Consider the following 57,671-nt stretch of genomic DNA (forward strand, 5'->3'; position numbering starts at 1 on the left):
GAAGAGCATAAGCAGAAAAAGAAGAAATAAAGGGAAAGGGTGTTTGAGATGAAGGATGCACAGAGAGAGACAGGGATACCCTTCAGTGCAGGTGCGGTTTTAATTTCTGTGGGGGTGGTCTACGGGGATATCGGGACTTCCCCCATGTATGTGATGAAATCCATCCTGGAGGGAAACGGCGGGATCACCGGGACAGGGGAGGACGTCATATACGGAGCGCTTTCCCTGGTCATATGGACCATTATCCTGCTTACCACCGTCAAATACGTGCTGATAGCCATGCAGGCGGACAATCACAATGAGGGCGGTATCTTTGCCCTGTACAGCCTGGTGAAAAAATGCGGAAAATGGCTTGTATTTCCCGCCATGATAGGAGGGGCCGCGCTTCTGGCGGACGGAATCCTGACTCCCGCGGTGACGGTCACCACAGCCATTGAAGGCCTTAGAAGTATTCCGTGGGTTTACAAAGTGCTGGGAAATGATCAGGACAAAATCGTGGTCATAACCCTTGTGATCATCGCTGCCCTTTTTCTGGTGCAGAAGGCAGGCACCAGTTCCATCGGAAGGGCCTTCGGTCCGGTTATGACCCTGTGGTTTCTCTTTCTGGCAGCAGCCGGATGCTTTCATATTATGGGGGACCCGGGAATCCTCCGGGCATTGAATCCTCTGTGGGCTGTGAAAATACTGGTAAGCCCGGATAACCGGATGGGACTTATGATTCTCGGAAGCGTATTTCTGGCTACTACAGGGGCGGAAGCGCTTTACTCGGATATGGGGCATGTGGGGCGGCAGAATATATATGCAAGCTGGCCTTTTGTTAAGATGTGCCTGATCTTAAATTATCTGGGACAGGGGGCCTGGCTGCTGAAAAACAGAAGCAGCGGGAGTCTGGGAGCCATTCCGGATATGAACCCGTTTTTTGAGATGCTGCCTGAAGAGATACGGCCCCTGGGTGTTGTGCTGGGAACCATGGCCGCGGTCATTGCGTCACAGGCGCTGGTGACAGGGTCTTTTACGCTGGTCTCAGAGGCCAGCAGACTGGATTTGATGCCTCATATGCAGATCGTGTACCCATCCATGATCAAGGGGCAGATCTTTATCCCACTGGTCAATCTGGTGCTGTGGATCTCCTGTTCTGTGCTGGTGCTTTATTTCAGGACCAGTGCCCATATGGAGGCGGCATACGGTCTGGCCATTACGCTCACTATGCTGATGACGACCCTGCTTTTGTTTGTTTACCTGAACAAGATCAGGAAAAAATACAGGAGTTCCTGGCTGTTTCTGTTATTTTTCGGAGGGCTGGAGGGGACATTTTTCCTTTCCAGTCTGAGTAAGTTTAAAAGGGGCGGCTATGTGGCGCTGTTTATCGCTGCGGTCCTTTTTGGGATTATGGTGGTGTGGTACAGGGGGACTGCCATAGAAAATTCCCAGGCAGTCTATCTGAAAGTCCGTGACTTTGTGGGACAGCTGGGCAGATTAAGGGCGGATACCGGCATACCCATCCAGACGGATAACCTTGTCTATATTACCAAGGAGACACAGGTGGAGGAACTGGACCGGGATATTCTGTATTCTGTTCTGGACCGTCCGAAGCGTGCCAGGGCCTACTGGTTTATCAACATCCAGGTCACGGACCAGCCGTATACCAGGGAGTATACGGTGGAGAATTTCGGAACGGATTATATTTTCAAGATTCAGCTCCGCCTGGGGTTCAAGGTGGACCAGAGGGTGAATGTGTATCTGCGGCAGATCGTGGAGGAGCTGATTGACAGCAATGAACTTCCCTCTCAGGAGCCGAAATACTCCATCTACGGGTCCGGGGAAGTGGGGAGCTTCCAGTTCTGCCTGATCCGGAAACTGCTCATACCGGAGAGCGATATTACACCGGCAGGGCGGGCGGCTGTCTCGCTGAAATATGCCATCCGCCGTGTGGCCGGCTCCTCCGCCAGATGGTACGGTCTGGAAAATTCTGCCCTGATCCTGGAATATGTTCCGCTGTTTATCAAGATGAAAAATCTGCGTCCTCTAAGGCGCGTCTGACCTGCAAAACACCGCCAAATGTGTGCAAACTGTCAAATTGTGCTGAAATGCTGAAAATAGTCATAAATAAGGTATGGATAGGCACTGCACTTTTCTACAAAATAGTAGAAAAGGAGTGAATGATATGAGTGAAGATATTAATGCACAATTAATGGAACTGGGGCTCAATATAGCCTATTACAGAAAACTGAAAGGAATCACGCAGGCACAGCTTGCCCAGATGGTGGGCATAAGCAGAACACATATCAGCAATATTGAGGCGCCGAAAATGCCCACACAGATTTCCGTGGAAACCCTGCTGAAAGTGGCTGACGCGCTGGAGATCAAGACCTGGAAACTGTTTGCTTTCCGCAGTGAGATAAATATATTATAAAGGGAAGGCAAAAATCCTTTTTTGTTGTTGAAAAATACCATTGGAAGCGCTAAAATAGGAATCAGATAAGAGACAGAAAGGATAAAGAATTTATGAAACGTTCAGAAATCAATGCAGCGCTGAAAGAGATGGAGGAGATGGTCAACAAGTGCTGTTTCAAACTTCCGCCATTCTGCCATTTTACACCGGAAGACTGGAAGGAAAAAGGCAGCGAGTACGACGAGATTCGTGATAATATGCTGGGCTGGGACATTACCGATTACGGCCTGGGCAGGTTTGATGAGGTGGGATTCTCCCTCATTACCTTAAGAAACGGCAACCTGAAAATGGATAAGTATACAAAGACCTATGCGGAGAAACTGCTGTACATAAAAGAGGGACAGATGGCTCCCATGCATTTCCACTGGAACAAGATGGAGGATATTATCAACAGAGGGGGCGGCAACGTTCTGATCCGTGTATACAACTCCACAGAGGACGGCCGGTTCGCTGACACGGATGTGACAGTCAACTGTGACGGCAGGGAGTTTACCGTGCCGGCAGGTACCCAGGTGAAGCTGCAGCCGGGTGAGAGCATCACCGTTTATCCGTATATGTATCATGATTTTGAGCTGGAGCCGGGCACAGGACCGGTGCTGTTAGGCGAAGTTTCCATGTGCAATGACGATGAAAATGACAACCGTTTTTATGAGCCTATCGGCAGATTTCCTGAGATAGAGGAGGACGAGGCACCGTACCGTCTGCTCTGTACAGAATATCCCAAGGCAAAATAAATGCTCGAGGAGAATTGAGACAAAGAGCTGTCAGGCCAGAGAGAAAAATTCTTTCTGGCTGGACAGCTTTTGTTCGTGAAACCCCAAATATACCACCTGCCGGTGCTGGAGTGTACAAGGTTCAGATACGCTCTTGGGGAAGTACCGGCAAGAGAAAACATGGAGGATTTTTACATATGGCAAAGTACATGATGGCCCTGGACGCAGGAACGACAAGCAACCGGTGTATTCTTTTCAACGAAAAGGGTGAGATGATCAGTGTGGCCCAGAAAGAGTTCACACAGTATTTTCCAAAGCCCGGCTGGGTGGAGCACGATGCAAATGAGATCTGGTCCACCCAGCTCGGCGTGGCTGTGGAAGCCATGCAGAAGGTGGGCGTGGAGGCAAAGGATATTGCAGGTATCGGCATCACAAACCAGAGGGAGACAGCGATCGTCTGGGATAAAAATACAGGCGAGCCGGTATACCATGCCATTGTGTGGCAGTGCAGAAGGACCTCGGAATACTGTGATTCCCTGAAGGATAAGGGGCTTACAGAGGTTTTCAGGGAGAAGACAGGCCTGATCATTGACGCCTATTTTTCAGGTACCAAGGTTAAATGGATTCTGGACCATGTGGATGGCGCCAGAGAGCGGGCCGAGAGAGGCGAGCTGCTCTTTGGAACAGTGGAGACCTGGCTGATCTGGAAGATGACAAAGGGTGCGGTCCATGTGACGGATTATTCCAATGCGTCCAGAACCCTTCTGTATAATATCAACAAACTGGAGTGGGATGAGGAAATTTTAAAGGAGCTGGATATTCCCAGGTGCATGCTGCCTGAGGTGAAGCCTTCCAGTTGTGTCTACGGTATGGCGGATGCAAGCTTTTTCGGCGGGGAGATTCCCATAGCCGGAGCGGCGGGAGACCAGCAGTCCGCGCTGTTTGGACAGACCTGTTTTTTGGAAGGAGAGGCAAAGAATACGTATGGAACAGGTTGTTTTCTGTTGATGAATACAGGGGAGAAGCCTGTATTTTCCAAAAACGGGCTTGTGACCACCATTGCCTGGGGATTGGACGGAAAGGTGAATTATGCCCTGGAGGGCTCTGTCTTCGTGGCAGGCGCGGCAATCCAGTGGCTTCGCGACGAGCTGCGTATCATTGACAGCGCAGAGGACTCTGAGTACATGGCAAGGAAGGTGAAGGATACCCACGGCTGTTATGTGGTTCCTGCGTTTACAGGGCTGGGAGCGCCTTACTGGGATCAGTATGCAAGAGGAATCATTGTGGGTCTTACAAGAGGAGTGAACAAATATCATATTATCCGTGCCACGCTGGAATCCCTGGCTTATCAGGTACATGATGTGGTGCGGGCAATGGAGGCGGATTCCGGCATTCCTCTGGCCTCCCTGAAGGTGGACGGCGGTGCCAGCGCCAACAATTTCCTTATGCAGACACAGGCAGATATGGTACAGGTTCCGGTAAAGAGGCCCCAGTGTGTGGAGACTACAGCCATGGGCGCGGCGTATCTGGCCGGACTGGCTGTGGGGTATTGGAAGGATAAAAATGAGATTGTAAAGAACTGGGAGATTGAGAGGACTTTTGAGCCGGTCATCTCCATGGAAGAGCGGAATAAGAAGATGAAGGGCTGGGAAAGGGCCGTGAAATGTTCTTACGGATGGGCAAAAGAGGAGTAACAGAGGTACTATTCACAGCCAATGTCCCGGGAGGTGTTTTCCTCAAGGGGATGCTGCGCGATGCGAAGCAAAATCCCGAGGCAGCCAGCGCGATATGGAGCGGAATGCTCCATATCTGTGCATCGCGAAGCGTGCTGCTGGACACGCAGTGAACAGTAACGTAACAGGATAAGGCAGAAGTCCCCGGATGACGGGGATTTTTGCTGTAAAGGAAAGGGAGCGGAAGATGAACAGAGATCTGATGAAAAAAATGGGAAGTATGCAGCAGATGGCATATGTGAGACAGGTGACTTTTGAGGAGGGTGCAGCAGCAGGCCTTCGTGCTTATGAGGTGAAGGCAGGGGAACTGGCTTTTACCGTGGCTGCGGATAAGTGCCTGGATATTGTGGAGATGTCCTATAAAGGGGTGAATCTTAATTTTCTCAGCAAGCCGGGGCTTATGAACGGGCAGAGGTTTGACAGTAATGGGTTTGAGGCGCAGAAAAGTATCATGGGGGGCATGTTTTTTACCTGTGGTACCAGTAATGTGGGAAGACCGGATCTGAACCCGGACGCACCGCTTCCCATGCATGGGTATCTGCGTTCTACCCCGGCGGAGCATGTGTGTGCGGATGCTTTTTGGGACGGGGATGTGTATCGGATCGTGATCTCGGGGGAGATGCGGCAGGCTGCGCTGTTCGGGGAGAATATCGTGCTGAGGCGGACGATTTCTGCCGAGCTTGGTAGCAGTGAGGTGAAGATCCATGATGAGTATGTGAATGAAGGGTATGGGGATGAGCCTTTCATGCTGTTGTATCATTGTAATGTGGGATATCCGCTGCTGGATGCGGGGAGTGTAATCGAGGTGCCGGCTGTGGAAACGGTGCTGAAGGGGGAGGATAAGGAGACAGAGCGTCCGTGGAACCTTGTGGGGGAAGCGGTGGATCTGCTGCCGGAGGAAGTGTTTTATCATAAGATTCGTTTTGATGAGGACGGCAAGGCGCGTGTGCGGGTGAAAAATCCTGCGCTTGGAATGGGGATATGTGTGGAGTTTTCAGGAGAGGAGCTGCCGAATTTTACCCAGTGGAAGTCCATGGCATCAGGGGATTATGTTGTGGGACTGGAGCCTTGTAACTGTCATGTGGACGGGCAGAAATGGGAAGAGGAGAATGGGACGCTTCGGAGGATATTGGCTGGGGAGAAGAAGGTGGTGGAACTGGGAATTAGGGTGGAATAGCGGGGGAAATGGCGGACGGCGCAGGAGAGCGGATGTGGAAGGGGCCGGCAGGTGGGTTCCCCCGGAAAGCTGCCGCCGTCAGCAAGTCTTACTAAGAAAAAAATGGAGCGCCGGACAAGGCACCGGGCAGAACCGCCTTCCAGCCTTGATGGCTGAAAGGCTCAACTGCCCTGACCATTTGGATGGTAATCCAAATGGTCTCCTTGCCCGGCACTCCATTTTTTCCTAAGTAAGACTAAGCTTCCTCTGGAACACCTTTCCGGGGGACCCCACCTGCCGGCCCCTTCCACTTCCGCTCTCCTGCGCCTGGTTATTTATGGCGGGGACTTGTGAGAGGATGGCGGGAATTTGAGATGTGTGTGGGGAGGCTTTGTGAAATGAAATAATGATGATGTTAATGTATGGTAGGTTAAAGAAAAAGGTGGAATATTAAGGAATGCCTATAATTTTAAGATGTTGAATTGAAATAGTAGGTAAAGTAAGAAGAAAATCTGGCCAGAAACTTAAGGGATACCTATAATTTTAAGATGTTGGATTGAAATATAGGTAAAGCAAGAAGAAAAATTGGTCAGAAACTTAAGAAATACCTATAATTTTAAGATGATAGAGATGAATAGTAGGTAAAGCAGGAAGAAAAGTTGGACAGAAACTTAAGAAATACCTATAATTCTAAGATGTTAGATATGAATAGCAGGTAAAGCAGGAAGAAAAGTTGGACAGAAACTTAAGAAATACCTATAATTTTAAGATGATAGAGATGAATAGTAGGTAAAGCAGGAAGAAAAGTTGGACAGAAACTTAAGAAATACCTATAATTCTAAGATGTTAGATATGAATAGCAGGTAAAGCAGGAAGAAAAGTTGGACAGAAACTTAAGAAACACCTATAATTCTAAGATGATAGAGATGAATAGCAGGTAAAGCAGGAAGAAAAGTTGGACAGAAACTTAAGAAATATCTATAATTCTAAATTGATAGAAATGAATAGTAGGTAAAGCAGGAAGAGAATCTGGTCAGAATCTCCAGAAATGCCTATAATTCTAAGATATTGGAAGGGAATAGCAGGTAATCTCTTATAGGGCAAGACAGACTCACTGGAAGGGCCGGGGTTTTCTGGAGTTTCTGTGATAGGCGGGTGATGATGAAGTGAGAGTATGGATGAGGGTTGCTTTTGGCGGGGGATTGTGTTAAGACGATAGTAGCCGGAAAGCTGAGATGGTTTGTGAGGGAAAAGAGAAATAGGGATGAAGCTGAGGAAGGAGGATGTTTGGGTTATGAGAGATGAGGATGTGAATGGAGTTGGGGAGACAGAAAGGGCAGGGGAGATGTTTGTCGAGAGGCAGAGGATGTTTGGGGAGTGTCATGCGCATGTGTTTATGGATGGAGTTAATTACAGAGAGGCTGTGAAGAGGCATTTGAATGGGGTGGATGAAGGGGTGATCCGGAGGCATTTTGAGATGTATCGGGAGAAGGGGATTGCGTTTGTGAGGGATGGAGGGGACTATCTGGGAGTCTCGGAAAGGGCAAGGGAGATTGCGCCGGAGTATGGGATTGATTACCGGACGCCGATTTTTGCCATACACAGGAAAGGGTGTTACGGGGGAATTGTGGGGAAGGGATTTGAAAATATGAGGGAGTATGCGGAGCTTGTGAGGGAGGTTAAAGCACACAGGGGGGATTTTATTAAGATCATGACTACGGGAATCATGGATTTTGATACGGATGGGGGAATTACGGGGGAGGCGCTTCCTTTTGAGAAAGTGAAGGAGATGGTGCATATTGCACATGAAGAGGGGTTTGCGGTGATGTGTCATACGAATGGGGCCGGGCCTGTGGCGGATTTGGTGAGGGCCGGGGCGGATAGTGTGGAGCATGGGAATTATGTTTCGGAGGAGACACTGCAGATGATGGCGGAATCGGATATTGTCTGGGTGCCAACGATCACTGTGGTGGCCAATATGTTTGGGTGCGGAAGGTTTTCGGATGAACTGCTGCATAGGATTTATGAGAAGGGAAAGAATAATATCAAAAGGGGATTTGAATTGGGAGTACATATGGCATTGGGCAGCGACGCAGGTGCTTATCTGGTTCCGCATGGGCAGGGACTGCTGGATGAATGGCGCTGTTTTCGGGAATGTGTGGAGGATGAAAGTGTCTTAAAAGAGCGTATTTTTGAGGGAGAGGAAAAAATTAGAAAAAAATTCAGATTTTTTTAGCAAAAGGTATTGACGAACACGAAATTTGGTGATATACTTTCACTTGTCGTTCGGAAGTGATAACAAAGAGCGACAGAGAAAAGCGGGAGTGCTGGAACTGGCAGACAGGCTAGACTAAGGATCTAGTGGTCGCAAGATCGTGTGGGTTCAAGTCCCATCTCCCGCATTTATAAATCCGAATTTGATTCCGAGAGGAAACAGATTCGGATTTTTGTTATTCCGGTGAAAAGTTCTTCAGAATCAACAGATCCTTTGCAGGACAGCAGAAGACATTCGGGACAGGTACGTGAAGGGGCAGGGAATACAGCGGCGGTATCATGGGAGATGCCGCTGTTTTTGAATGACAGCATGTAGATGAAGTGACAGAGTAATAAGGCACAGGATAGAAAAGGTACAGGATGGCAAAATACAGAACGCTAAGTGTACAGAAAGCGAAAGGTACAGAACGCTAAGTGTACAGAAAGTGAAAAGGTACAGAACGCTAAGGGCACAGAAAACGAAAAGCACAGAAAGCGAAAGGCACAGAACACTAAAGGTACAGAAAACTAAAGCAGTAGAAAGTAAAAGAGGCATCGACTTATGGAAGAAAAGTATTATGAAGCTCAGGTATTTAAAGATTTAAAAATAAGCGATGAAATTTTTGAGGGTTATAAGTTTACAGACTGTGAATTTGAAAACTGTGTCTTTGAGTCTTGCAGGCTCCTCAGCTGTTCTTTTTCAGGCTGCAGTTTTATAAAGTGTACAGTGATGAGCCTGGAGGCGGAGGCCCATTCCCGGATACAGTATGTGGAATTTGACAGGTGTAATCTGATTGGTGTGCACTGGGAAGAGCTGATGCCGGACGGTGCATTTGCTGAGCCGATAAAGGGATTTTACGGCTGTCGGTTGAAGTATAATACATTTTCGGAGATGAATCTGAAAAAGTTTGATTTTACAGGAAATGAGATTTCAGATTCCATGTTCGCGGACTGCCGGCTTCAGGAAAGCAGAATGAAGGGCTGTAAGCTTGAGGGAACAGAATTTTTCAAATGTGACCTGAGAAAAGCGGACTTGCGGGGAACTGCCGGGTATCAGATGGATATCCGGTCATGTAAACTAAACGGAGCCAGGTTCTCTTTTCCGGAAGTGGTGAATCTGCTGAACGGATTGGAAATTGAGATAGAGTATTGATAAAGAGAAAACGGAGGAAATTATATGCTGACAATAGGATGTCATTTATCCTCAGCCAAAGGATACGAGGCCATGGGGAAAGAAGCGGTTAAGATACAGGCAAACACCTTTCAGTTTTTTACCAGAAACCCCAGAGGCGGTAAGGCGAAGGAGATAAAGGAGGAGGATGTGGAAAAATTTTTGAAGCTTGCACAGGAGCAGGATTTTCCCTGTATTCTTGCCCACGCGCCCTATACCCTGAATGGCTGTTCCGCGGATGAGGGAATCCGGGAGTTTGCCAAAAACACCATGGCGGATGATTTAAAGAGAATGGAATACACGCCGGGAAACTGTTACAATTTTCATCCGGGCAGCCATGTGAAGCAGGGGGTAGAGATTGGGATCACCTATATAGCCGGGATGCTGAATGAGATTCTTTCAAAGGAACAGCGGACCACAGTGCTGCTTGAAACCATGGCCGGAAAGGGCAGTGAGGTGGGCAGGACCTTTGAGGAGTTAAGAGAGATCCTGGACCGGGTGGAGCTTCAGGAGAAAATGGGAGTGTGTCTGGATACCTGCCATGTGTATGACGGCGGATACGATATTGTGGGGGACCTGGACGGTGTCCTGACAGAGTTTGACCGAGTGATAGGACTTGACAGGCTGAAGGCGGTACATTTGAATGACAGTATGTTCGGGTTTGGGAGCCATAAGGACAGACATGCCAAAATCGGAGAGGGAAAGATTGGATTTGAGGCCATGAAGCGGATCATCAATCACCCGAGTTTGAGAAAACTGCCCTTTTATCTGGAGACACCCAACGACCTGGAGGGATACGCAAGGGAGATCGCCATGCTGAAAGAGGCATATATGGAGTAGAATTACGGGAGATATGCACGAATTTCCCGGCAGAGGAAAAAGATTGGCCGCTCTGCCGGGAAATTTTTGCTGTTTATGAGGGAATGTGCGGGGAAAGAAAAAAATTGCGAAATTTTTGCCAAAGAAAAAGGAAATCCCTGTTTTATGCGTAATAATATATATGAGAAAGTTTTTTTACTGGCTTTGCTTTTGAAGAGAGAAGGTGAGCTGCCGAATGAATATCCGTGAGGAAATGGAACAAAGGGAGATGGAACTGTTAAGTCCTTATGCTGCCCACAGCAGGGACAGCAGGGGCAGGGACCGTTATGAGGAGGAGTGTGATATCCGGACGGTGTACCAGCGGGACCGGGACAGGATCCTGCACTGTAAGTCTTTTCGGAGACTGAAGGATAAGACCCAGGTCTTTCTGGCGCCGCAGGGGGATCACTACAGGAACCGTCTGACCCATACCCTGGAAGTTTCCCAGACTGCCAGAACTATTGCGAAGGCCCTGAGGCTGAATGATGATCTGGTTGAGGCCATTGCTCTGGGGCATGATCTGGGGCATACGCCCTTCGGACATGCGGGGGAGAGAGCCCTTGACAGGGTCTGCCCTCTTGGATTTGCCCATTACAGGCAGAGCATTCGAGTGGTGGAGTGTCTGGAGAAGAACGGCGAGGGACTCAATCTTACCTGGGAGGTGCGGGACGGAATCCTGAACCACAGGACCAGCGGTTCTCCCCATACCCTGGAGGGACAGATCGTACGGCTCTGCGACAAGATATCCTATATCCATCACGATATGGATGATGCCCAGCGGGCAGGGGTCATCACAGAAGATGATATTCCCATTACCCTGCGCCTTTTACTGGGTGAGAACACAAAAGAACGGCTTAACACCTTTATTCATGATATTGTGGACAACAGCAGAGGGAAAGATACCATACGCATGTCCCCTGAGATTGAGGAGGGACTGCGTGACCTTCGGAACATTATGTTCCAGAATGTCTATCTGAATCCCGTTGCGAAAGAGGAAGAGGAAAAGGCGGAGAACCTGGTGGAAGCCCTGTACGGCTACTACAGCACCAAGCCGGATCAGATGTCCGAGGAGTATAAACGGCTGCTTAGGGACGGTGAGGAGATGAACCGGGTTGTCTGTGACTATATTTCCGGTATGACGGATCAATATTCCATGGAAAAATTCAGGGATATTTTTGTTCCGAAAGGATGGAGTGTTTACTAGATGTTTTATTCCGATGACATAATTGAAGAAGTCCGCATGAAAAATGACATTGTGGATGTCATTTCCGGTTATGTGCGGCTGCAGAAAAAGGGCAGCTCCTACTTTGGCCTGTGCCCTTTCCACAATGAAAAATCACCCTCCTTTTCCGTAAGCCCCGGCAAGCAGATGTATTACTGCTTCGGGTGCGGGGCAGGGGGAAATGTGTTCACCTTTATAATGGAGTATGAGAATTTCACCTTCATAGAGGCTGTGAAATACCTGGCTGAGCGGGCAGGGGTAAAACTGCCGGAGGGAGAGTATTCCAAAGAACAGAGGGCTGCCGCGGATTTGAAGACGGTTCTTCTGGAGGTGAACAAAAAAGCAGCCTCCTACTACTATTATCAATTAAAGCAGGAGAGCGGCAGGCAGGCTTATGAGTATCTGAAAAACAGGGAATTGTCGGATGAGACCATTAAGAGTTTCGGGCTTGGCTATTCCAGCAAATATTCGGACAGCCTGTACCGGTATCTGAAAGGAAAAGGCTATTCCGATGCCATTTTAAAAGAGTCCGGCCTGTTCTCCGCGGATGAGAGATATGGAATGCATGACAAGTTCTGGAACCGTGTCATGTTTCCCATTATGGATGTAAATAACCGGGTGATCGGTTTCGGCGGCCGCGTCATGGGCGACGCCAAGCCCAAATATCTGAACTCACCGGAGACGAAGATCTTTGACAAGAGCCGAAACCTGTACGGGCTTAACATTGCCAGAAAATCCAGGAAGAACTATCTGATCGTCTGTGAGGGGTATATGGATGTGATCTCCATGCACCAGGCAGGCTTTACCAATGCAGTGGCGTCCCTGGGAACGGCTCTTACAAGCGGACATGCCAGCCTTATGAGCCGCTACACCAAGGAAGTGCTTCTCACCTATGACAGTGATGAGGCCGGGCAGAAAGCCGCACTCAGGGGAATTCCCATTCTCAGGGAGGCAGGCATCAAGCCCAGAGTGGTGAATCTGGCGCCTTACAAGGACCCGGATGAATTTATCAAGGCTGAGGGACAGGAGGCTTTTGAAAAACGGCTTTCTGAGGCTATGAACTATTTTCTGTTTGAGGTACAGGTCATGGAACGGCAGTATAATCTGGCGGATCCTGAGGACAAAACAGAATTTTACAGAGCAATTGCAAAAAAACTGCTGGAATTTCCGGAGGAACTTGAGCGTAACAATTACATGGAGAGTATTTCCCGGAAATACCAGATACGTTATGAAGACCTGCGGCGCATGGTGAATAACCTGGCCCTGTCAGGCACGGGCATCTCGGCAAAACCGAAGGCCCCTGCAAAAGAGCGGAAACGGGAGAAGAAAGAGGACGGCAGAGACGCTTCCCAGAAGCTGATGCTGACCTGGCTTACCTCCTATCCGAAAATGTTTGACACCATTGAGGGCTATATAGGCCCGGATGATTTTACAACGCCCCTGTTTCATCAGGTGGCAGAACTTTTATTTGAACAGCACGAACAAGGGGAGGTCAATCCGGCTAAGCTTTTGAACCGGTTCACTGACAGCGAAGAACAAAAGGAAGTTACATCCTTATTTCACGCAACCCTGCATCTGGAAAATGACCAGGAGCGCAGGCGCGCTCTTCGGGAAACCGTCTGCAGGATGAAACGGGACAGCATTGCGCACCAGAGCCAGTCTCTGGCGCCGACGGACATTGCAGGCCTGCAGAGACTTGTAGAGGCAAAAAAACATCTGGAAGAAATTGAAAGTGGAAAGGTAACACTGCATATTTCTTTTGATTGAGGCAAAGATATAATTAAGTAATGAGAGGATGGAACATTTTATGGAAATGAACATGGCGAAATTCAGCGAAAAACTGCAGGAATTGGTGGAGCTGGGAAAGAAAAAGAAAAATGTCCTGGAATATCAGGAGATCAATGACCATTTCAAGGAAATGCCCCTGGACCCTGACGCCCTAGACAAAGTATTTGACTATCTGGAATCCTGCGGTATTGACGTGCTGCGCATTCCGGAGAGCGATGAGGATGTTTTTATCATCAGCGATGATGACGGCATCAACCTGGACGAGGAGGAAGAGGTAGATGTGGAGAATATCGACCTTTCCGTTCCGGAAGGTGTCAGCATCGAAGATCCTGTCCGCATGTATTTAAAAGAGATCGGCAAGGTGCCCCTTCTGTCCGCAGAGGAGGAAATTGAGCTGGCAAAGCGTATGGAAGAGGGAGACGAGGCGGCCAAGAAACGTCTGGCAGAGGCCAACTTAAGATTGGTTGTCAGCATCGCGAAACGTTATGTAGGGCGCGGTATGCTGTTTCTGGATCTGATCCAGGAGGGAAATCTGGGTCTTATCAAAGCTGTGGAAAAGTTTGACTACAGAAAAGGATATAAATTCTCCACATATGCTACCTGGTGGATCCGCCAGGCCATCACAAGAGCCATTGCAGACCAGGCACGTACCATCCGTATCCCTGTGCATATGGTGGAGACCATCAACAAACTGATCCGTGTGTCACGCCAGCTTCTGCAGGAACTGGGCAGAGAGCCGCAGCCGGAGGAGATTGCAGAGAAGATGGATATGTCTGTGGACAGAGTCCGTGAGATCCTGAAGATCTCCCAGGAACCCGTATCCCTGGAGACTCCCATCGGTGAGGAGGAAGACAGCCATCTGGGAGATTTTATCCAGGATGACAATGTGCCTGTCCCGGCAGACGCCGCTGCCTTCACACTTTTAAAAGAACAGCTAGTGGAGGTTTTAAACACGCTGACAGACAGAGAGCAGAAGGTTCTCCGCCTGCGCTTCGGCTTGGATGACGGAAGAGCCAGGACACTGGAAGAAGTGGGCAAGGAGTTCAATGTGACCAGGGAGCGTATCCGCCAGATCGAGGCGAAAGCACTCCGTAAACTGCGCCACCCCAGCCGCAGCCGCAAATTAAAGGATTATCTGGATTAAGGATGAACAGTATGAAGAATGTGCAGCTTTCGGACAGGCTTCGCGCTGTGGCATCCCTGGTGACACCCGGCAGCAGGATCGCGGATGTGGGGTGTGACCACGGCTATATTCCTATTTATCTGTATCTGGAAGGAAGGATACCGGGAGCCATTGCCATGGATGTAAACCGGGGTCCTCTTCTTCGGGCAGAGGAGCATATCAGGGAATATGGGCTGGGAAAATACATAGAAACCCGCCTCTCTGATGGTGTAAAAGCCCTGTCAGCCGGTGAGGCGGATACCGTCATCATAGCCGGCATGGGCGGCCCGCTCATGGAGAAGATCCTGACAGAGGGCAGCGAGGTGCTGAACACCGTATCGGAGCTGGTTCTTCAGCCTCAGTCGGAGATCGGCCGGTTCCGGCATTTTCTGCTGGACCACGGGTACCGGATCACGGCGGAGGATATGGTGTTTGAGGACGGTAAATATTACCCCATGATGAAAGCCATACGCGGGGAACAGTGCTATGAGGAGGAGATCGAGTATCTCTTTGGCAGTGCTCTTCTGAAAAACCGGAATCCGGTTCTTAAGCAGTTTCTTTTAAAGGAACAGTCCTCTGTGGAAAAAATCATGGAGCATTTAAAGAACACGGATACCAGGACAGGCAGAGAGCGGCTTTTGGAATTGGAACAGGAGCTTTTTTATATTAAAAAAGCGCTTGGGCTTGACAGCAGCGGACAGAAGCCCATATCCGGTATCTGTCAGAAACATGCGAGGCAACAGATATGAAATGTAAAGAGATTATAGAAATTTTGGAAAAAGAATATAACCCGTCCTTTGCGGAAAGCTGGGACAATGTGGGGCTTCTGGCTGGCGACAGGGAGAGGGAAGTCAAAAAAGTTTTCCTTGCGCTTGATGTGACAGATGAGACTCTGAAGGCAGCCATTGATTTCGGCGCGGATATGATGATCACCCACCATCCTCTGATTTTTTCCGGTATGAAACGCGTGGTGGCGGAGGATTTTATCGGCCGCAGGATCATTGGACTGATCGGGAATCATATCAGTTATTATGCCATGCATACCAACTTTGACATTCTGGGCATGGCGGATTTGAGCGCGGATATCCTTAAGCTGACAGACCGTGAAGTGCTGGAAGTGACTTTTGAGGAGGGGGAGCGAAGAGAAGGAATCGGAAGAATCGGTTCCCTTCCCTGTAAAATGACGCTGAAAGACTGTGCGCTGTTTGTAAAAGAACAGTTTGAGCTTCCCCATGTGACGGTTTACGGCAGTCTGGATACAGAGGTGGAACGGGCCGCTGTCTGCACCGGCTCGGGCAAGAGTCTCATGAAGGATGTCATGGAAAAAAAGGCACAGGTCTATATAACCGGAGACGTGGATTACCACACTGCCATTGACGCGGTGGCACAGGGGGTATGTATCATTGACGCGGGACATTACGGAACCGAATATATATTTATGGAATATATGAGGCGTAAGCTTGCGAAAAAGCTGCCTGAACTGGAAGTGAGCAAGATGGAAGTCCGGCATCCCTGTGCAGTCCTTTGAACTTAGATCGGGCGGGTCAGAATAACTGCCCTGTAAAGTGCATAGACTGATATAACGGAGTTAAACTGTGATGCACCGGCGAAGCAGAGCCGGTGCGTTTTTTGATACTGGCCGCAAGCGGTCCATTCCGGTGGGGCGAGTCCGGTGCACCGGACACTTTATTATAAAAGAAGTGATAAGTGAACAGGAGGTATCTATGAGCGACAGAAATATAGCGGTAAAGATTCTGGGAAAGACAAAAGAATATCCGTACGGCACGCCATACGCGAAGATCGTGGAGGAGTATGAGGGGACAACCAGATATCCCATTGTGCTGGTGATGAAGAACGGCAAGCTCTGTGAGCTGCATAAAAAATTGAAAAAACCGGGCACTCTGGAATTTGTGACCACTGCGGATGAGATCGGACATAAGACATATAAGAGAAGCGCCTCCCTGCTTGTCTTAAAGGCGGTCTATCATGTGGCAGGCCATGAAAATATAAAGAAGGCTGTCCTTCATTATTCTGTCAGCTCAGGATATTACTTCACCATCGACGGAAATGTTAAGATAGACGAAAAATTCCTGGCTGAGGTCAAGGCATACATGCTGCAGCTTGTGGAGGAAAGAATCCCCATTTTGAAGCGGAGCGTGGGCACGGACGAGGCCATTGAAATTTTCCACAACCACGGAATGTATGACAAGGAGAAACTGTTCCGGTACCGCCGGGTATCCAGGGTCAACATATACAGTCTGGGTGATTTTGAGGATTATTTTTACGGCTTCATGGTAAATCATACGGGATATCTCAAATATTTTGATCTGTATCCCTACGACGAGGGATTCGTGCTCCAGCTTCCGGAGCAGAAAGACCCGGAGACTGTGCCGCCGTTTCATCCGCAGCCGAAAATATTCCAGGTGCAGAAGGAGTCCGGCCGCTGGGGTGAGATGATGCAGACAGACACCGTAGGGGATTTGAACGGACAGGTGACGCAGCAGGGGGCAAACGAACTGATCCTCATTGCCGAAGCGCTCCAGGAGGGCAAAATATCCAAGATCGCAGACCAGATCGTGGCTGCGGGAGACAAGAAGTTTATCATGATCGCGGGGCCCTCCTCCTCGGGTAAGACCACATTTTCCCACAGGCTGTCCATTCAGCTTTCTGCCCATGGACTGCATCCCCATCCCATTGCAGTGGACAATTATTTCCTGAACAGGGAGCAGACCCCGCTGGATGAGCATGGGAATTATAATTTTGAGTGCCTGGAGGCCATTGATATCCGGCAGTTTAATGAGGATATGAATGCACTTTTAAGAGGAGAACGAGTGGAACTGCCGTCCTTTAATTTTAAGATCGGTCAGAGAGAGTACAAGGGTGATTATCTGCAGCTCGGCGCAGATGACATTCTGGTCATAGAGGGGATTCACGGGCTGAATGACAAGCTCAGTGAGACACTGCCGAAGGAGAGCAAGTTTAAAATATATGTGAGCGCCCTGACCCAGATCAACATTGATGAACACAACAGGATTCCCACAACAGACGGCAGGCTCATAAGGCGGATCGTCAGGGATTCCAGGACAAGAGGAACCTCTGCAAAGCATACTATCGCCATGTGGAATTCCGTGAGAAGAGGGGAGGAGCAGTACATTTTCCCCTATCAGGAGTCTGCGGATGTGATGTTTAATTCCGCTCTCATCTATGAGCTGGCGGTGCTGAAAATGTACGCGGAGCCCCTGCTTTTCGGGATCACACCGGAAGAGCCGGAGTACAATGAGGCAAAGAGGATACTGAAATTCCTGGATTATTTCGTGGGAATGCCGGCAGATGCGGTGCCCCATAACTCCATTCTCAGGGAATTTATCGGAGGCGGCTGTTTTGATGTATGATCTGGGGTTACGGTTCACGGCCAATGTTCCGCGAGGTGTTTTGCGAAGCAAAATCCCGAGTTGGCCAGCGCCAAAATGCAATTTATTGCATTTTGTGTGCATCGCGAAGCGTGTTACTGGGCACGCAGTGAACAGTAACGATCCGGGGAAGGGAATGGGTGCGGCAGGCATTTTTGGTTATTTACAAATTGGTTTTGCTGTGTTAAAATGACGTTTGTGTCAAGTAGAATGAATGATCGCGGCTGGCAGGACCGAAAGGGGCCAGGTGAGGAAAGTCCGGGCTTCGCAGGGCAGGATGCCGGATAACGTCCGGTGGAGGTGACTCCAAGGATAGTGCAACAGAAATGTACCGCCAGTGTTTCACTGGTAAGGGTGGAAGGGCAGTGTAAGAGACTACCGCCTTCCTGGTAACAGGGAGGGCATATGTAAACCCCATCCGAAGCAAGACCGAATGAAAAGCAATGTGGCTGCCCGTCACGCTTTTAGGTGGGTCGCTTGAGTCTGCTGGCAACAGCAGAACTAGACAGATGATCGTTCACGACATAACCCGGCTTACAGTTCTGCTTGAAACAAAAGGAAAAACGCCTGGTATGTATGTCTGACCGGAACTCTTCGGAGTTTTGGCCATGCATGCATACCAGGCGTTTTGCTGTTACTGCTGTCCCAGAAGGTAGTCGATAAACTGCTGGGCTGTACGGCCGGAGAAGCCGCCGTGCTGGAGTTCCCAGGCGTTGGCTTTCAGGAGCAGTTCATCCCGGTCCATGGTAATGCCGTTTCGCCGGGCCAGGGAGGTAACGATCTCCTGGAATTCTTTTTTGTCCGGGGAACCGAAATAGATGGTCACACCAAAGCGGGATACCAGGGAGAGCTTTTCCTGTACCGTGTCGTTTGTGTGCAGGTCATCGTTTCTGTCCTCCTTGTCGCTGAAACGCTCGCGGACCAGATGGCGGCGGTTGGAGGTGGCGTAGATCAGAATATTGTCCGGCTTTTTCTCCAGACCGCCTTCGATCACGGCCTTCAGATATTTATATTCAATCTCGAAGTCCTCAAAGGACAGGTCATCCATATAGATGATGAATTTGTAATTGCGGTTCTTGATCTGGGCAATGACGTCGTTTAAATCCTGGAACTGGTGTTTGTAGATTTCAATAATGCGGAGACCCTGTTCGTAATACTGATTCAGGATGGCTTTGATGCTGGAGGATTTCCCTGTGCCCGCGTCACCAAAGAGAAGACAGTTGTTGGCGCGTTTTCCCTGGATAAAGGCTTCTGTGTTGTCGATAAGCTTTTTCTTTGCAATCTCGTAGCCCACCAGGTCATCAAGCTGTACATGGGCTATCTTTGTGATGGGGACAATGCGCGCATTGGCCTCTGTCTGCAGATGTTCCAGACGGAAGGCTTTGTGGAGGCCCAGCTTGCCCACGCCGAAATCCTTATAGAATTCCACCATATCATTCATGAATTCCTCCACATCCTCTGCCTGGCCAAGCCGCCGGCTCAGCGTACAGATGCGGTCGCGGATGCGCTTGTTGAACAGCTTGCTGTTCTCATCCACATTGGTGTAATCGCAGATCAGGGAACAGCAGGAAGTGCCGAAAGCCTGATCAAGAGCTGTCAGGTCAAAGTCGAACAGTTCCTTGAATATGGTAAAGTCGTGTTTTGCAAAATCGTTGATGCTGCCTTTTACCGGGCCTACAATCTCGCAGGCTGTGCTGAAGGCGTTTTCATGGTTGACCAGCAGAAAGGTCAGATAATTGTGCCAAAGGTTGCCGGCAAAGCCAAAGGAGCCGGCCATCTCCACAAGCTGGCCGGTACACCGGTAGAAGAGTTCTCTTAACTCTGCAAGAGACGGGTCTTTTGTTTCACAGGCCAGGAGGATGGAGAACATGCTTTCCAGTGTCTCCTCCTGGTCAAAATTGCGGTATAGGATGCATTCATTGATGTTTTTCATGGTTTTTCCTTCTTTTGTTTTTAGTAATTTCCGTGTACCCGAAGATTCCGGGCCTCGGATTTCAGGCCGCGCAGGGCATTTTTGACTGCGCTGTCACTTAGATTTCCCTCAAAATCCACGAAGAAGCGGTATTCCCAGTTGCGCTCCATAATGGGGCGGGATTCGATCTTCGTCATGTTCAGCCCATTGTAAATAAAGTGGGAGAGGCTGTTATACAGACTTCCGCTCTCATGGGGAAGTTCATAGCTGACACTGATCTTACGGGCATCCCGGCAGAAGATTTTCTCCCTGGTGACAATGATAAAACGTGTGGAATTGTTCACATTGGAGTATATCCCTTCCTCCAGAACGGCGAGGCCGAAATGTTCAGCCGCGTAACGGCTCGCAATGGCAGCCTGTGCCGGGTTTTTCTCATCAGCGACTTTCTTGGCAGCGGCGGCGGTATTGTTCCACTCCATCTGCTGCCAGTCCCTGTGCTTTTCCAGGAACTCCCTGCACTGCATCAGCGCCTGGGGATGGGAGTAGACCGTGTGGATATGGGAAAGGGATGTGCCGGGAAGTCCCATGAGCACATGCTCACAGGGAATGATCTGCTCGCCCACGATCACATGGTCGTACTCTGTGAGCAGGTCGTAAATATCCTGGACAATACCGGCTGTGGAATTTTCAATGGGGAGTACGGCAAAGTCAGCTTTTTCCATCCGGATGGCCTCCATGGCATCCTTCCAGGTATCCACAGAAAAGCTTTTGATCTCCGCTCCGAAAAAAGTGTGCATGGCGGCAAAACTGTAGGCACCCTCCACGCCCTGGAACACCACCGTGGCATTTTGCTTTTTCAAGCCATCTATTTTGACAAAGTCTGATTTTTCTTCCATGCCGTTTTCCTGAAGAAGCTGGTACTGGCGTTTGCGGCTGATGGACATGATCTGCTGGAACAGTTCCTGCACGCCGCAGCGGTTAAAGTCATTGTGGGCTTTGCCGCCAAGGGAGTCCAGTTTTTCCTGTTCCCTGCTTTTATCAAAGACAGGTTTCCCTGTCTCAATCTTGAACTGCGCCACATTCTCGCAGATTTTCATCCGTTCTTCAAAGAGCTTTACGATACGGGTGTCAATTTCATCGATGTCGTTACGCATTTTTTGTAAATCTAACATACTTTTGTAACCTCTCCGTTTTTTGAATTAAATCCGCCCGGGTTTTGCAGGCGGACTTTCTGTTATTTATCATACACCGGCACTTTACAGTACGCAAGTCTTTTCTATGTATTCCATGTCTATAAAAAGAACTGTGCGCCTGCCGGGCAGTCTAGGCGAGTGTCATTTAGCGGATTTGTATAATTTGAGCTTCTGAAATCCATAATAATAAGAAAAATAACAGGAGATAAAAAGCATGAAAAAGCATACCTTTCTGCTCTGCGGCACTGCCGGCTGGTGTATGGAGATTCTGTGGACCGGAGTCCATGCCATTCAGAAAAAGGATTTCCGGCTGATCGGGCAGTCCTCGATCTGGATGTTCCCTATTTATGGAATGGCTGCCTGTATCAGGCCGGTGTCCAAATGCCTGAAAGGATGTTCCACCTTTCTGCGGGGCAGTATTTATATGACGGGAATCTTTGCGGCGGAGCTGACCAGCGGCGCGCTGCTGAAGCATTTTCATATGTGTCCCTGGGACTACAGCAAGGCGAAGCTGAATTACAAAGGATTGATCCGTCTGGACTACGCACCGGTGTGGTTTGTGACAGGGCTTTTTTTTGAAAAGATACTGTCCGATAATTCTTGAAATTACCCCTGAACTGGTATATGATAGTACATGGTAATCGCACAGGAAGAACGCGCCTGTGGGAATACAAGATGATAATTATATACACAGGAGGTAATCTATGAGACACTTGATGAGTCCGCTGGATTTTTCCGTGGAAGAGCTGGATAAAGTCTTGAATCTGGCCAATGATATTGAAAAGAATCCGGAAAAGTACGCTCATGTCTGCGACGGCAAGATCATGGCGACTTTGTTTTATGAACCAAGTACAAGAACACGTTTGAGCTTTGAATCCGCTATGCTTCGTCTGGGCGGCAAGGTTCTGGGATTTTCCAGTGCAGATTCCAGTTCCGCTGCAAAAGGCGAGAGCGTTGCCGATACCATCCGCGTGGTTTCCTGCTACGCAGATATCTGTGCCATGCGCCATCCGAAAGAGGGGGCGCCGCTTGTGGCATCCATGGCATCTGAGATCCCTGTCATCAATGCCGGAGACGGCGGCCACCAGCATCCGACACAGACCCTGACCGATCTGCTTACGATCCGTTCTTTAAAAGGACGTCTTGATAATATCACCATCGGTCTGTGCGGAGACCTGAAATTCGGCCGTACCGTGCATTCCCTGATCGAAGCTTTAGTACGTTATACAGGTGTAAAATTTGTCCTTATCTCCCCGGAAGAGCTTCGTGTACCGGACTATATCAAAGAGGACGTGTTAAAAGCCAGCGGCCATGAATTTGAGGAAGTAGAGCGTCTGGAGGAAGTTCTTCCGAAACTTGACCTTCTCTACATGACCAGAGTACAGAAAGAGCGTTTCTTCAACGAGGAAGATTACGTCCGTATGAAAGACTTTTACATTCTGGACAAAGCCAAAATGGACCTGGCCGGACCGGACATGCTGGTGCTGCATCCCCTTCCCCGTGTGAATGAAATCTCCACAGAGGTGGACAGCGACCCGAGAGCCGCCTATTTCAAACAGGCCCAGTATGGTGTCTATGTCAGAATGGCACTGATTCTCACACTACTCAAGGAGGTGGACTTATGTTAAATGTTGGCCGTTTAAACGAAGGTGTGGTGCTTGACCACATCAAAGCCGGAAAATGCATGACCATTTACAAAGACCTGAAGCTTGACAAACTGGACTGCTGTGTGGCCCTCATCAAAAATGCCAGAAGCAAAAAAATGGGCAGAAAAGACATCATCAAAGTGGAATGTCCTATCGACACCCTGAACCTTGACATCCTCGGCTTCATTGACCACACTATTACCGTTAACATCATAAAAGACGGCGAGATCGTCCAGAAAAAAGAACTGGAGCTGCCTAAACAGATCACCAACGTGATCCAGTGCCGCAACCCCCGCTGCATCACCTCCATCGAACAGGAATTAGACCAGGTCTTCATCCTGGCCGACCCCGAAAAAGAAATCTACCGCTGCAAATACTGCGAAGAAAAATACCGCGGCAGCCGCAATAAATAATAAATTTTTTAGTATATAAAAACCTGCCTTCACAGTTTAACACATCTGAGGAGGCAGGTTTTTTCTTTTCAGAATGTAGTGCCTTAAAAAACCAGGAGGAGCCGCGCCAACAGATTCACACCCTCGGCCCCCATCCGGCGCGGCTCCTCCGTCCCCTTATTTTAAATCACCCCTTCATTCTTCTCCTCCAACACCCGTATCCCATGATAAAAAAACTCATTCAAAGGCGTCTCCACCCCCACTTCCTTCCCCATCCGAATCACAGCCCCCGCAAAAATATCCACCTCTGTCTTCCTCCCCGCCTCAATATCCTGCAGAGTCGATGGTTTATTCTCATAAGGAATCCTGGGAAACACCTTTCTCTGGGCCACAATATCCTCCTCGGACAAGGGAATCCCCTTTTTGTTTGCAATCGCCACCACCTCCCGCATGGCAGCCTCCCGTATCGCATTGGCATGTTCACTGACTACCCATGCCCCAAAAGGAATCCCCAGAATAGCGGCACTCTGGTTTTCGCTCACATTGCACATAAACTTATGCCACATATCATACACCATATCCTTCGGCACAATACACTTTATATTGGCCCGGTCAAACAGATTCTTCACGGCCTGCACCTGCGGGGAGATCACCGTGTTGTCCCGTTCCCCGATCTCAAAGCGCGCGTTCTCCTGCCGGAAGCTGACCTCATTTCCCTTCATCACTACACTGACTCTGGCGATGGAGTAGAGCAGATGTTCCCACCCGTATGTTTCGGCAACGACCTCCTCGCTCTCCACCCCGTTTAAGGGGCACATGAGAATGGTATCAGGTCCTACCTGGTTTTTTACATCTTTTACAGCCTGCTGAAGCCCACCCATTTTTGTGATCAGGATGACCAGGTCAGCAGGTTCCATTTCTTCCTCAGGGGATACCACATGAAAATACAGAGGTTCTCCATTTACGATAATACCGTTTTTTTCCAGCCTTTTTTTGCGCTCCCCGCCGGCAATGATCCGCAGGCTGTTGTATTCCAGCGCGTATTTTAAATGTGATGCCAGAAAGCTTCCAATGGCTCCAAGCCCGATGAGTGCAACGGTTTTGATTTCTTTCATATGTCTGTCCTCCTAAATATGATTTTTATTTTTAATTTTATCTTTAATCAGCCGGTTCTGCAAGAAATATCAGAAACGTGGTTAAATATTATGAAGTTCTGAATTATCCGGGAATTTTCGCAGCCTCTAAAATTTTTATATTCTAAAAGCGAGCTGAAATAAAAGATTTATTATATAAATTTCGGAGTGATTCTCTACAGGAAATGCAAACGATTAAGGAATTATTTCCAGAATCAGAGGCCAGTGTCTGTTAGATAGTTACATGAATGGGTAAAATTAGCATATGTAAGGCTTATGATAGCAAAAACAACGGGATTTTCATGTTGTACTAATAGAAGATTACAGATATAATAGCAGTAATAATACGATTTAAAAGAGCTATGTTTCGGAGACTACGAAATTCTGGCAAATATCCGTTTCAGGAATCAGGAATAATCTATAGCCAGGAAAGTGTTTGCCAGACAAGTAAAATATGAAGAGGGTATCTCTATGATAAATAAAACAATTTATATCGGATCGGATGATTTTTGTAAAATAATAGATGGCGGTTACTATTATGTTGACAAGACACTTCTGATAAAGCAATTATTGGATAAGCCGTCAGAAGTTGCGCTGATAGCCCGGCCCAGGCGTTTTGGAAAGACGCTGAACATGATGATGTTAAAAACATTCTTCGAGGAAGCCCAGGGCAGCCAAAAATATTTTGAGAACATGAAGATATGGGACTGTGGGGAGAGGTATACGAGCCATCAAGGGAAATACCCTGTGGTTTTTCTTACTTTTAAAGATGCAAAGTGTGATAATTGGGAAGAAACTTACGAGGCAATCTGCAGGCTTATACAAAAGGAATTTAACCGCCATAGCCTGTTGGGGCATTTTGAGTCATTAAATGATTACCAAAAAAAGCAGGTGGATAAGATTCTGAACGAGACTGCGGGGAAAGTTGTCTATCAGAATGCTCTTGGAGATTTGACCGAATACCTTCACCAAACAACAGGAGTCAGGCCAATTATATTGATTGATGAGTATGATACGCCGATTTTGCAGGGATATGAAAAGGGCTTTGGGCAAGAGGTCGTATCATTTGTGAGAAATTTATTTTCCGGTGGAATGAAAAATAATATCCATTTGGAACGTGCTGTTTTGACAGGGATACTTAGAATCGCCCAGGAGGATATATTCAGTGGATTGAACAATATCCGTGTCGCAACCTTGCTGGACAAGGATTATAATGACTGCTTTGGCTTTACTGAAAAAGAAGTGAGAGATATTGCAGAATACTATCATGCTCAGGATAAAATGAGTGAGATTATGGAGTGGTATGATGGGTATACCTTTGGTGGTATAGAAATATATAACCCCTGGTCTGTTATGAATTACTTTGCGTCAGACTGCATTCCAGGCACTTATTGGACAGCAACGAGCAGTAATGATATCATCAAACAGTGTCTGGTGAATCCATCTGCCCAGATGATGTCAAATCTTACTGCATTACTAAATGGTGACAGCGTTGAAGAATATGTGGAAAAGAACATGTCATATGGGGCAGTACATGAAGAAGGATCCGCGATTTACACATTATTATTAATGTCTGGGTATCTTTGTATAGCAAATGCAGAAGTACCGGAACCGCAATTTCCACACAAGTTAAAAATCCCTAATAAGGAAATTATAGAAGTATATCGAAAAGAAATCTTTGATGAAATGGTGAAAGGAGATTCTTCTGTCAACCAATATAAAGTGCAGAAGAGTTTTTTATCCGGCAGTGCTTCAAGGATCCAGGATCAGTTGCGGGAAATTTTACTATATAATGTCAGCTATTATGATACGGCATCTGAAGGGTTTTATCATGCGCTTATTTTAGGAATATTGAGTTGTCTACAGGGAAATTACAAGATATATTCTAACCAGGAATCAGGGGATGGTCGTTATGACCTGCAACTTGCTGACTTAAATAAAAAACGGGGGATTTTATTTGAATTCAAGGTACTTAGGAATGTGAACGGCAGTGAGCCGGAAATCATGAAGCTGCTAACAGAGGCGGCTGAAAACTTAGCTTTACAGCAAATACAGAGAAAAAACTATGATGTTGCCTTAGCTAAGCTCGGAATTACTAACATTGAAAAATATGGGGTTGCCTTTTTTAAAAAATATGTTGCGGTAGCCAAATAGACCTCCCTGTATTTAGAAGAAGTATGCCGCCTTATAACCGCATGGAAGGATACGAGTCTGGCTGATTTGAAACTGGCATGGTACTATATAGCTGTATCAAGCGGCGGCTTATCGAGTCAGTCCGTTTATTGATATTTAGGGACAGGCCTATCATAGAAATCACGTTTATCTTTCCGAATATTCAGATATTAAAAAACAGGCAGGGCTGTTACAACTTTGTGTGACAGCCTTACCTGCTTTTTCATCAAACTTTTCATTTAAAGCTATCATTTAATATACCTTCAATCAAGAATGATTCAACCTTTTATTCGATTTTTCCCATTTTCTTTAGCAACATATAGGTTTTTATCAGTCTGTTGAATCCAATCATCAATTGACATGCTCCTTTTGTACTGTGTAACCCCTCCACTTACTGAGAATTGATTGCAGGTCAATTCTGCAAGAACTGCATCATGATATACATCAAGACGTATCATTTCAGCAAACTGCATTGCCATATCCCGTGTACAGCCTGAAAGTATCAACATAATTTTTTCACCCCCGTAACGGGCGGCAATGTATTTATCACCGGCCTTTTCCTGCAGTATCACAGCCAAACGGCATAGAACTTGGTTTCCACGCAGATGTCCGTATGTGTCATTTATTCTTTTAAAATCATCAATATCAAACAGTACAATGGAAACGCAGCTTTGTTGGGAATGCTGTGCTTCCACTATCTTCTTTATGTTTTCCATCAAATAACGCTGATTATATAGCTGAGTCAAATTATCTGTTATTGCCTGCTGATTCAATTCTTCTGCGTGACTTACAACCTTCTTGTGTTCTTTCCCATATTCTACAGTCATGATAATAATCACCGCTATAATAAAAACTGCCACAATCAGAAAGCTGGAGATGGTATCCATCCAGCGTTCTTCATAGCTCAAAGGATATGCAAAATCCGGGTATTTGAAACCAAAATGCAGATTAAGAACATGGAACATCAAAGCCACTGACAGCACTATATTTCTGCATTTTCCTTCTAAAATCAACGCAGCCACGCTCAAACCCAGAATGAAATAAAAAATCATTCCACAGTTAATGCCGCCTGTAACCTAAAATAGTGAAGGGAACATAAAAAAATTCAAAAAAATACTGCAAATAATTCGGTTCATTGCTACATTCGTCATAAAAAAAGACACGATCATCAGATCCTGCGCTAATTGTTCCGGCTGTACCAAATAAAAAATATAAGCGGTACTTGAACGGATATTATGGATCAATATATCTGGCTTTTATCAAGACACTAATCTCTTGTATTGTCATTACAATTCTTCCTTCTTGATACTGTTTCGTTTATTATATCAAATGAAAATGAATATATTAATTGCAGATAATCCGTAAGAAAGGTTCTCGGAGACACACTTGAACAGTTGAAAAAAGAATATCGAAGGGCGGTAGGAGAATGATTGTATTTGAAATACAAAAAGAAGGATTCTGCAGCCGGGTATTTTGCACTGGATTATGGATATGGAAAAACGGATACAGATGTGTTACTATATAATACAGTTGGCTTTAAACAACTTACTCTGTCCGGGAAAAACCGTGTGTGCGCACGGCTTTTTGACAGAGTGAAAATTATAAAGTAAGGAAGGCGCAGAAATGAAACAGAAGAAAGAGACAGATTTAGGCAGGGAACCGATAGGCCGATTGTTATTCAGGCTATCCGTTCCTGCAATAACAGCGCAGGTGGTAAATGTGCTCTACAATATGGTGGACCGTATGTATATCGGCCATATTCCCGGTTATGGAGCACAGGCCCTGACAGGTGTGGGTGTTACTTTTCCGCTGATCATGCTGATCTCCGCATTTGCGGCACTGGTGAGCATGGGCGGCGCGCCCCGTTCTTCTATTATGATGGGAAAGGGAAAGAAAGATGAGGCGGAGGAGATCATGGGCAACTGTGCCATGGGACTTCTCATAGCGGGGGTGCTGCTGACCGCATTTTTCCTGATATTTTCCAAAGATTTGCTGCTTTTGTTCGGGGCAAGTGAGAATACCATTGCGTATGCAACAGCATATATGCAGATTTATGCCATGGGTACTCTGTTTGTGCAGGCGGCTCTTGGTATGAACGCGTTTATTACGGCACAGGGGTTTGCCACGGTCAGTATGCTGAGTGTGGTGATCGGAGCTGTGTGTAATATTGTTCTTGACCCCATCTTTATTTTCGGGATGCATATGGGGGTGCGCGGAGCCGCACTGGCAACTATTATTTCACAGGGTGTGTCCGCTGTGTGGGTGATTCGGTTTTTGTGTGGTAAGAAGACAACGCTCAGGCTTAAGAAAAAGTATCTCAGGATTTCTCCGAGAGTGTTTTTTCCGTGTATGGCACTGGGGCTGTCGCCGTTTATTATGCAGTCTACGGAGAGTATACTGAATATCTGCTTTAACTCTTCTTTGCTGAAGTATGGCGGGGATATGGCTGTGGGGGCTATGACGATCTTGTCCAGTGTGATGCAGTTTTCCATGCTGCCGCTTCAGGGGCTGACCCAGGGGTCACAGCCGATTGTGAGTTATAATTTTGGAGCAGGGAATCCGGATCGGGTGAAGAGGGCGTTTTTCCTGCTGCTGCGGTCCTGTGTTGTGTATTCGGTGGCTATCTGGGCTGTGGCCATGTTTGCACCGGGGGTATTTGCGGGTATCTTTACGAGTAATCCGGAGCTGACGCAGACGACGAAATGGGCGATGAAGATTTATATGGCGGTGTCCTGTATTTTCGGGGTTCAGATTGCGTGCCAGCAGACGTTTATTGCTTTGGGGAAGGCTAAGGAGTCGATTTTTCTGGCTTTGCTTCGGAAGGTGATTTTGTTGATACCGCTGATTTATATATTGCCGATGTTTTTTGGGGATAAGACCATGGCGGTGTTTTTGGCGGAACCGGTGGCGGATATGCTGGCGGTGACGACAACGGGGGTTTTATTTGGGGTGCAGTTTAGAAAAGTGATGAGAGAGATGAAGGCGAGGGTGAAACGGTAAGGGGGACGGCGGTAAGAGAATGTTCCGGGGGCCTCTGCGCCTACTGCCTCTTTGCAAAAGACTGCCTTCGTCGGCAAGACTTGCTATGAAAAAAACAGACTCCCGGTCAGGGAACCGGGCAGAACCGCTGTCCAGCCTTTATGGCTGGGCAGCTTGACTGCCCTGAAATTTCGGATGGTAACCGAAATTTCTCCCTGGCCGGGAGTCTGTTTTTTTCTTAGCAAGTCTAAGCCTCCTGCGGAACACTCTTTTGCAAAGAGGCAGTAGGCGCAGAGGCCCCCGGAACATTCTCTTACCGCCTGGCGGCTTCGGGCGGGTGACTTGGATAAAAATAAAATGGAGTTGACTTATAGGGGAGTTGTGCGTATAATGAACAGTGTTCAGTTTGGGGATAAAAAATTTATATAAGAGCGGAGGAGATTGAGGTGAATACAGTTGTGACGTCCAGGGAGGAGATTTTGAGGGCTGCGGGGGAGATGGTGAAGGTGGTGAAGGGAGACGGGGTCAGTATGAGGGGAATCGCGAGGGAGTGTGGGATTGCGGTGGGGTCTATTTATAATTATTTTCCGACGAAGAATGATCTGATGATCGCGGTGGTGGTTGAGATGTGGAAGGAGATATTCTTTGTGCCGCTGAGTAAGATAGAGGGGAAGAGTTTTTTGGGGGTTGTGGAGTGTATTTTGGAGAGGATGGGGGAGAACAGAGGGGAAGGACAGGGCTTTTTGGCGGAGCATGCTTTTGTTGTGGGGGATAAGGAGAAGGGGCATCTGGTGATGGAAGAGTATCTGGGGCATATGAGAGAGGAGCTTCTGGCAGTGCTTATGGGGGACAGCGCTGTGGCGGACGAGGTCTGGAGTGATGGATTTTCGGCGGAGGATTTTGTGAGGTTTGTGGTGGATTTTCTGGTGGAGGATCTGATGCGGGGGACGGACAGAGCTGTGTTTCTCAGGGAATTGATACTGCGTGTGGTTTATGGAAGGAAACGGGAGGATTTGAGATGAAAGTGAGAAAAAATTATCTGCTGCTGATCGCGGCGATCGTATGGGCCGTGGCTGGGGGGAATATTCTGCGGATTGGACTGGAGGTTTACGGGAATTATCTCGGAGTGCTGAATGTGCTGCTGTCAGCCGCGGTTTATATGGTGTTCCAGATTTTTGTGTTTGGGAAGATGGTGCGGAAGCATACCGTGAGGATTGTAGGATATGAGGAGGAAAATCAGTTCTTTCTGAAGTTTTTTGATAAGAAGGCATTTTGTATCATGGCGTTTATGATGACCTTCGGTATCGGGCTTCGGGTGTCAGGATGGTGCCCGGAAGTGTTTATCGCTGTATTTTATACAGGGCTTGGGGCGTCGCTTCTCACGGCAGGCGGGTTGTTTCTGGTGAATTTTGCGGGGGTTATGAGAGGGAACACCCAGGAGGCGTAAAACAGAGGGAAATAAATTTGAGATTATGATTGAAAATTGAAAATACTGGTGCTATACTTGCTTTCAAGCGAATTGCCGCACATGCCGAACCAGAGTGTGCTAAAATGCCCGGCCATATCAAGGGCAGAGACACCGGTTCGGATGGAAACAGGTGGCCTTATAAAAAGTGTTCCGGTTTGTCCGGAGCACTTTTCTATGCGCCGAAGACGTGCCAGGGACGGAACATCCGTTCGTCTCCTGTCCGACAGCCGGAAATATTACATGATAGAAGAGAAGGAGACTATGGCAGTTATGGAAAAAGATATGACAAAGGGCAGTCCGTTCCGGCTGATCCTGGCTTTTACGATTCCCCTCATAATCGGCAATGTTTTTCAGCAGCTCTATAACATGGTGGACGCCATCATTGTGGGACGGACGGTGGGAGTCAACGCGCTGGCAGCAGTGGGGATGTCCGGCAGTATTGTGTTTCTGATCCTGGGGTTTTTAAACGGACTGACGACGGGATTTACGGTCCTCACCTCAAGGACTTTCGGGGCGGGAAATATGGACGGTATGAAGAAATCTGTCTATTCCTCTTCCGTGCTGGCAGTTGTGGTCACTGTGATTCTGACTGTGATCAGCGTGGCGGGGCTGAAAGGACTGCTGCGCCTGATGAATACCCCGGATGAAATTTTTCAGGATGCTTACCAGTATCTGTTTGTGGTGTTTCTGGGGATTTGGACCCAGGTGCTCTATAACCTGCTGGCAAGCTTTTTAAGGGCCCTTGGAAACAGCAGGATACCTCTGTATTTTCTGATCCTGGCGGCAGTGCTGAACATTTTCCTGGATCTGTTTTTTATACTGGTCATGAAGATGGGAACCAGAGGAGCGGCTGTGGCTACGGTGATCTCCCAGGGCGTGTCCGGTGTTCTGTGTCTTGTGTATATAGTGAAAAAGGTGCCGCTTCTGCATATGAAGAAGGAGCACAGGATTCTGGAGAAAAATTCCGTCCGTTTTCAGATCAAGGTGGGGATTCCCATGGGTCTTCAGTTTTCCATTACCGCGCTGGGGATCATGATCCTGCAGAGTGCTCTCAATGGATTCGGAGCCAGGGCAGTGGCCGGCTTTACGGCCTCCACAAAAGTCATGCAGCTGATCAATCAGGCCATGATTTCCATCGGTGTTACCATGGCAACGTATTCCTCACAGAATATCGGGGCGGGAAGGTTTGACAGGATCAGAAAAGGAGCCAGGGTCTCCACAGGGATGTCCGCTGTGTATGCCGTGCTGGTCACTGTGATCCTTCATTTTTTCGGCAAATACATGGTGCGCATGTTCATTGACAGCGGACAGACAGACGTGCTTGGGTACTGCGAGATGTATTTTTCCATCATTGCGCCGTTTATGCTGATTTTGGGGTCCATTTTTATATACAGAAATATTCTGCAGGGAATGGGATTTGGCTTTGTACCCATGATGGCAGGGGCGGCTGAGCTGGCAGCCAGGACAGCGGCAGCTTTTACCGCGCGCCATTTCGGCTCTTTTGAGGGAATCTGCTGGGCAGACCCTCTGGCCTGGGTTGCGGCTGCGTCGCCTCTTGTGATCACTTATCTGTGGAGAATGAAGAAATTGGAGAGGGAAGCCTATGAAAGAGAGTAAAAAGACAGCAGGTCATTTGATGGCTTTATTTACAGTGGCTGTGTGGGGAACGACATTTATTTCCACAAAAGTGCTGCTTCGGGAGTTTACACCCATAGAAATTCTGCTTTTCCGGTTCCTCATCGGTTTTGCGGCGCTTTGTCTGGTGAATCACAGAAGGCTGAGAACCAAAGAGAGAAGCCATGAGCTTTTGTTCGTGGCTGCGGGAATCAGCGGTGTCACCCTGTATTTCCTTATGGAGAATATTGCGCTGACCTATACTTATGCGTCAAATGTGGGGGTGATCGTGGCGACAGCACCGTTCTGCACCGCCATTCTGGGATTTATTTTCCTGAGGGATGAGAAACTGAAGATGGGATTTTTTGTGGGATTTGTGATCAGCATAGCAGGTATTGTTCTGCTCAGCTTCAACGGGCAGAAGTCCTTTCATCTGAATCCGAGAGGGGATGTGCTTGCCCTTCTGGCGGCTGTGGTGTGGGCCTGCTATTCTGTGCTCATAAAGAAGATCAGCAGCTACGGGTATCAGACCATTCAGATCACCAGGCATGTGTTCTTCTACGGCATTCTTTTTATGCTGCCTGCCCTGTTCTTTATGGATTTCCGCTGGCAGTTCTCCAGATTTAAAGATCCGGTGCTGCTGGCAAATATTTTATTTTTGGGGCTGTGTGCCTCTGCTCTCTGTTTTGTGACCTGGAATCTGGCGGTGAAGATTGTAGGCGCAGTGAAAACCAGTGTCTATCTGTATCTGGTTCCGGTGGTCACCATTGCAGCTTCAGTCCTTGTCCTCCACGAAAAAATATCGGTGGTGTCTGTTCTTGGGACCGTGATGGTGCTTATGGGGCTGGTCCTCTCAGACCGAGGAAAGACAGCAGAAAAAAATAATTAGAAAATGTTGCCAAAACAACTTTTTTAATTGCGCGAAACGTGTATAATAATAGAAACAAAATAAGAACCGTTTTTCGGACAATTCCGAAAAGCGGTTTTACAATATTGGGAAAAACGGGGATAAGCGGAAATGAGAGAGATAGAAACAACAAAAGCGGCAGGACATATTCTCTGCCATGATATCACGCAGATCATTAAAGGAGAAAAGAAAGGTCCTGTGTTCAGAAAAGGCCATGTAGTCAGGGAAGAAGACATTCCTGTCCTCTTATCTGTGGGCAAGGAGCACCTGTTTGTCTGGGAAAAGACAGAGGGAATCCTCCATGAAAATGAGGGCGCCGAGATTCTGCGGGATATCTGCAAAAATGAATATATGTCCGAATCGGAGATAAAAGAGGGAAAGATTGAGCTGAAGGCCCAGATAGACGGGCTGTTTAAAATAGACAGAAAAAAACTGCTGGCAGTTAATTCCCTGGGAGAGATGATGATTGCCTCCCGCCACGGTGATTTTCCGGTAAAAAAGGGAGACAAGCTGGCAGGCATGCGCATCATTCCCCTTGTCATCGAGGAGGAGAAGATGAACCGGGCGAAAGAGGCCGCGAAGGGTGGTCCTGTTTTTCAGATCCTGCCCTATCGGGAGAAAAAGGTGGGCATTGTGACCACAGGCAGCGAGATTTCCAAGGGCCTGATCCAGGATACCTTCGGTCCTGTGATCGAGGAGAAGCTGGGGGAATTCCCCACAACAGTGATGGGCCAGGTGTATCCGGGGGATGACAAGGAGAAGATCACAGAGGAGATCCTTTCCTTTATAGAGCAGGGCGCGGATATGGTGGTCTGTACTGGCGGTATGAGTGTGGACCCGGATGACCGCACGCCGGGAGCTATTAAGGATACAGGGGCTGAGATCATTTCCTACGGGGCACCGGTGCTGCCGGGAGCCATGCTTTTGGTGGCCTATTATAAGAAAGACGGGAAGCGTATTCCCATTGTGGGACTTCCGGGATGCGTTATGTATGCAAAGAGAACCGTATTTGATCTGGTACTGCCCAGGCTCATGGCGGATGACCCGATAGAAAAAGAAGAACTGGCAGCTCTTGGCGAGGGCGGATTATGTCTGAACTGCGATGTCTGTACCTTCCCCAACTGCGGGTTCGGAAAAGGAAGATAATATATGGCTGACAGAGAAATGTATCTGCAGATCGCCGCGCTGTTTGCTCAGACAGATGAGATCACTATTGAGACCACGCTTATGGGGGAACAGGCCGGACAGAAGAAAATACTCACCGGGGAGGAGCGCATGCTTCCTCCGGGGGAACATGTATACAGGGAAACGCTCTACGGGAGAAGCCGGGCCGTTGTCTGCGGCGGAGGGCATGTCTCCCTGGCACTAGTGCGCTTTTTAAAATTGCTGGATTTCCATGTGACGGTGATCGACGGGAGAGAGGAGTTCGCCAATCGGGAGCGGTTTCCCGAAGCGGATGAGATCCTGTGTATGGATTTTGAAGAGGGTCTGGAGCAGCGTGATTTTGGAGAACATGCCTATTACATTATTGTGACCAGAGGGCACAAGGATGACTACCGTTGTCTTCGTTCTATTTTGAAGAAGAAGAGAGACTACGTGGGCATGATCGGCAGCAGGGGAAAGGTTGCCATGTCTTTTGAACGGCTGCGGCAGGATGGAGTGGAAGAAGAAGAGATTCGGAAGATCCGTGCGCCCATTGGCCTTGCCATCAGCGCCCAGACCCCTGCGGAGATTGGTGTGAGCATCTGCGCGGAGATCATTCAGGAGAAAAACAAATATCCCCGCAAGACCCTGGAGGAGGAAGTGCTCAGGGGTATCCGGGATGAAAATGCCGTGACCATGGTAACCGTGGTGGAAAAATCAGGGTCTTCCCCCCGGGGGGAGGGTACGCGGATGGTGGTATGCCGAGACGGAAGCATATACGGAACCATCGGCGGCGGGCCCATAGAATTTGCTGCGGTGAAAGAAGCCCGGAACTTTTCAGATGCGGGCGGTTTTTCCATCCGGGAATATGATCTTTCCAATTCCAAAGCAGCCACCCTTGGGATGGTCTGCGGCGGAAAGGTAAAAGTGTTATTTGAAAAGCTTTGACAGCAGGCAGGCTGTTTTGCGACCGCCGGGCGGGATGTGCACAGGAGTTTTGACGGACAGCAAACTTGCGGCCAGTGTTGAAGGAGCCGGAAATAACACGATGATCGGACAAGAGTCAGGGAGGATTCACTATGAAAAAAAGAACAGCAGGCCTTTTGGGTATTTTTTTGGCAGCAGCTATGATGACCGCAGCATGCGGCAGTGACAACAGCCAGGAAACTGCAGAAAAAACAGCGCCGAAGACAGAGAAAAAGGACAACATAGAAAGTAAGGACGACGCAGAGGGCAAAGACGAGGCAAAGGCAGCAGACGATGAGACAACAGATAACGGGGAGAAAAAGGATGCAGAGGAGCCGGTCACCATATTGATGGCAGCGGCAGCCAGCCTGGAATATTCCATGAAGGATGAGCTGATTCCCATGTTCCAAAAGCAGCACCCAAACATTACAGTGGAGGGCACCTATGACAGTTCCGGAAAGCTTCAGACTCAGATAGAATCCGGCATGGATGCGGACTTATTCTTCTCCGCAGCGGAAAAACAGATGACTGCCCTGAAGGATGAGAACCTGATTGACAGGGATTCCGTTAAGCATCTGCTGGAGAACAAGATCGTTCTTGTGGTTCCTTCAGATAAGAAGGACGCATACACAAAATTTGAGGACGTGGTGAACGCGGAGACGGTGGCAGTGGGAGACCCGGAGAGTGTGCCTGCAGGACAGTACGCGCGGGAGGCACTCACAAGTCTCGGACTCTGGGACCAGGTATCTGCAAAAACCAGTCTGGGAACCAATGTGACAGAGGTACTCAACTGGGTATCTGAGGGAAGCGCGGATGCAGGCATTGTATACGCCACAGACGCAGCCACCAAGAAAGACAGCCTGGCAGTCGTTGCGGAAGCACCGGAGGGAAGCCTTGCACAGAAGGTTATTTATCCGGCAGGTATTGTGACAAGCTCCGCAAAAAAGGAGGCAGCACAGCTCTTCCTGGATTTCCTTGCCTCCGACGAGGCGTCAGCAGTATTTGAGGAATATGGTTTTACACCAGTGAAATAATGATCACAGCATTCAGGCATGGCCGGTCTGCATAAGCCGGCTGTGCCATTATTCTACAGGGGGACAGGCAGATATGGATTACTCACCGATATGGATATCAGTTAAGACGGCATCACTTACCATTGTCATCGTTTTTTTCATCGGTTTGGCGGCAGCCAAGCTGGTGGCAGGGCTCAAAAACGAGAAGATCAAGATGGTGCTGGACGGTATTTTTACCCTGCCTCTGGTTCTCCCGCCGACTGTGGCCGGATTCTTCCTCCTATATTTATTTGGAATCCGGCGCCCGATCGGGGCTTTTTTTGTTGAGTATTTTGGCGTTAAGATCGCATTTTCCTGGGGAGCGACCGTGCTGGCGGCAGTGGTGATCTCCTTTCCGCTCATGTACCGTTCCGCCAGGGGTGCACTGGAACAGGTGGATGAAAACCTGATATTTGCAGCCAGGACCCTGGGATTTTCCGAGTGGCGGATCTTCTGGAAGGTTATGTTTCCGGCGGCGCTTCCGGGCATTGCCGGCGGCGGCATTCTGGCTTTTGCCAGAGGACTGGGCGAGTTTGGGGCTACAGCCATGATCGCGGGAAATATAGCAGGCAAGACAAGAACTCTGCCTCTGGCTGTCTATTCCGCAGTGGCAGCAGGGGATATGGATACCGCCTACAAATATGTCATGATCATTTTACTGGTCTCCTTCCTGGTGGTAGTCCTCATGAATTATTTTACAGCGAAAGAGAGAACATACGGAAAGCGGGGAAAGAAAGCATGAGTCTGCAGGTGGATATCAAAAAAAGATGGAAGGGATTCTCCCTGCAGGTCCGCTTTGAGACAGGAGAAGGACTTCTGGGAATCCTGGGAGCCTCCGGCTGCGGCAAGAGCATGACATTAAAGAGCATTGCAGGCATTGTGACGCCTGACGAGGGGAGAATCCTATTAAACGGCAGAACACTTTTTGACTCGGAGAAGAAGATCAACCTGAAGCCCAGGGACAGGAAGGTGGGATACCTTTTTCAGGATTACGCCCTTTTTCCAAATATGACGGTCAGGCAGAACATAAGCTGCGCTGTCAGGGGGAAGGATAAAGAGAGAATGGCAGAGGAACAGATACAGAACTTCCAGTTGGAAGGGCTGGAGGACCAGTATCCCCATCAGCTCTCCGGCGGACAGAAGCAGAGGACAGCACTTGCCCGCATGATGGCAAATGAGCCGGAGGCACTGCTTCTGGATGAACCTTTCTCTGCCCTGGACTATTATCTGAAGGAACAGCTCCAGGTGCAGATGCTGGATTTTCTGAAGGACTGCAAAAAGGATATGATCCTTGTCACCCACAACAGGGATGAGGTATACCGTTTGTGCGGGGATCTGCTTATTATGGACGGCGGGGAGAAGATTCGTATGGGACCCACAAAGGAGATCTTCCGTTATCCGGGCTGTGTGGCTGCTGCGCGTCTGACGGGCTGTAAGAACTTTTCCAGAGCCAGAAAGCTGGATGATACTCACGTGGAGGCGCTTGACTGGGGAATTGTGCTGACCGCGGGGAAACAAGTACCGGATGCGGTTTCCTCAGTGGGAATCCGGGCGCATTATTTTATTGCCTGTCAGGATGACAGCCGGGAAAATACGTTTCCCGCTGAACTGGTGGAGACCGTGGAATCCCCCTTTGAGATGAATGTAGTCATCCGGAAAAAGGGAATGCCGGGACATGACAGGCGCGAACAGATCTGGTGGAAAATGGCAAAGGAGAAATGGGCCGGCATGGAGGGGAAAGTCCCGGAATTTCTCAGGGTTTCCCCGGAGGATGTGCTGCTTCTCACAGACAGGCCGTGAGGCCGGGCAGCAGAAGATAATTGACAACAGAACGATTACGGCGTAAACTAATAAAAACATTTATGCCCAATCAAAACAAACCTGCGCGGCAGAATGTCCGGGCAGGTTTTTATTTTTTCGGCACACGAAAACAGGCGGAAACACACCGCCTTGCAGGACAGGAGAGGATTATATGGAACAGGATTTGAGAAGACAGGTTTTAAATATTTTGGAGAAAAACAGCAGGCTTTCCCCTGCGGAGATTGCAGTCATGACAGGAACCGATGAGCAGACAGTGGCGGATATGATCTCTGCGCTGGAAAAAGAGGGCATTATCTGCGGATACCACACCCTCATCAACTGGGATAAGGAAAATGATGATTCCGTGACAGCCCTGATCGAGCTGAAGGTCACACCCCAGGGCGGCGACGGGTACAACAAGATAGCAGAACAGATTTACCAGTATCCCCAGGTGGAGACCCTGTACCTTATGTCAGGGGCTTACGACTTTTTAGTGCTTTTAAGAGGAAAGAGCATCAAGGACATCTCCCTTTTCGTTTCAGAAAATCTGGCGTCTATAGAGGAGGTGCAGAGTACGGCTACATATTTCACCCTTACAAAATATAAGGAGCAGGGAGTTAACCTTGCAAGGAAAAAGCAGGACGGAAGAATGGTGATCACTTTATGAGAGAATTTGTCACAGAGAAAGTAAAACAGATCAAGCCATCCGGAATCCGGAAGTTTTTCGACATTGTGAGCGAAATGCCGGATGCCATCTCCCTGGGAGTGGGGGAGCCGGATTTTGACACTCCCTGGCATATCCGTGAGGAGGGAATCCGTTCCCTGAAGGCAGGGAAGACCTTTTACACCTCCAATGCGGGACTTATGCCTTTGAGACAGGAAATCAGCAGATACATAGAGGACAGAATGCAGCTCACCTATGACCCGGCATCTGAGATCATGGTAACCGTGGGCGGAAGCGAGGCTATTGACATTGCATTTCGGACTGTTTTGGAACCGGGGGATGAGGTGATCATCCCTGAACCGGCGTTTGTGTCCTATGTGCCCTGTGTGCAGCTTGCAGGGGGCGTGCCGGTGACCATCCCTTTGAAGGCTGAGAATGCGTTTCGTCTGAAGCCCCGGGAGCTGGAGGCAGCCATTACGCCTAAGACGAAGGTGCTGCTTTTGTCCTATCCGAACAACCCCACAGGCGCCATTATGGAAAAAGAGGACTTGGAGGCTCTTCTGGGCATTATTGAGAAGCATGACCTGCTGGTGATCTCCGATGAGATTTACAGTGAGCTGACTTACAATTCCAGGCATGTGAGCATTGCCTCCCTTCCGGGAATGCGGAAGAGATGTGTGGTCATCAACGGATTTTCCAAATCCTATGCCATGACAGGCTGGAGACTTGGCTATGCCCTGGCACCGAAGGAGATCATGGAGCAGATGGTGAAGCTTCATCAGTTTGCCATCATGTCCTCTCCCACCACAAGTCAGTACGCTGCGGTGAGCGCCCTGAAAAACGGCAATTCCGACGTGATGGAAATGCGGCTGGCCTATGACCAGAGAAGACGTTTTCTGCTTCACGAGATGGAGCGGCTTCAGATTCCCTGCTTTGAACCGAGAGGCGCTTTCTACATATTCCCGGATATCTCGGAATTCGGCATGAGTTCGGAAGAATTCGCCACAGAGCTTCTCAGGGAGGAAAAGGTGGCTGTTGTTCCGGGCAGCGCGTTCGGGGACTGCGGTGAGGGATTTATCAGGATATCCTATGCCTATTCTATAGAAGAACTGAAAGCAGCCCTTGCCAGGATTGAGGCTTTTCTGAAAAAAATACGTCAAAATAAGTAGAAAATACTGGACAATTGGCGAATCAGATTATATTATAAGTTTTATACTTTAATTTATAAAAGAGTTACAGGGAGGATTTGAAAGAAATGAGAAAAGTGGTAAAATTCGGCGGCAGTTCCCTTGCCAGCGCAGAACAGTTCCGGAAAGTCGGCGAGATCATCCGTGCGGATGAGAGCAGAAGATATGTTGTGCCCTCCGCACCGGGAAAGCGTTTTTCCGCTGACACGAAGGTCACGGATTTATTATATCAGTGCTACCAGGCAGCAGAGAAAGGGGGAGCGGAGTTTCAGGCTCTTCTTTCGGAGATCAAGAGCCGTTATCAGGAGATCATAGACGGCCTGGAGCTGTCCATTTCCCTGGAAGAGGATTTTGGCCTTATTGAAGAGAATTTCAAAAAACAGATCGGCGAGGAGTACGCAGCTTCCCGCGGCGAGTTCTTAAACGGAAAGGTCATGGCAGATTACCTGGGCTTTGAGTTTGTGGATGCTGCCCGCATCATCCGTTTTGACGGCGAGGGACAGTTTGACGCGGAGATGACCAACCGTCTCACCAGAGAGTGCCTGAAAAACATGGAGTATGTGGTAGTGCCGGGCTTTTACGGCGCTATGGAGGACGGCACGGTCAAGACTTTCTCAAGGGGCGGTTCTGACATTACCGGTTCCATTGTCTCCGGGGCGCTGGATGTGGACCTGTATGAGAACTGGACAGACGTATCAGGATTTCTCGTGACAGACCCCAGGATCATCAAGGAACCCAAAGTCATTGACACCATCACCTACCGTGAGCTGCGCGAGCTGTCCTACATGGGCGCCACCGTGCTTCACGAGGAGGCAATCTTCCCTGTGCGAAAAGCCGGAATCCCCATCAATATCAGGAACACCAACGCGCCGGATGACGCGGGAACCATGATCGTGGAGGACACCTGCAAAAAGCCGGCTTACACCATCACCGGTATAGCGGGCAAAAAAGGTTTCTGTTCCCTCTTTATTGAAAAATCCCTGATGAACTCCGAGATCGGATTCGGCAGAAAAGTGCTGCAGGTTTTGGAAGAGCAGGGAATCTCGTTTGAACATGTGCCTTCAGGTATTGACACCATGACTGTGTTTATCCATCAGGATGAGTTCGCGGAGAAAGAGCAGCAGGTGATCGCCGGCATTCACCGTATGGTAAATCCGGATTACATGGAGCTGGAGTCTGATCTGGCACTGATCGCGGTGGTTGGCCGCGGCATGCGTTCCAACAGAGGAACCGCAGCCAGAATCTTCGCTGCACTGGCACACGCCAATATCAATGTAAAAATGATCGACCAGGGCTCCAGTGAGCTGAATGTGATCATCGGCGTGAAGAATGAGGACTTTGAAGGGGCAGTGAAGGCGATCTACGACATTTTTGTGACAACACAGCTTTGAGAATAGCCGTGCTTGGCGAAACTGCCGGGAAAAGGCTGAAATTGAGAAAAGAGGACATAAGAACAACATGAAACTGGTTATCATTGAGCCGCTTGGCGTGGAGAAAGAAAAGCTTCTGGCAATTGCCGGGGAATATGTATCTGACCGGGTGGAAATTATATACTATGACACAAAAGTTACGGATACAGCGACCCTGATCGAGAGGGGAAAGGATGCGGACATCATCGTGGTGTCCAACCTTCCCATGAACGGGGAGGTCATCCGCGGATGTGATAAGCTGAAACTTCTCTCCGTGGCATTTACAGGCGTGGACCATATTGACCTGTCCGCGTGCCGGGAAAAGGGTGTGACTGTATGCAACTGTGCCGGATATTCCACGGCAGCGGTTGCGGACCTGGTGTTCGGTATGGTGATCGCGCTGTACAGAAATCTGATTCCCTGCAACGATGTTGTGAGACAGGGAGGGACCAAGGACGGCCTTGTGGGCATGGAGCTGGAAGGCAAGAAATTCGGAGTGGTGGGCACCGGTGCCATCGGCATGCGCACGGCAAAGATCGCCCGGGCTTTCGGCTGTCAGGTCTTTGCTTTCAGCAGAACAGAGAAAGAACTGCCGGGAGTGGTCTATCTGCCTCTTGAAAAGCTTTTGGCATCCTGTGATATTATTTCACTCCATGTGCCATTGACAGAAGAGACCAGGGGACTGATCGGGAAAGAGGAGCTGGCGCTCATGAAAAAGAGCGCGATACTCATCAATACAGCCAGAGGTCCGGTGGTGGACAGCACTGCCCTTGCCAATGCCCTTCAGACAGGGCAGATCGCAGGTGCCGCTGTGGATGTTTTTGAGACAGAGCCTCCGGTGGCGTCTGACCATCCTCTTTTGCAGGTGAAAAACCTCATCGCCACCCCGCATGTGGCATTTGCCACAAAAGAGGCTATGGTGAAGCGCGCACACACGGTTTTTGGCAATGTAAAAGCCTGGGAGGCGGGAACCCCCCAGAATGTCATATAGAAGCTGACAGCAGGAGGAAGCAAAATGAACAAATATATGAACATGAATAACAGGAACAAGAAGAACGGGATGCTGAAGTGGGTTGGACTTGTGGAGCTGATCATGGGTGCTATGAACCTGTCAAACGGTCTGCTGTCCATGTATGTCCTGTTTTCCAAGGGCCAGGAAGTACTGGATGAGATAGAGAAGACCAATCATATTACAGTGACCATGCAGGAGATGACCATTTCCGTTTTGGTCACTGTGGTGCTGGGAGCCGCCATGCTGGCTGCAGGCCTCATTGCCATGATGTTCAACGGCATCAAGGGAAAAGAGAAGCTGCCGTTTATCATGGGCATTATCCTTCTTGCGTGTATTCTGATATCGAATATCATCAATATTGTGATGCTGAGAAGCTCTTTCAGTCTTTCCTTTATCTTATGGGTAGTGATCCACGGGCTGTATCTGTACGGCGCTTACCGCAATAAGCAGAATATAGAGGCTGAGAATTTGTAGAAGAGAGTGGGCAAATATGGAAGTTTACAGACATAAGACCCAGTATTATGAGACAGACCAGATGGGAATCGTACATCACTCCAATTATATCCGCTGGTTTGAGGAGGCGAGGACAGATTTCCTTGAGAAGCTGGGGATGGGATATGACAGGATGGAGGCAGAGGGAATCATAAGCCCGGTGCTCTCCGTGTCCTGTGAGTACAGGACTATGACGCATTTCGGAGAGACTGTGGCGATTGCCGTGGCGCTGACAAAATATAACGGTATCCGGCTGGAGCTGGCATATACGGTCAGCAGTGCGGACACCGGGGAGGTTCGGGCAGTGGGAAGCTCAAAGCACTGTTTTCTTGACAGGGACGGTAATATCCTTTCTCTGAAGAAAAGGAGTCCGGGGTATCATAAAATGCTGGAAGAGTGTGTGAAATAGAATGTCGGGGTTTCTTTGACCGGACGTCACCCGGCCCCTGGCTTCTCTCACGCAAACACCCGCAACGCTCGGCCGAGCTAACCGTTAACTGCAACTAAGACGTTCGGGAAAGCCCTCACGCCTAAGTTTCCGTAAACGGTGGATCTCGTCCTCCCTAAGTGCGCGGGCAAATGTTTACGTGAGAGAAGCCAGGGGCCGGGTGCCTGTTGGTTGGAAAGCGGGAGGTATCAGGTTTGCAGACGAAATGTTTTCTCCGGTGCGGAAGTGTATTACACCGGTAATTGGTGTCTATATATTTATTTATGTTAGAAATACTCCGCCTGTGAAATTTATTTTGAGAACTTTCGTTTCCAGTACACAGTCATGGGGGCATGGGAATCTCTCAGGCAGGCATTTGCCCGCGCTTTTAGCGATGGCGAGATCCACCGTTTACGGAAACTTAGGCGTGAGGGCTTTCCCGAACGTCTTAGTTGCAGTTAACGGTTAGCTTGACAGAGCGTTGCGGGTGTCTGCCTGAGAGATTCCCATGCCCCCATGACGTCCGCTTAAGCCAAAAAAGCCACAAAATAAAATTTCCGTTTCCTCTTGACAAGGGGGCGGAATTTTTTTATACTGTAAGTGTACTAAGACACATAGTACACTAGATACACATAAATCGGACCAATAAAGAAAAGAGGAAACTCTATGATTGTGATTGATTACCAGAACCGAAAACCGATTTACGAACAAATTGTAGAGCGCTTTCAGATGCTGATCGTAAGAGGCGTGCTGGAACCGGACTCTCAGATGCCTTCTGTCCGTTCTCTGGCAACGGAGCTGTCCATCAACCCCAATACCATTCAGAAAGCATATACGATCCTGGAGCAGCAGGGATATATCTACCCCGTTAAGGGAAGGGGAAATTTTGTGTCCGGCAGCAGGAATCTTGTGGAACAGAAGAAGGATAACTTTTTCCAGAAGCTGAGGATCGTCATTCGGGAAGGGATTGAGCTGGGCGTTACAAAAGAGGAGTGTGTGAGCCGGACTGCGGCGCTGTACGAGGAGGTTAGCCATGATTAAAGCAGAACATCTGTCTAAAGCCTTTGGGGAGATCAAGGCAGTGGACAACATCGACATTGAGATTCCGGATAACAGCATATTTGGTCTGGCAGGAACAAACGGTGCAGGTAAGAGTACCTTTCTGCGTCTTTTGTCCGGTGTTCTGAAACCGGATCAGGGGAGTGTTAAAATAGACGGAAAGCCTGTCTTTGAACAGGAGGAGATAAAGCAGGAGATTTTCTTTCTGCCGGACAGTGCGTATTTTATTCCGAATGCCACAGGAAGATCCATGGCTGACTGGTATGCTGTTTACTATCCGAAATTTGACAGGAAACGGTTTGACGAGCTGGCAAAAAGGCTGGATCTGGACACCGGAAGAAAGATACATACCCTTTCCAAGGGAATGAAGCGCCAGGTATCCATGCTTCTGGGCGTCTGCGCGGGCACAAAGTATCTTTTCTGTGATGAAACCTTTGACGGTCTGGACCCGGTGATGCGGCAGGCAGCCAAGAGTATACTGGCCTATGAAGTGACAGAGCGGGAGTTTACCCCTGTGATCGCCTCCCACAACTTAAGGGAACTGGAGGATATCTGTGACCATGTGGGACTTCTACACAAAGGCGGCGTCCTTTTGTCAAGAGAGGTGGAGGATATGAAGCTTCACATTCATAAAATCCAGTGTGTCATCCAGAATCCTGTGCTGGAGGAAGAACTTTTAAGGGAACTGGAAGTGGTGCAGCATGAGAAGCGGCTGTCCCTCATGACCATGGTTGTCCGCGGGGAGAAGGACAAGATCATGGAAATCGTGGAGAGCAAGTTCCCGGTATTTGCGGAGATGATTCCGCTGACCCTGGAAGAAATCTTTATCAGTGAAACGGAGGTAGCGGGATATGACATCAAAGATCTCTTTTACTAAGATGGTGATGCAGAATGTGAAGGAAAGAGGCGCATGGCTTCTTGTCACATTTCTTGTACTGCTGATGACACTTCCGGTCCAGATTATGATGCGTCTGGACAATGTGGCTGCCCTGGGGCTGAAACCGAAAGAGATGGAAAAACAAGCGGCGGATGTATTTCTGAACACCACAGGGTTTGACAATGTGTTTCTGCTGTTTTTTGTGGTGATTGCTGCGTTCTGTCTGGGAATGACAGGATATCATTATCTGTACTCCAGGGAGAAGACGGATTTTTACCACAGTCTTCCTCTGAAAAGGGAACGGATATTCTTTGTGCCTTATGTGAGCGGGATTCTGATCTTTGCCGTACCGTATCTTATCAACCTGCTTCTGGCACTGCTGGCCGGAGCGGTTAAGGGAACCTTTCCCGCACACGCCGTTTCACTGGCACTGGGGGCGTTTCTGACCCATATGGTATTCTTTCTGGTATTTTATCATGTGGCCATACTGGCTGTGACGCTTACCGGAAACCTGTTTACCGGGGCTATGGCATATGCTGCTTTTTTAAGCTATGGATTTATCATAAAAGAAGTTTTTATAAGCATGTCCGAACGGTTTTTCCAGACTGTGGTGCCCACCATGCTGTATGGCGGAAGCTTCAGTTTTATGAGGATTTCCTTCCATGGAGGCGGGTGGACCTTCTCACCGCTTTATGCCTATTATATGGCTGCTTTAGAGGCGGTAAAGGCAGTGAGAGTGACAGAGAGAAAAACCCCGTGGGTATGGTGCGGGATCGGCGCGGTCCTTGCACTTGTGATTCTGCTGCTCTGTATCCTGGTGTACCGCCTGCGGCCGTCAGAGAGCCATAACAAGGCCATCGCTTTTAAGAAACTGGAGCCGGTCATTAAGATTGCGGTGGTATTTCCGTTTTCCATTCTGTTTGCCATTGGCGTCAGCTCCGGAATCGGGACACATGTATTTATCTGGTTTGTTATGATCCTCGTGTTTTCGGCGTGGGTACTGTCCACTGCCATGGATTTTCTGTACCGCATGGATATCAAAGAAAGCCTGCGCCCCCGCCTTTCCACGGGCGTGGTGCTGGGAATGCTGGCAGTTATAACTGTCATCTACCGCTTTGACGTCCTGGGGATGGACACGTATCTTCCGAAAGAGAACAAGATAGAGTATATGTCTGTCTACATTGAGAAAATAAACGGTCTGTACAGCTATCCCTACAATTCCGTGTATTACCAGGGAAGCAGCCGGATGAAATCCTATCTTGACAACACGAAATTCGAGGATTTTGAAAGTATTTACGATCTGGCGAAAATGGGTGTGGAAGTCCAGGAAAAAGACGGCGGTTTTCCGAAGGTGCAGGACGGAGAGAGCGTACTCTACTACTGTGTGAAATATCACTTAAAATCAGGAAGAGACGTCTACCGGTATTATGAGATCAAGCAGGATGAGCAGGCGGTCTCCCTGATGGGTAAAATTTATGACAGCTGGGAATACAAAGAGCAGACTCTTCCTGTGGAATTTATAGATGAGGACAAGATCACAGAGATATCTCTCAAGGACATATACTCTTCCAACCGTCAGGTCACAACCTCTGCAGAAATGATGAAGAATATATTTAAGACCTACAAAAGTGAATGGGAGAGCTTAAGCTTTGAGGACAGCACGAAACAGCAGGTGGTGGGCTTTTTGTACGTGGAAAGTCTGACAGGGGAAACAAACGAAAAATATGAATATGGAACCGTGGTCTATGATGACACCCAGACCCAGACACTTCCTCTGTATGAAGGATTTGTAAACACAAGAAAGCTTTTAGAGGAGGCAGGGTGCACGGTCTATACCGCCAAAGATCTGGACAAGATAGAAAAAATCGTACTGGTTTCAGCGGATAACTACGGAAAAGAGGAGGAATACACCTTCTCAGACCGGAAGGATATAAAAGAAATTCTGGAAAATTCTCTTTTTGACCAGTACAGCAATCCGGCCCTTGACAACTATCCGGATTATACAAAGGGTGTGCGCATTTACTGGAAGGATGGCCAGGGCGAGACAAAAGAGGGGATTTTCCTCAGCAATAACCCGCCTTCCTGTGTGAAAAAAGTTTTAAAAACCGAAGATTGACGAACCGTCTGAGATATATAAAAACAGGGGCTGCCGCATGCATGTGCGGCAGCTCTTTGTCGTGGTTGACAAGGCAGGAACAAAGAGGGTAAAATAGAAATATCAATGATTCCGGCCCCAGTGATATCCGGCGGAAGGAAGAGGAAAACAACATGAAGAGACAATTATCCTTTGAGAATGAAAAGGAACTGATGCTGGTGGGAAAGGCGCTCGCCTCAGAGATTCGGATTCGTATCCTGAAGCTTCTGGATGAAAATCCCCTGTGCGTCAATGAGATCGCGGAGATTCTGCAGATTCCGCCCTCCTCAGCAGCTTTAAATGTCCGTGTACTGGAGGAAGCAGGACTTATCAGAACCGAGTTAAAACCCGGGGTCCGGGGCTCCATGAAGCTCTGCATCCGGCAGAACGAGGAACTGGTGGTTCATCTGCAGCAGGCAAAAGGAAAAAAGCATGAGGAACTCATTTCCATGCCTGTGGGCAATTATGTGGATTATAAAATAACGCCCACCTGCGGCATGGTCAATGATGAGGAGTATATTGACGGGGAAGACGAGCCACGGTGCTTTTATGATCCAAGGCGGACCACTGCCAAGCTGGTTTGGTTCTCCTCCGGTTATCTGGAATACCGGTTCCCCAATGCGGGGATTCAGGGAAGCCTGGTAAAGCGTTTGGAGATATCCGCGGAGCTGTGTTCAGAAACCGCAGATTATGATCTGGACTGTCCCTCAGACATCACTCTGTGGGTCAACGGCGTGGACGCGGGAACCTGGGCCTGTCCCAGTGACTTCGGAGGCAGAAGAGGCAAGCTGAATCCGGACTGGTGGGAAGATAAGAATTCCCAGTACGGCAATCTGAAAAAATGGGTGATGGATACAGAGGGAACGTATCTGGACGGCGTGAAGGTGAGCGACGTTCCGGTATCCGGATATGATCTTGTGGAAGGCCCTTACATCTCGGTGCGTATCGGCATCAAGGAGGATGCGGAGCATATCGGCGGTGTCAATATCTTCGGCAGCAGTTTTGGGGATTACCCCCAGGATATCCTTATGCGGATTGAATATTGAAAAAAATATTTCCTGTGTTATAATAGGAACAGGAAAATTGTTTTAAAACAAAATTAATATAACTAATGTGCCTGCAGAATGCATCAGTTATATTGGAACATAGGAGGTAGGGAGGATGAAGCGAAAACTGCAAAACCGGTTTTGCGAGCTGTTTGGCGCAGACGGCGACATCCGTTTCTATTTTTCACCCGGCCGTGTGAACCTCATCGGGGAGCACACAGACTACAATGGAGGACATGTATTTCCCTGTGCCCTCACAAACGGTACATATGGAGCGGCGAGAATCCGGAATGACCGGAAACTGCGCCTTTACTCCGAGAATTTCAGCAACGCGGGGGTTTTTGAGACCAGCCTGGATGACCTGGCCTATCATGACAGGGCAGGGTGGACCAACTATCTGAAAGGTGTTATCTGGACCTTCTGCTCCAAGGGATACCCTGTGGAGAGAGGGCTTGACCTGGTGATCGGCGGCAATATTCCCAATGGTTCAGGGCTTTCCTCCTCCGCATCCATAGAGCTTCTTATGGCTATGGTTTTAAAAGATCTGTTTGGCTTTTCGGATATGAGCAAAACAGATATGGCCCTTTTCGGACAGTATGCGGAGAATAAATTCTGCGGTATGAACTGCGGGATCATGGACCAGTTTACTGTGGCCATGGGGAAGAAAGGCCATGCAATTTTCCTGGACACCAGCGATCTGGATTATAAATATGTGCCCATCAAACTGGGAAATGCTTCCCTTCTCATCTCTGTCAGCAACAAGAAAAGAAGGCTGACAGATTCCAAATACAATGAAAGAAGAAGGGAATGCGAGGCAGCGCTTCGGGAGCTTCAGTCAATCGTAAATATTCGTTCACTGGGCGAATTGACGGAGGAGGCTTTCGAGGAGGTCAAGGAGATCATCAAAGACCCGGTGCATGTCAGGCGTGCACGCCATGCGGTCTATGAGAACCAGCGGACCATACAGGCGGAAAAGGCTCTCAGGGAGCATGACCTGAAGCTGTTCGGCAGGCTTATGAATGAGTCACACATCTCACTGAGAGATGACTACGAAGTTACGGGAAGGGAGCTGGATACCCTGGCAGAGGCAGCCTGGAACCAGCCCGGCGTCCTGGGATCCCGCATGACAGGTGCAGGCTTTGGCGGCTGTACGGTCAGTATTGTGGAGGACGGCTTTGTGGATGCGTTTATACGGAATGTGGGCTCTTTTTATAAGAAGAAAATTGGTTACGGTGCGGATTTCTACAGAGTGGAGATTGGTGACGGGGCCAGAAGAATCGGATAACAGGAAGGGGAAATACTATGTTAAACAACAGTATTAAAAAACTTGTGCAGTACGGATTGGAGACAGGCCTGGTGCCTGCATGTGAGAGAAATTATACCATCAACCTGCTTCTGGATTTATTCCGTCAGGACGATTACGAGGAACCGGCAGAGGAGTATGAGAATGTGGACCTGGAGGAAACTCTGGGTGAACTCCTTGATGAAGCTGTAAAGCGCGGCCTTATTGAAGACAGTATCGGCTACCGCGACCTGTTTGACACCAAGATCATGAACTGCCTTATGCCGCGTCCGGCACAGGTGCAGGAAAAATTCTGGAAGGAATACGAGAAATCCCCGGAGACAGCCACGGATTTCTTCTATAAGCTGAGCCAGGACAGCGATTACATCCGCCGCTATCGGATCAAAAAGGACAGAAAATGGACGGTGGACAGCCCGTACGGCACCATTGATATCACCATTAACCTGTCAAAACCGGAAAAAGATCCGAAAGCCATCGCAGCAGCTAAAAATGCAAAGCAGAGCAGCTATCCGAAATGTCTTCTCTGTATGGAGAATGAGGGATACGCAGGCCGTCTGAACCATCCGGCCAGAGAAAATCACAGGATCATCCCCATCACCATCAATGACAGCGGCTGGGGCTTCCAGTATTCCCCGTATGTGTACTACAATGAGCACTGCATTGTGTTCAACGGACAGCATGTGCCCATGAAGATCGAGAGAAACGCCTTTGTGAAGCTCTTTGACTTTGTAAAACTGTTCCCTCACTATTTCCTGGGCTCCAATGCGGATCTGCCTATCGTAGGCGGCTCTATACTGAGCCATGACCATTTCCAGGGAGGGCATTATACCTTTGCCATGGCGAAAGCACCCATGGAGGAGAGTGTGACCATACCGGGTTATGAGGATGTGGAGGCCGGCATTGTGCACTGGCCATTGTCCGTGCTCCGTATCCGTCACAGGGATGAGAAGCGCCTCATTGACCTGGCGTCACACGTGCTTGAAAACTGGAGAGGCTACACCGATGCGGATGCTTTTGTATTTGCGGAGACAGACGGAGAACCGCACAATACCATCACTCCCATCGCAAGAAAGGTCGGGGACACCTTTGAACTGGATCTGACACTGAGAAACAACATTACCACAGAGGAGCACCCCCTTGGTGTCTATCATCCGCACGCAGAGTATCATCACATTAAGAAGGAGAACATCGGCTTGATCGAGGTAATGGGGCTGGCTGTACTTCCGGCAAGACTGAAAGACGAGCTGGAGCTGCTGGCATCCTATATTCTGGAAGGCAGAGACCCTGCGGAAAATGAGATGCTTCAGAAGCATGCGGACTGGGTAAAAGATTTCCTGCCCAAATACAAGGATATCAATCAGGACAACGTGATGGACATTCTCCAGGAAGAGGTAGGACAGGTCTTCGTCAAGGTGCTGGAGGACGCAGGCGTGTACAAATGTACCCCTGAGGGAAGAGCTGCATTCCGAAAATTCCTTGCCACATTATAAAATATCGGTTATAATAAGATACAAAAAAGACAGGTCGGGTGCCTGTCTTTTTTGTTAAAGATATGCTATACTAATTTTATATTGCCGGAAATTCCGGCTAAACAGACAGAAGAGAGTGTGAATACAAGGTATGAAAGAGAAAAAGGTAGCAGATTCCCAGACAGAGCAGACGTATCTCATGCGTCCCAAGTATCTGAATGGCTACGGAAAGCTTTTCGGCGGACAGCTCATGGGCTGGATCGACGAGATCGCCAGCATAGTAGCCATGCGGCACAGCGAATCCGAGATCACGACTGCTGCCATAGATAACCTGAATTTTAAAGAAAGTGCCTCTGTGGACGATGTGATCGTTCTGCGGGGAAAGATCACCCATGTGGGGCGCACTTCCATGGAAGTGCGTGTGGATACCTATGTGGAGAGCCGCCGGGGAATCCGAAAGATCATCAACCGTGCCTACGTGGTCATGGTGGCAGTGGATGACTGCCAGCATCCCATACCGGTACCGGGCCTGCTGGTGGAGACCGAGGCGGAAAAAGCCGAGTGGGAAGGCGGCGAAAAACGCTATGCCCTCCGCAAACAGCGGCGAATAGAAGGGTATTGAGTTGAGATATTGATAAATAAAGGAGATAAAGATGAGCGAAAAAATCCTGCTGATAGACGGACACAGTATACTGAACAGAGCTTATTACGGCCTGCCGGAGCTTACCAACTCAGAGGGGCTTCACACCAATGCCATATATGGCTTTTTAAACATCCTGTTCAAGACCATAGAGGAGGAGAAGCCGGATTACCTGACCGTAGCCTTTGATCTGCACGCGCCCACCTTCAGGCACCAGATGTATGATGCCTACAAAGGCACCAGAAAACCCATGCCACAGGAGCTGAGGGAGCAGGTGCCTGTGATGAAGGATGTGCTGGCAGCCATGGGTGTCTGTATGATCTCCATGGAGGGGTATGAGGCGGATGACTTACTGGGTACTCTGGCTAAGAAAAGTGAGTCAAAAGGCATGGAGGTCACAGTCCTCTCCGGGGACAGGGACCTTCTGCAGCTTGCCAGCAGTCATATCTGCATCAGAATCCCAAAGACCAGATTCGGCAAGACCACAGTGGAGGATTATTTCGCTGATGACGTGAAAGAAAAATACCAGTTAAGCCCTGAGCAGATCATTGAACTGAAAGCGCTCATGGGGGATGCCTCTGACAACATCCCGGGACTTCCTGGAGTCGGGGAGAAGACTGCCACCAAGATCCTGCTGGAATACGGAAGTGTGGAAAATGCCCACGCCCATGCGGAGGACATCAAGCCCAACAAGGCGAAGAACGCTTTTCTGGAGCATTATGACCTGGCTGTTTTGAGCAAAAAGCTGGCAACTATCAATACGGACAGTCCGGTGGATTACGACTGGGACAGTGCCAGGATCAAGGATTTTTACACCCAGGAAGCCTATGAGTTCTTCAAGGAGCTGGAATTTAAAAACTTCCTTTCCCGTTTTGAGGATACCAGTGCCCCGGCAGAGGCCCAGAAGAGCTTTTCAACAGTGACAGAGCTTGATAAGGCTGAGGAGATCTTTGCAAAGGCCAGGACAACGCCGGAGCTGGGACTCCATATCCTGAAGGAGAACGGTGTATTTTTGGGGATGGGCCTTGCCTGCAGGGATGGGGATCGCGTTGTGTCCTACTGCTTCCTGCCCCAGGGTTTTCTCACAGAGGCCTATCTGCTGGAGCAGGCACAGATGCTCTGTCAGGAGGCAGCCATGGTATCTTCTCTGGATGTGAAATCCATGCTGCGCCAGATGAACCTGGAGAACCACACGAAGATGTTTGACGCGGGGATCGCGGCCTATCTGCTGAATCCGCTGAAATCTTCCTACACTTACGATGACATTGCAAAAGAGTACCTGGGAGAGATGCTTCCCGCGAAGGAAGACCTTCTGGGAAAACTGAATTATACAAAGGGAATGAAAGAACAGGAGGAACAGGCAGCCTTGTCTGTCTGCTACATGGCTTACGTTGCCCTGAAAAGCAGGGAGCCTCTGAAAAAGGCTTTGGAGGAGACAAAAATGCTGCACCTGTTCACGGACATAGAGATGCCTCTTCTCTTTACCCTCTCTGACATGGAGAAGGAGGGAATCCGTGTGAATGCCCAGGCTTTAAAAGAATATGGGGACCAGCTTTACGTGAGGATTCAGGAGCTGGAGAAGGAGATCTACCGGGAGGCAGGGGAGGAGTTCAATATCAATTCCCCCAAACAGCTTGGCGTCATCTTATTTGAGAAGCTGCAGCTGCCTGGCGGCAAGAAGACCAAGACAGGATATTCCACTGCGGCGGACGTGCTGGAAAAGCTGGCCCCTGACCATAAGCTGGTAGCAGATATTCTGGAATACAGACAGCTTGCAAAGCTGAAATCCACCTATGCGGATGGGCTGGCTGTCTATATCGGTGCGGATGAGAGAATCCACTCCACCTTTAACCAGACCATCACGGCTACAGGGCGTATCAGCAGCACAGAGCCGAATCTGCAGAACATTCCCATCCGCATGGAGCTTGGCAGGCTCATCCGGAAGGTGTTCATCCCAAAAGACGGATTTGTGTTTACCGACGCGGATTACTCCCAGATTGAGCTGCGTGTGCTGGCGCATATGTCAGGGGATGAGAAGCTGATACAGGCATATCAGGAGGCCCAGGACATCCACCGCATGACAGCTTCCCAGGTATTCCATGTGCCTTTCGATGAGGTAACGGATCTGCAGAGGAGAAACGCCAAGGCAGTCAACTTCGGAATTGTCTATGGAATCAGCTCTTTCGGCTTATCCCAGGATTTGAGCATTACCAGAAAAGAGGCTGCCCAATATATCGAGAATTATTTTGAGACATACCCGAAAATCAAGGGATTTTTGGACGGGCTGGTGACCGAGGCAAAAGAGAAGGGATATGTGACCACCATGTTCGGCAGACGGCGTCCTGTTCCTGAGCTGAAATCCAGCAATTTCATGCAGCGCTCCTTCGGTGAGCGTGTGGCCATGAACTCGCCCATTCAGGGAACCGCGGCCGATATTATTAAAATCGCCATGATACGGGTATGGAAAGCTCTGAAGGAACAGCATTTAAAATCACGTCTGCTTCTGCAGGTGCACGATGAGCTTCTGGTGGAGACTGCAGAGGATGAGAAGGAACAGGTATCCGCGATTCTGGAAAAAGAGATGAAAAATGCCGCCAGCCTGGCGGTATCCCTGGAAATCGACATGCACACAGGCAGCAACTGGTATGAGGCGAAATAAATACTGCTGTTCACACGCCGCTGTCCCGTCAGGTGTTTTCAGGCCGAAGGCATGAAAATCCCCGGGCAGCCGGCGCGAGGAAGGTGACGATCCGGATATGGGGACAGTCATAGGGGAGTACAATGGATAAAGGAGGAACTGTTATGAGAGTCATAGGTGTGACCGGAGGGGTAGGCTCCGGAAAGAGTTTTGTACTGAATTATATTGAGGAGCATTTTGATGCGCGGGTGGTAAAGGCAGATGACGTGGGACACCTGCTGATGATGCCCGGACAGGCCTGCTATGAGCCGGTGGTCCGGCTTTTTGGGGACTGGATCGTCAATGAGGACGGTTCTCTTAACAGGGAAACCATCGCCCAGATCGTGTTTGATAAGAAAGATATGCTGGAAAAACTCAATAAGATCATTCATCCGGCAGTGAAGAAATATATCATCCGGGAGATTGAGCGGTCCAAAAAAGAGGAGACGGAATTCTTCTTTATTGAGGCAGCTTTGTTATTGGAAGATAATTATGATGAAATTTATGATGAAATGTGGTATATTTATTGCGAAAAAGAAGTGCGCATGGAAAGGCTTCGCCGGGACAGGGGATATTCTGAGGAAAAAGCCCGAAGAGTAATGGAAAACCAGTTGTCCGAGGATGAGTTTGAAGCCAGATGTGACTTTTTACTATATAACGACGAAGATGTGGCACATACCTATCTTCAGATTGAGCGAAGGATGAGAACATATTATGAATCTATGTAGTATTGCCAGCGGAAGCAGCGGCAACTGTATTTACGTGGGCAGTGACCACGCCGGCGTCCTGGTGGATGTGGGGATCAGCGGCAAGAAGATTGAGGAAGGGCTCAACACCATTGACCGCACCACAAAGGACTGTGACGGTATCCTGATCACCCATGAGCACTCGGACCATATAAAAGGTCTGGGCGTCATCTCCAGAAAATATAAGATTCCCATCTACTGTACCAGGGGAACCATGGAGGAGATGCAGCGCATGACCACTCTGGGCAAGATGCCGGAGGGACTGTACCGAATCATACGGGCAGATGAACCATTTTCTATCGGGGATCTGGATATCCATCCCTTTAACATTTCCCATGACGCGGCAGAGCCTGTCGGGTACAGGGTGAATCATGAGGACAAGTCCGTGGGAATCGCAACGGACCTGGGCAAGTATAATGATTACATAGTGGAACAGCTCCAGGGACTGGATGCTCTTTTGCTGGAGGCAAACCACGACGTGAATATGCTGCAGGTGGGAAGTTATCCCTATTACTTAAAACAGAGGATCCTGGGCGAGAGAGGACATCTGTCCAACGAGTCAGCAGGCAGGCTTCTGTGCCGTCTGCTCCATGACAAAATGAAACAGATCATGCTGGGACATTTGAGCCGGGAGAACAATTACGAAGCACTGGCTTATGAGACCGTCTGCTCAGAGGTGACCATGGGGGAAAATCCCTGGTGTTCCTCAGACTTCAAAATCTCCGTAGCGCACAGGGACTGCGCGTCGGAACTGATTACCGTATAAAAAAAATACATCTGTGAGGAGAAAATAATGAAAAAGACAATTATCAGCGTAGTAGGACAGGATACCGTAGGAATCATCGCCAGAGTCTGCACCTATCTGGCAGAGAACAATATTAACATCCTGGATATTTCCCAGACCATCATTGACGGTTATTTCAACATGATGATGATCACAGATACCAGCAGATCCGAGAAGAAGCTGGATCAGATTTCTGCAGAATTATCTGTACTGGGTGAGGAGATCGGTGTTATGATCCACGCACAGCACGAGGATATCTTTACAAAAATGCACCGTATCTAAGCTGGAAAACCCGGGAAAGGACAAGAGAAAAATATGATTAACATTTTTGAAGTAAATGAGACCAACAAAATGATAGAGCAGGAAAATCTGGATGTGCGTACCATTACCATGGGAATCAGCCTTCTGGACTGCATAGATTCTGACCTGCAGCAGGTGAACAGAAAAATCTACGACAAGATCACCACCCTGGCAAGAAACCTGGTGAAGACCGGTGACGAGATTTCCGGAGAGTACGGAATCCCTGTTGTGAACAAGCGAATCTCTGTAACCCCCATTGCGCTGGTGGGCGGTGCGGCCTGCAAAGCGCCGGAGGATTTTGTGACTCTGGCAGAGACTCTGGATCGGGCAGCAAAAGAAGTGGGAGTGAACTTCATCGGCGGCTACTCTGCGCTTGTGTCAAAAGGTATGACAAAGGCGGACGAGATGCTGATCCGCTCCATCCCGGAAGCCCTGGCAGCCACAGAGAGAGTCTGCAGTTCCATCAACCTTGGCTCCTCCAAGACAGGCATCAACATGGATGCTGTGAAGCTTATGGGAGAAATCGTTCTTGCTACTGCCCAGGCGACCAGGGAGCAGGATTCCCTGGGATGTGCCAAACTGGTGGTATTCTGCAACGCCCCGGATGACAATCCGTTCATGGCAGGCGCTTTCCACGGTGTGACAGAGGCGGATGCCATTATCAATGTGGGTGTTTCCGGACCCGGTGTTGTGAAGACAGCCCTGGAAAAAGTGCGGGGAAAAGATTTTGAGGTGCTCTGCGAGACCATCAAGAAAACGGCCTTTAAAGTAACACGCGTGGGACAGCTGGTAGCCCAGGAGGCATCCAAGCGCCTGGGGATTCCCTTCGGCATCGTGGATCTGTCACTGGCACCCACTCCGGCCATCGGGGACAGTGTGGCAGATATTCTCCATGAGATTGGTGTGGAATATGCAGGTGCCCCAGGTACCACAGCAGCCCTTGCGCTTTTAAATGACCAGGTGAAAAAAGGCGGCGTTATGGCATCCTCCTATGTGGGCGGTTTAAGCGGTGCCTTCATTCCGGTCAGCGAGGACCAGGGAATGATCGATGCGGTCAATGCCAATGCCCTTACCATAGAGAAGCTGGAAGCCATGACCTGTGTCTGCTCTGTGGGGCTGGATATGATCGCCATTCCGGGAGACACCAAAG

General features: G+C 48.9%; 53 protein-coding genes, 1 tRNA gene and 1 other RNA gene (2 of these 55 running past the window's edge). 50 read left to right on the top strand and 5 right to left on the bottom strand.

All coding sequences use genetic code 11. From position 1 onward, the window contains the following. From secF to rnpB, 17 genes are all read left to right on the top strand, one after another. Positions 1-30, top strand: the 3' end of a protein-coding gene (secF, locus tag LC508_RS01970) for a protein translocase subunit SecF (protein ID WP_118594138.1). The gene continues 2,136 nt to the left of window position 1, outside the view; 30 of the gene's 2,166 nt are visible here — the last part of the coding sequence; its start codon lies beyond the left edge, outside the window; the stop codon is at positions 28-30. Between the two features lie 18 nt (positions 31-48). Beyond that, positions 49-2,040 (top strand): KUP/HAK/KT family potassium transporter, encoded by a 1,992-nt coding sequence (locus tag LC508_RS01975; protein WP_033143415.1) that lies wholly within the window; start codon positions 49-51, stop codon positions 2,038-2,040. A gap of 124 nt (positions 2,041-2,164) precedes the next feature. Further along, on the top strand, positions 2,165-2,413 hold the full coding sequence (locus LC508_RS01980) for a helix-turn-helix domain-containing protein (RefSeq protein ID WP_033143414.1): 249 nt from the start codon (positions 2,165-2,167) through the stop codon (positions 2,411-2,413). Between the two features lie 92 nt (positions 2,414-2,505). Then, positions 2,506-3,186 carry a D-lyxose/D-mannose family sugar isomerase gene (locus tag LC508_RS01985; protein WP_033143413.1) on the top strand — a complete coding sequence of 227 codons (681 nt, stop codon included), beginning with the start codon at positions 2,506-2,508 and terminating at the stop codon, positions 3,184-3,186. Positions 3,187-3,362: 176 nt separating this feature from the next. Beyond that, positions 3,363-4,859, top strand: a complete 1,497-nt coding sequence (glpK, locus tag LC508_RS01990; protein ID WP_033143412.1) for a glycerol kinase GlpK — start codon at positions 3,363-3,365, stop codon at positions 4,857-4,859. A gap of 226 nt (positions 4,860-5,085) precedes the next feature. Then, positions 5,086-6,075 (top strand): aldose 1-epimerase family protein, encoded by a 990-nt coding sequence (locus LC508_RS01995; RefSeq protein ID WP_054352490.1) that lies wholly within the window; start codon positions 5,086-5,088, stop codon positions 6,073-6,075. A gap of 1,243 nt (positions 6,076-7,318) precedes the next feature. Next, positions 7,319-8,290, top strand: coding sequence for an amidohydrolase family protein (locus LC508_RS02000; protein WP_330425249.1), 972 nt, complete (start codon positions 7,319-7,321; stop codon positions 8,288-8,290). Between the two features lie 82 nt (positions 8,291-8,372). Then, positions 8,373-8,456: transfer RNA gene (locus LC508_RS02005), tRNA-Leu, on the top strand. Positions 8,457-8,869: 413 nt separating this feature from the next. After that, entirely contained in the window at positions 8,870-9,460 is a 591-nt protein-coding gene (locus LC508_RS02010; RefSeq protein ID WP_054352442.1) for a pentapeptide repeat-containing protein, read from the top strand. A gap of 24 nt (positions 9,461-9,484) precedes the next feature. Further along, positions 9,485-10,318, top strand: a complete 834-nt coding sequence (locus LC508_RS02015) for a deoxyribonuclease IV (protein WP_033143550.1) — start codon at positions 9,485-9,487, stop codon at positions 10,316-10,318. Positions 10,319-10,532: 214 nt separating this feature from the next. Then, positions 10,533-11,540 (top strand): deoxyguanosinetriphosphate triphosphohydrolase, encoded by a 1,008-nt coding sequence (locus tag LC508_RS02020; protein WP_033143551.1) that lies wholly within the window; start codon positions 10,533-10,535, stop codon positions 11,538-11,540. Next, positions 11,541-13,325 carry a DNA primase gene (dnaG, locus tag LC508_RS02025; protein ID WP_033143552.1) on the top strand — a complete coding sequence of 595 codons (1,785 nt, stop codon included), beginning with the start codon at positions 11,541-11,543 and terminating at the stop codon, positions 13,323-13,325. Positions 13,326-13,365: 40 nt separating this feature from the next. Further along, positions 13,366-14,490 (top strand): RNA polymerase sigma factor RpoD, encoded by a 1,125-nt coding sequence (rpoD, locus tag LC508_RS02030; RefSeq protein ID WP_033143553.1) that lies wholly within the window; start codon positions 13,366-13,368, stop codon positions 14,488-14,490. Between the two features lie 11 nt (positions 14,491-14,501). Next, positions 14,502-15,257, top strand: a complete 756-nt coding sequence (locus tag LC508_RS02035; protein WP_181014574.1) for a tRNA (adenine(22)-N(1))-methyltransferase — start codon at positions 14,502-14,504, stop codon at positions 15,255-15,257. After that, positions 15,254-16,036 (top strand): Nif3-like dinuclear metal center hexameric protein, encoded by a 783-nt coding sequence (locus tag LC508_RS02040; RefSeq protein WP_118594139.1) that lies wholly within the window; start codon positions 15,254-15,256, stop codon positions 16,034-16,036. The genes LC508_RS02035 and LC508_RS02040 overlap by 4 nt, the downstream gene beginning before the upstream one ends. A 196-nt stretch (positions 16,037-16,232) precedes the next feature. Continuing rightward, positions 16,233-17,900, top strand: coding sequence for a nucleoside kinase (locus tag LC508_RS02045; protein ID WP_033143555.1), 1,668 nt, complete (start codon positions 16,233-16,235; stop codon positions 17,898-17,900). Positions 17,901-18,120: 220 nt separating this feature from the next. Further along, positions 18,121-18,471: RNase P RNA component class A (gene rnpB, locus LC508_RS02050), an RNA gene on the top strand. Positions 18,472-18,552: 81 nt separating this feature from the next. Here the strand turns inward: rnpB and LC508_RS02055 are convergent. Together LC508_RS02055 and pheA are read right to left on the bottom strand one after the other, a co-directional pair. After that, a complete protein-coding gene (locus LC508_RS02055) occupies positions 18,553-19,851 on the bottom strand; it encodes an ATP-binding protein (protein ID WP_033143344.1) in 1,299 nt (432 codons plus the stop codon). A gap of 20 nt (positions 19,852-19,871) precedes the next feature. Next, positions 19,872-21,002, bottom strand: a complete 1,131-nt coding sequence (pheA, locus tag LC508_RS02060) for a prephenate dehydratase (RefSeq protein WP_103732768.1) — start codon at positions 21,000-21,002, stop codon at positions 19,872-19,874. Positions 21,003-21,237: 235 nt separating this feature from the next. Here pheA and LC508_RS02065 point away from each other — a divergent pair, with 235 nt between their 5' ends. From LC508_RS02065 to LC508_RS02075, 3 genes are all read left to right on the top strand, one after another. Then, the gene (locus LC508_RS02065) at positions 21,238-21,627 is read left to right on the top strand and encodes a putative ABC transporter permease (protein WP_033143346.1); all 390 of its coding nucleotides are present in this window, start codon (positions 21,238-21,240) and stop codon (positions 21,625-21,627) included. A 100-nt stretch (positions 21,628-21,727) separates the two neighbouring features. Next, a complete protein-coding gene (pyrB, locus tag LC508_RS02070) occupies positions 21,728-22,651 on the top strand; it encodes an aspartate carbamoyltransferase (protein WP_033143347.1) in 924 nt (307 codons plus the stop codon). Then, positions 22,645-23,082, top strand: a complete 438-nt coding sequence (locus LC508_RS02075) for an aspartate carbamoyltransferase regulatory subunit (RefSeq protein ID WP_033143348.1) — start codon at positions 22,645-22,647, stop codon at positions 23,080-23,082. Before pyrB ends, LC508_RS02075 begins: the two co-directional genes overlap by 7 nt. A 161-nt stretch (positions 23,083-23,243) precedes the next feature. Here LC508_RS02075 and LC508_RS02080 read toward each other — a convergent pair whose 3' ends face one another. Beyond that, entirely contained in the window at positions 23,244-24,176 is a 933-nt protein-coding gene (locus LC508_RS02080) for a ketopantoate reductase family protein (protein ID WP_103732769.1), read from the bottom strand. A gap of 489 nt (positions 24,177-24,665) precedes the next feature. On the opposite strand from LC508_RS02080, the gene LC508_RS02085 reads away from it, so the two are divergent. Next, positions 24,666-26,348 (top strand): AAA family ATPase, encoded by a 1,683-nt coding sequence (locus tag LC508_RS02085; RefSeq protein WP_103732905.1) that lies wholly within the window; start codon positions 24,666-24,668, stop codon positions 26,346-26,348. A gap of 296 nt (positions 26,349-26,644) precedes the next feature. Here the strand turns inward: LC508_RS02085 and LC508_RS02090 are convergent, their stop codons facing one another. Next, entirely contained in the window at positions 26,645-27,418 is a 774-nt protein-coding gene (locus LC508_RS02090) for a GGDEF domain-containing protein (RefSeq protein WP_103732906.1), read from the bottom strand. Between the two features lie 384 nt (positions 27,419-27,802). On the opposite strand from LC508_RS02090, the gene LC508_RS02095 reads away from it, so the two are divergent. Further along, positions 27,803-27,976, top strand: a complete 174-nt coding sequence (locus LC508_RS02095) for a hypothetical protein (RefSeq protein ID WP_156120896.1) — start codon at positions 27,803-27,805, stop codon at positions 27,974-27,976. 13 nt (positions 27,977-27,989) lie between these two features. Then, a complete protein-coding gene (locus LC508_RS02100; RefSeq protein WP_033143351.1) occupies positions 27,990-29,366 on the top strand; it encodes an MATE family efflux transporter in 1,377 nt (458 codons plus the stop codon). Between the two features lie 83 nt (positions 29,367-29,449). Here LC508_RS02100 and LC508_RS02105 read toward each other — a convergent pair whose 3' ends face one another. Further along, complete coding sequence (locus LC508_RS02105; protein ID WP_158587343.1) at positions 29,450-29,590, bottom strand: hypothetical protein; 141 nt, start codon at positions 29,588-29,590, stop codon at positions 29,450-29,452. A 201-nt stretch (positions 29,591-29,791) separates the two neighbouring features. Between LC508_RS02105 and LC508_RS02110 the strand changes: the two genes are divergently transcribed. The 27 genes from LC508_RS02110 to LC508_RS02240 all read left to right on the top strand — a co-directional run. Continuing rightward, positions 29,792-30,367, top strand: coding sequence for a TetR/AcrR family transcriptional regulator (locus tag LC508_RS02110; protein WP_103731899.1), 576 nt, complete (start codon positions 29,792-29,794; stop codon positions 30,365-30,367). Beyond that, the gene (locus LC508_RS02115) at positions 30,364-30,792 is read left to right on the top strand and encodes a hypothetical protein (RefSeq protein WP_103731900.1); all 429 of its coding nucleotides are present in this window, start codon (positions 30,364-30,366) and stop codon (positions 30,790-30,792) included. The genes LC508_RS02110 and LC508_RS02115 overlap by 4 nt, the downstream gene beginning before the upstream one ends. 195 nt (positions 30,793-30,987) lie before the next feature. Beyond that, the gene (locus LC508_RS02120) at positions 30,988-32,430 is read left to right on the top strand and encodes an MATE family efflux transporter (protein ID WP_330425238.1); all 1,443 of its coding nucleotides are present in this window, start codon (positions 30,988-30,990) and stop codon (positions 32,428-32,430) included. Beyond that, positions 32,417-33,316 (top strand): DMT family transporter, encoded by a 900-nt coding sequence (locus tag LC508_RS02125; protein WP_103731901.1) that lies wholly within the window; start codon positions 32,417-32,419, stop codon positions 33,314-33,316. Before LC508_RS02120 ends, LC508_RS02125 begins: the two co-directional genes overlap by 14 nt. Before the next feature lie 129 nt (positions 33,317-33,445). Beyond that, positions 33,446-34,480 (top strand): molybdopterin-binding protein, encoded by a 1,035-nt coding sequence (locus LC508_RS02130; protein ID WP_103731902.1) that lies wholly within the window; start codon positions 33,446-33,448, stop codon positions 34,478-34,480. Between the two features lie 3 nt (positions 34,481-34,483). After that, positions 34,484-35,425, top strand: a complete 942-nt coding sequence (locus LC508_RS02135; protein ID WP_103731903.1) for an XdhC family protein — start codon at positions 34,484-34,486, stop codon at positions 35,423-35,425. 131 nt (positions 35,426-35,556) lie between these two features. Beyond that, positions 35,557-36,477, top strand: a complete 921-nt coding sequence (gene modA / locus LC508_RS02140; RefSeq protein WP_103731904.1) for a molybdate ABC transporter substrate-binding protein — start codon at positions 35,557-35,559, stop codon at positions 36,475-36,477. Between the two features lie 73 nt (positions 36,478-36,550). Continuing rightward, positions 36,551-37,237: a molybdate ABC transporter permease subunit gene (gene modB / locus LC508_RS02145; protein WP_033143357.1), complete on the top strand. Its 687-nt coding sequence runs from the start codon at positions 36,551-36,553 to the stop codon at positions 37,235-37,237. Continuing rightward, entirely contained in the window at positions 37,234-38,295 is a 1,062-nt protein-coding gene (locus tag LC508_RS02150) for a sulfate/molybdate ABC transporter ATP-binding protein (RefSeq protein WP_103731905.1), read from the top strand. Before modB ends, LC508_RS02150 begins: the two co-directional genes overlap by 4 nt. 172 nt (positions 38,296-38,467) lie before the next feature. Beyond that, the gene (locus LC508_RS02155; protein WP_103731906.1) at positions 38,468-38,962 is read left to right on the top strand and encodes an Lrp/AsnC family transcriptional regulator; all 495 of its coding nucleotides are present in this window, start codon (positions 38,468-38,470) and stop codon (positions 38,960-38,962) included. Beyond that, entirely contained in the window at positions 38,959-40,128 is a 1,170-nt protein-coding gene (locus tag LC508_RS02160; protein ID WP_103731907.1) for a pyridoxal phosphate-dependent aminotransferase, read from the top strand. The genes LC508_RS02155 and LC508_RS02160 overlap by 4 nt, the downstream gene beginning before the upstream one ends. Before the next feature lie 86 nt (positions 40,129-40,214). Beyond that, the gene (locus tag LC508_RS02165; protein WP_033143361.1) at positions 40,215-41,537 is read left to right on the top strand and encodes an aspartate kinase; all 1,323 of its coding nucleotides are present in this window, start codon (positions 40,215-40,217) and stop codon (positions 41,535-41,537) included. A 67-nt stretch (positions 41,538-41,604) separates the two neighbouring features. Then, positions 41,605-42,546, top strand: a complete 942-nt coding sequence (locus LC508_RS02170; protein WP_033143362.1) for a 2-hydroxyacid dehydrogenase — start codon at positions 41,605-41,607, stop codon at positions 42,544-42,546. Between the two features lie 24 nt (positions 42,547-42,570). After that, a complete protein-coding gene (locus LC508_RS02175) occupies positions 42,571-43,041 on the top strand; it encodes a hypothetical protein (RefSeq protein WP_054352453.1) in 471 nt (156 codons plus the stop codon). 16 nt (positions 43,042-43,057) lie between these two features. Further along, complete coding sequence (locus tag LC508_RS02180) at positions 43,058-43,468, top strand: acyl-CoA thioesterase (protein WP_054352454.1); 411 nt, start codon at positions 43,058-43,060, stop codon at positions 43,466-43,468. Between the two features lie 684 nt (positions 43,469-44,152). Beyond that, on the top strand, positions 44,153-44,527 hold the full coding sequence (locus tag LC508_RS02185; protein ID WP_033143365.1) for a GntR family transcriptional regulator: 375 nt from the start codon (positions 44,153-44,155) through the stop codon (positions 44,525-44,527). Continuing rightward, the gene (locus LC508_RS02190) at positions 44,520-45,422 is read left to right on the top strand and encodes an ABC transporter ATP-binding protein (protein WP_033143366.1); all 903 of its coding nucleotides are present in this window, start codon (positions 44,520-44,522) and stop codon (positions 45,420-45,422) included. The genes LC508_RS02185 and LC508_RS02190 overlap by 8 nt, the downstream gene beginning before the upstream one ends. Further along, entirely contained in the window at positions 45,397-47,538 is a 2,142-nt protein-coding gene (locus LC508_RS02195) for a DUF6449 domain-containing protein (protein ID WP_033143367.1), read from the top strand. The genes LC508_RS02190 and LC508_RS02195 overlap by 26 nt, the downstream gene beginning before the upstream one ends. Before the next feature lie 152 nt (positions 47,539-47,690). After that, positions 47,691-48,602: an ArsR/SmtB family transcription factor gene (locus tag LC508_RS02200; protein WP_033143368.1), complete on the top strand. Its 912-nt coding sequence runs from the start codon at positions 47,691-47,693 to the stop codon at positions 48,600-48,602. 115 nt (positions 48,603-48,717) lie between these two features. After that, entirely contained in the window at positions 48,718-49,887 is a 1,170-nt protein-coding gene (locus LC508_RS02205) for a galactokinase (protein ID WP_054352456.1), read from the top strand. A gap of 17 nt (positions 49,888-49,904) precedes the next feature. Continuing rightward, positions 49,905-51,395 (top strand): UDP-glucose--hexose-1-phosphate uridylyltransferase, encoded by a 1,491-nt coding sequence (gene galT, locus LC508_RS02210; RefSeq protein ID WP_033143370.1) that lies wholly within the window; start codon positions 49,905-49,907, stop codon positions 51,393-51,395. 130 nt (positions 51,396-51,525) lie between these two features. Beyond that, positions 51,526-51,996, top strand: coding sequence for an acyl-CoA thioesterase (locus tag LC508_RS02215; protein WP_103732443.1), 471 nt, complete (start codon positions 51,526-51,528; stop codon positions 51,994-51,996). Between the two features lie 31 nt (positions 51,997-52,027). Continuing rightward, on the top strand, positions 52,028-54,673 hold the full coding sequence (gene polA, locus LC508_RS02220) for a DNA polymerase I (RefSeq protein WP_103732442.1): 2,646 nt from the start codon (positions 52,028-52,030) through the stop codon (positions 54,671-54,673). Between the two features lie 143 nt (positions 54,674-54,816). Next, positions 54,817-55,419 (top strand): dephospho-CoA kinase, encoded by a 603-nt coding sequence (gene coaE, locus LC508_RS02225; RefSeq protein WP_033143373.1) that lies wholly within the window; start codon positions 54,817-54,819, stop codon positions 55,417-55,419. Continuing rightward, positions 55,406-56,203 carry an MBL fold metallo-hydrolase gene (locus LC508_RS02230; protein ID WP_033143374.1) on the top strand — a complete coding sequence of 266 codons (798 nt, stop codon included), beginning with the start codon at positions 55,406-55,408 and terminating at the stop codon, positions 56,201-56,203. Before coaE ends, LC508_RS02230 begins: the two co-directional genes overlap by 14 nt. Before the next feature lie 27 nt (positions 56,204-56,230). After that, positions 56,231-56,503 carry an ACT domain-containing protein gene (locus tag LC508_RS02235; RefSeq protein WP_033143375.1) on the top strand — a complete coding sequence of 91 codons (273 nt, stop codon included), beginning with the start codon at positions 56,231-56,233 and terminating at the stop codon, positions 56,501-56,503. Between the two features lie 33 nt (positions 56,504-56,536). After that, positions 56,537-57,671: the 5' portion of a PFL family protein gene (locus LC508_RS02240; RefSeq protein ID WP_033143376.1), read on the top strand. It continues 230 nt past the right edge of the window; only the first 1,135 of its 1,365 coding nucleotides appear in the window; it begins with the start codon at positions 56,537-56,539; its stop codon lies beyond the right edge, outside the window.

Source organism: Blautia parvula (assembly GCF_020215665.1).
GTDB classification, from domain to species: Bacteria; Bacillota; Clostridia; order Lachnospirales; family Lachnospiraceae; genus Blautia; species Blautia celeris.

Excerpts from the sequence above, each read along its gene's own strand:
- LC508_RS01975 (WP_033143415.1), top strand. The coding sequence starts at position 49 with ATGAAGGATGCACAGAGAGAGACAGGGATACCCTTCAGTGCAGGTGCG.
- LC508_RS01980 (WP_033143414.1), top strand. The coding sequence starts at position 2,165 with ATGAGTGAAGATATTAATGCACAATTAATGGAACTGGGGCTCAATATA.
- LC508_RS01985 (WP_033143413.1), top strand. The coding sequence starts at position 2,506 with ATGAAACGTTCAGAAATCAATGCAGCGCTGAAAGAGATGGAGGAGATG.
- glpK (WP_033143412.1), top strand. The coding sequence starts at position 3,363 with ATGGCAAAGTACATGATGGCCCTGGACGCAGGAACGACAAGCAACCGG.
- LC508_RS01995 (WP_054352490.1), top strand. The coding sequence starts at position 5,086 with ATGAACAGAGATCTGATGAAAAAAATGGGAAGTATGCAGCAGATGGCA.
- LC508_RS02000 (WP_330425249.1), top strand. The coding sequence starts at position 7,319 with ATGAAGCTGAGGAAGGAGGATGTTTGGGTTATGAGAGATGAGGATGTG.
- LC508_RS02010 (WP_054352442.1), top strand. The coding sequence starts at position 8,870 with ATGGAAGAAAAGTATTATGAAGCTCAGGTATTTAAAGATTTAAAAATA.
- LC508_RS02015 (WP_033143550.1), top strand. The coding sequence starts at position 9,485 with ATGCTGACAATAGGATGTCATTTATCCTCAGCCAAAGGATACGAGGCC.
- LC508_RS02020 (WP_033143551.1), top strand. The coding sequence starts at position 10,533 with ATGAATATCCGTGAGGAAATGGAACAAAGGGAGATGGAACTGTTAAGT.
- dnaG (WP_033143552.1), top strand. The coding sequence starts at position 11,541 with ATGTTTTATTCCGATGACATAATTGAAGAAGTCCGCATGAAAAATGAC.
- rpoD (WP_033143553.1), top strand. The coding sequence starts at position 13,366 with ATGGAAATGAACATGGCGAAATTCAGCGAAAAACTGCAGGAATTGGTG.
- LC508_RS02035 (WP_181014574.1), top strand. The coding sequence starts at position 14,502 with ATGAAGAATGTGCAGCTTTCGGACAGGCTTCGCGCTGTGGCATCCCTG.
- LC508_RS02040 (WP_118594139.1), top strand. The coding sequence starts at position 15,254 with ATGAAATGTAAAGAGATTATAGAAATTTTGGAAAAAGAATATAACCCG.
- LC508_RS02045 (WP_033143555.1), top strand. The coding sequence starts at position 16,233 with ATGAGCGACAGAAATATAGCGGTAAAGATTCTGGGAAAGACAAAAGAA.
- LC508_RS02055 (WP_033143344.1), bottom strand. The coding sequence starts at position 19,851 with ATGAAAAACATCAATGAATGCATCCTATACCGCAATTTTGACCAGGAG.
- pheA (WP_103732768.1), bottom strand. The coding sequence starts at position 21,002 with ATGTTAGATTTACAAAAAATGCGTAACGACATCGATGAAATTGACACC.
- LC508_RS02065 (WP_033143346.1), top strand. The coding sequence starts at position 21,238 with ATGAAAAAGCATACCTTTCTGCTCTGCGGCACTGCCGGCTGGTGTATG.
- pyrB (WP_033143347.1), top strand. The coding sequence starts at position 21,728 with ATGAGACACTTGATGAGTCCGCTGGATTTTTCCGTGGAAGAGCTGGAT.
- LC508_RS02075 (WP_033143348.1), top strand. The coding sequence starts at position 22,645 with ATGTTAAATGTTGGCCGTTTAAACGAAGGTGTGGTGCTTGACCACATC.
- LC508_RS02080 (WP_103732769.1), bottom strand. The coding sequence starts at position 24,176 with ATGAAAGAAATCAAAACCGTTGCACTCATCGGGCTTGGAGCCATTGGA.
- LC508_RS02085 (WP_103732905.1), top strand. The coding sequence starts at position 24,666 with ATGATAAATAAAACAATTTATATCGGATCGGATGATTTTTGTAAAATA.
- LC508_RS02090 (WP_103732906.1), bottom strand. The coding sequence starts at position 27,418 with ATGATTTTTTATTTCATTCTGGGTTTGAGCGTGGCTGCGTTGATTTTA.
- LC508_RS02100 (WP_033143351.1), top strand. The coding sequence starts at position 27,990 with ATGAAACAGAAGAAAGAGACAGATTTAGGCAGGGAACCGATAGGCCGA.
- LC508_RS02115 (WP_103731900.1), top strand. The coding sequence starts at position 30,364 with ATGAAAGTGAGAAAAAATTATCTGCTGCTGATCGCGGCGATCGTATGG.
- LC508_RS02120 (WP_330425238.1), top strand. The coding sequence starts at position 30,988 with ATGCGCCGAAGACGTGCCAGGGACGGAACATCCGTTCGTCTCCTGTCC.
- LC508_RS02125 (WP_103731901.1), top strand. The coding sequence starts at position 32,417 with ATGAAAGAGAGTAAAAAGACAGCAGGTCATTTGATGGCTTTATTTACA.
- LC508_RS02130 (WP_103731902.1), top strand. The coding sequence starts at position 33,446 with ATGAGAGAGATAGAAACAACAAAAGCGGCAGGACATATTCTCTGCCAT.
- LC508_RS02135 (WP_103731903.1), top strand. The coding sequence starts at position 34,484 with ATGGCTGACAGAGAAATGTATCTGCAGATCGCCGCGCTGTTTGCTCAG.
- modA (WP_103731904.1), top strand. The coding sequence starts at position 35,557 with ATGAAAAAAAGAACAGCAGGCCTTTTGGGTATTTTTTTGGCAGCAGCT.
- modB (WP_033143357.1), top strand. The coding sequence starts at position 36,551 with ATGGATTACTCACCGATATGGATATCAGTTAAGACGGCATCACTTACC.
- LC508_RS02150 (WP_103731905.1), top strand. The coding sequence starts at position 37,234 with ATGAGTCTGCAGGTGGATATCAAAAAAAGATGGAAGGGATTCTCCCTG.
- LC508_RS02155 (WP_103731906.1), top strand. The coding sequence starts at position 38,468 with ATGGAACAGGATTTGAGAAGACAGGTTTTAAATATTTTGGAGAAAAAC.
- LC508_RS02160 (WP_103731907.1), top strand. The coding sequence starts at position 38,959 with ATGAGAGAATTTGTCACAGAGAAAGTAAAACAGATCAAGCCATCCGGA.
- LC508_RS02165 (WP_033143361.1), top strand. The coding sequence starts at position 40,215 with ATGAGAAAAGTGGTAAAATTCGGCGGCAGTTCCCTTGCCAGCGCAGAA.
- LC508_RS02170 (WP_033143362.1), top strand. The coding sequence starts at position 41,605 with ATGAAACTGGTTATCATTGAGCCGCTTGGCGTGGAGAAAGAAAAGCTT.
- LC508_RS02175 (WP_054352453.1), top strand. The coding sequence starts at position 42,571 with ATGAACAAATATATGAACATGAATAACAGGAACAAGAAGAACGGGATG.
- LC508_RS02180 (WP_054352454.1), top strand. The coding sequence starts at position 43,058 with ATGGAAGTTTACAGACATAAGACCCAGTATTATGAGACAGACCAGATG.
- LC508_RS02185 (WP_033143365.1), top strand. The coding sequence starts at position 44,153 with ATGATTGTGATTGATTACCAGAACCGAAAACCGATTTACGAACAAATT.
- LC508_RS02190 (WP_033143366.1), top strand. The coding sequence starts at position 44,520 with ATGATTAAAGCAGAACATCTGTCTAAAGCCTTTGGGGAGATCAAGGCA.
- LC508_RS02195 (WP_033143367.1), top strand. The coding sequence starts at position 45,397 with ATGACATCAAAGATCTCTTTTACTAAGATGGTGATGCAGAATGTGAAG.
- LC508_RS02200 (WP_033143368.1), top strand. The coding sequence starts at position 47,691 with ATGAAGAGACAATTATCCTTTGAGAATGAAAAGGAACTGATGCTGGTG.
- LC508_RS02205 (WP_054352456.1), top strand. The coding sequence starts at position 48,718 with ATGAAGCGAAAACTGCAAAACCGGTTTTGCGAGCTGTTTGGCGCAGAC.
- galT (WP_033143370.1), top strand. The coding sequence starts at position 49,905 with ATGTTAAACAACAGTATTAAAAAACTTGTGCAGTACGGATTGGAGACA.
- LC508_RS02215 (WP_103732443.1), top strand. The coding sequence starts at position 51,526 with ATGAAAGAGAAAAAGGTAGCAGATTCCCAGACAGAGCAGACGTATCTC.
- polA (WP_103732442.1), top strand. The coding sequence starts at position 52,028 with ATGAGCGAAAAAATCCTGCTGATAGACGGACACAGTATACTGAACAGA.
- coaE (WP_033143373.1), top strand. The coding sequence starts at position 54,817 with ATGAGAGTCATAGGTGTGACCGGAGGGGTAGGCTCCGGAAAGAGTTTT.
- LC508_RS02230 (WP_033143374.1), top strand. The coding sequence starts at position 55,406 with ATGAATCTATGTAGTATTGCCAGCGGAAGCAGCGGCAACTGTATTTAC.
- LC508_RS02235 (WP_033143375.1), top strand. The coding sequence starts at position 56,231 with ATGAAAAAGACAATTATCAGCGTAGTAGGACAGGATACCGTAGGAATC.